Consider the following 57671-nt stretch of genomic DNA (forward strand, 5'->3'; position numbering starts at 1 on the left):
TAAGCACCACTAAAAAAGCACCAGCCGCGTTTTCACGACTGGTGCTTGGGTATTTTAACGAAAATTAAGCCTTTAAAATCTTGTCGATTGCGGCGAGTTCTTCCGGATCGAACGTCAGGTTCTGGACCGCCTTCACGTTTTCGTAAAGGTGTTCCGGCTTCGACGCCCCGGTGATCACACTCGTCACCACGGGATCGTGCAGTAACCAGGCCAGCGCCATGTGGGCCAACTTCTGCCCCCGGCTCTGCGCGATCTTGTTCAGGGCTTGGAGCTTACGGCCAACCTTGTCCCGTCCTTGATCGAAGATGTACTGGCTGGACCAGTGAATGTTCACGTCATCCGGAATCCCATCCAGATACTTGTCGGTCAAAAGGCCTTCCGCCAAAGGACCGTAAGCGATGACCCCGGCATTGTTCTGCCGCATGGTGTCAAAGAGACCGTCGGCATTCGCCTTTTGGTTCAACATGTTGTAGGAGACCTGGTCGGCGACGAACGGCGTGTGCAGGTCCTTGAAGATCTTGATCATCGCGGCCGCTTGCGGCGCCGTGTAGTTGGAGATTCCCACGTAAAGGGCCTTGCCTTGCCGCACGATGTCGTTCAACGCCACGGCCGTTTCCTCCGGCGAGGTCTCCGGGTCGAACCGGTGACTGTAGTATACGTCGACGTAGTCCAGACCCATGCGTTCCAGCGACTGGTCCAATGACGCAATCAGCGCCTTGCGGGAGCTCATCTGGCCGTAAGGGCCGGGCCACATATGGAAGCCGGCCTTGGTCGTGATGACCAATTCATCCCGGTAGGGCTTTAATTCCCGCTGGAAGACCTGCCCGAAGAGCCGTTCTGCTTCCCCGGTTCCCGGACCATAGTTGGCGGCGTTATCGAAACTAAAGATTCCCGCGTCAAACGCCTTTAAAATAATGTCCCGCGTGTCCGCATAATTGGCGTCGGCGCCAAAACTGTGCCACATGCCAAACGAAATTGCGGGGAGTTGGAAACCGGTGTTCCCGGCCCGCCGAATCGGCATTTTTTCGTACCGTTTCTCATCTGCTACATACATAAATTGCCACATTCCTTTCCACTTATCCCTAAGCAAAGTATAAAGGAATTGGTGTGGACCGGTCAAGTATTCCCTTGAGACGCCCGCGGCCACGAGCGGTGATGACCGAACTTGCCGCTGGTAGCAGCCCTAATGCCGGTCGTCGCTTAACTTGACCGCCTGGGAGACGTGGCCGTTGGTGGTCGCCAAGAGTTCCTTGGCTTCCGCGATGGTCCCCTTGGTCTCGATCAAGACAATGGCCAACGGCACGTTGTTGCCCGCCCGGTCCAAGGCCCGTTCAGCCGCCAACGTGGACGTCTGGGTGGCCTCGGCAATGATCTTCTTGGCTCGTTCGAACGTCTTGCCGTTCGTTGGCACCACGTTGATCATCAGGTTCTGATAGACCTTGCCGGACTTGATCATGATTCCGGTCGACAGCATGTTCAGGACCATCTTCTCGGCGGTCCCGGCCTTGAGCAGCGTGGCCCCGGTGATCACCTCGGGGCCCACGACTGGCGTGATCGGGTAGTCCGCCAACTGGGCCAGCTGACTGTCCGCGATGCAGGAAAAGCCGATGCCCAAAGCACCCTGCTCCTGGGCGTACTGCAACGCCGCCACCGTGTACGGCGTCTGGCCGGAGGCGGCACTGGCGATGACGATATCGTTGGTCGTCACGTGAACCGCCGCCATATCGGCCTGCGCCAACTCGGGCGAGTCCTCGGCCGACTTGACCGTTTCGGTCAGCGCCGGTTGGCCCCCCGCAATCAAGCCAAAGGTCTGGTTGGCCGTTAACCCGTACGTGGGCTGCAGTTCGGTGGCGTCGATCACGCCGAGCCGCCCCGAGGTCCCGGCTCCCACGTAGATCAGACGGCCCCCCTGGTCGAACTTGGGAAAGGCGGCATCGATGGCCGCAGCGATTTGCGGCAGCTGCTTTTGTACGGCTCGCGCCACCCGCTGATCCTCTCGATTAATCGTTGCCACCATATCCAACGTCGATTCACGGTCAATATGGGTCGAACGGTGATTCCGCTGTTCAGTTAAAATTTCATCTAATTGCATGATCGTCATCCTCCAACCTGAGACAAAACAGTTTTTATGTATTCGTTTTCATAAATCCTATATCTGGTATACCATGTTCCATGCTGAATTTCAATTGCCTTTTCAAAAATGTTAGCGAGCGCTTTCATTTCGACAAAAAATAAAGCCGGTTGGTTATTACCAATCGACTTTACACGGTTCATCTTCCTATTTTTCAACCGCCATCCACTGGTACCCGCGGCTCATCCCCGCTGGGTTCCAGACGTAGCCGGTGACCTTTGAATTCCACAGTTCCACCGTTGCGGGCTGGTAAAGCGGGATAACTCCCTGTTGGGTCATCAACCGCTTCTCGGCCGTTACCAGATCCTGGTAGCGCGCCGTTGGCCGGTTCGCGTCCTGGTTCTCCGAGCGCTTGATAGCGGCGTCGTACTGGGCGTCGCTGAAGCCCCCGTTATTGTTGGTGTTGCCCGTGCTCATCAACGATAAGAAGTTGATGGGATCCGCAAAGTCGGCCCCCCAACTCGAAAGCACCAGATCAAAGTTTCCGGAATTGGAACGGCTCAGCCGCGTCTTGTACGGCAACGCGTTTAACGTGACCTTGACGTTCGGCAACTTCTCCAGCTCGGCCTGGATGTACTGGGCGACCGTCTTGGTGACCGCCAAGTCGTCGCACATCAGCGTCAGGTCCAGTTGCTTGGTCCCGCTGGCCTTCAAGCCGGCGGCCATCAGCTTCTTCGCCTTCGGCAGGTCGTAGGCGACCCCATCCTTCACGTAAGCGTCCTTAGCGAAGTCCGCCTTGGTCTGCGGGTTCTGCGTCAGGTTCTGGGAAACGAAGCCTAAGGGCGCCTTCGACCCGTCGCGCAACACGTGACTCGCTAACTGTTTTTTATTGATGGCCAGTGAGAGGGCCTGCCGGACCTGCAGATTCTTGAGGGCCTTGACCCGCTTCTGGTTCATCTGCATGTAGTAGGTGGTCCCGCCCACGTAGGTCTTCAGGTCGGGGTTGTTCTTCAGGTTGGCGACCTGCGTGCCGTCCAGCGTGGTCGCATCGAGCGACTTCTTCTGGTACAGGCTCAGGCCGGTCGACGGATCGGCCACGACCTGGAAGTTCAACGTCTGAAGCTTGATCTGCTTCTTATCCCAGAACTTCGGGTTCTTGGCCAGTGTCCAATTTTGCGACGTGCCGGTCCACTTTTTCATCACGAAGGGACCGTCATAGGCCGTCTTGGTGCTCGAGTGACCGTAATCGCTCCCCTGCTTGACCACGACCGACTTCTCTTGGGGGAAGAAGGTCGGGAAGGCCAGTAAGAGCTTAAAGTAGGCGACCGGCTTGCTCAGGGTGACCTCTAAACGATAATCGCCGAGGGCCTTGACCCCCAACTGCGACGGTGCAAGCTTCCCCGACTGGACCTGGCTGAAGTTCTTCACGCCCGCCATCAGGTAAGCATACTCGGACGCCGTCTTCGGGTTGGCCGTCCGTTGCCACGAATACACGAAGTCGTGCGCCGTGACGGGCTTGCCGTCGTTCCAGTGGTTGGTCTTACGCAGGTCGAAGACGTAGCGTTTTCCGCCGTTGGTGACCGTGGTCTTGGTCGCCAGCGCGTTGATCAACTTTTCGTTCTTGCCCAAGCGGTACAGGCCCTCTTGGGTGTGGTACAGCATGGTCAGACTGGTGGAGTCGGCCGCCTTCGAGACGTCCAACGTCGTGACCTCGGACTTGGCTGACAACTTGACCGTTTGCTTCGCGGCCAGTTGGCCAGTCGACTGACTGGTCGTGCTGGACTTCCCGCAGGCCGCTAATCCCCCAGCGACGACGAGTGCAAGTCCCAGCATGATTCCAATGTGCTTTCCTCTCAAAATACTCTCTCCTCACGACAATTTAGTTGTGTGTAACCATTTTAACTTGTTCGCTCGTTCAAATAAAGCCCCCAACTGCAATAAAACCGCTTCCTGACCCTTGGCCGCATTAAATTGGATGCCGAGCGGCAAGCCCTCGGGCGTCACCGCCGTCGGTAAACTGATCGCCGGTTCACCGGTCAGGTTCGCCTGTTGGGTAAACGGCGAGCGGGTCAGGGCCGGTAACCATTGGTCGTAGATCAGCTGCTTCTGGGCCGCCGGGCGCAACCCCGCGATGGCTTGCATCCGCGCCATATTGGCCGCCGAGACCAGCGAATCACCCACCTTGGGTGCCGGCCAGGCCGTCGTTGGCGTCAGGATGACCGGGTAACGGTCGTGCAGCTGGGCCATCTGCCAGGCCGCCTGATCCCAGCGACTCAACGCCAGGCTGTACTCGGCGGCGGTCGTCTGCAGCCCCGTCTGGTAGAGCGCCCAGGTCAACAATTCCATATCATCGGCGGTCAACGGCCGTTGCAGCCCCGCCGACAGCTCGCTCATGAAGGCCGCGGTCTCCCCGGCGTTCATGGTGTAATAGCTCTCCATCAGGGCGACCCCGTCAACGGGAACCTTGATTTCCTCGACCGCAAAGCCCTGTTCTTCCAGGAACGCCGCCGCTTCGTGCACCGCGGCAACGGCCGTGGGACTGACCGGCGTACCCACCGGCGATTCGGTGGTAAAGCCGATGGTCCCGGGACGAAGCGGGTCCTGTAACCGGTCTTGAAAGCCCGGTTGAACCAACGGGGTCTGGAAGACCGCCGCGGGCTGCAGCGTTTGCAGGCTGTCCAGTAACGCCGCGGTATCGGCGATGGACCGGGTCAACGCGAAGTCAATCGCCGCCCCCTGCCAAGACCGCCAGTCCCCCGGTCCGACGGGCACCCGGCCCCGGGTCGGCTTGAGTCCGATGGTCCCGGACCACGACGACGGGATCCGAATCGAGCCCCCGCCGTCGCTCCCGGCCGCAATTGGTACCAGACCGGCTGCGACACTGGCCCCGGCCCCACCGGAGGAACCGCCGGGCTGGTAGTCTAAGTTCCAGGGATTCCGGGCCGGCCCGTAGAGCTGCGCGTCCGTGATGTTTTTGAATCCAAACTCGGGGAAGTTGGTCTGCCCGATGATGATGAAGCCGGCGCGTTGCAGGGCCTGGACGAAAAAGTCCGTCTCCGGCGCCACGTTTTGGGCCAGCAACTTGGATCCGCTGGTGCTGGGTTCACCCTTGAGGTGTTGGCCCAGGCCCTTTAACAGAAGCGGTACGCCCAAGAATGGCTGACCCGTATCCCGTTGCTGGGCCGCCTCCTGCAGTGCCCGTTCCTTACGGGTCGTAATCACCGCGTTCAACTGCGGGTTTTGCCGGTCGATCTCGGCAAAGGCCGCCTCGATCAGTTCTTGCGAGGTGACCTCCCCCTGTCGAATCCGCCGCGCCCAGGTCAAAGCCGGGGTCCCTATCCAATCCGTTACCGTCACGATGAACCGCCTCCTATAAATATACCACTAATTTTATGTAAGTTATTTCCTGAGATTAACAATAGCTGGTTGTAAAAGCGTTTTCAAGTAGTTATACTTAAAAAGTCTTAGATCACACAATTCGAAGGGACTGAAATTTTGATGAATAAGACGAAAAAATGGTTGGTTTTAGGTTTAGGTTTAGGATTGGTGTTGAGCGCAGGACTCGTTGGTTGCGGGAAATCCTCGACACAAAGCACGAACGATAAGGTCGCTAATAAGAAGACCTTGATCGTCGCAACTTCCGGGACGTTATACCCCACGTCGTTCCACGACGCCAAGAGTAAGAAGCTCACGGGATTCGACATCGAGGTCGTTCGGGCGGTCGCTAAGGGTCTGCACAAGAAGGTCGAGTTCAAGGAATTGAACGTCGACGGCCAACTCACGGCCGTGAAGACTGGCAAGGCCGACATGGCCGCCAACGACTTCGGCCTGTCCAAGGCGCGTAAGAAGGACTACAGCCTGTCCACTACGTACAAGCACTCCTTCAACAGCATCATGGTCCGTAATTCCGACGATTCCGGCATCCATTCTTGGGCCGACATCAAGGGGAAGAAGTCTGCGGGGGAAGCCGGGACCGGTTATCAACGGCTCGCTCAGCAGTTAGGGGCCAAATTGGTCAACTACGACAACGTCTCCAACGATGTTTACCTGAAAGACGTCAAGAACGGCAAGACCGACTTCATCGCCAACGACTATTACCTGCAAAAGCTCGCGTTGTCCGCCGTGCCGAACAACGGCCTGCACCTGATCAAGAACATGTACTTCACGACCAGTGACGACAACGGCGGTGTGGGGATCCTGATGAAGAAGAGCAACACCAAGCTGAAAAAGGAAATCGATCAACAGGTCAACAAGCTGTTGAAGAACGGCACGATTAAGAAGTTGTCCGAGAAGTACTACGGCGCCGACGTCACCCAGAAGCCGACCGTCCACATCTCCAAGAACTTCACGATCAAATCCCAATACAAAGGTCAATAATTGAGGGAGGCATCCGCGCATGCTGCACTACTTCTCAATTCCGGGGTTCTTTAACGCCCCGCTAGCGTGGTCGTCCGTCCCGCAGATTCTCAGTGGCCTGCCGATGTCGGTCTACCTGACGGCGGTCTCGTTCGTCTGTTCTCTGATCTTAGGTCTGCTCCTCACGTTGTCCCAGCTCAGCCACTCGCGGCTCTTACACGGGCTGTCACGGGCGTACATCTCGTTCATGCGGGGCGTTCCGATGCTGGTGGTGCTGTTCATCATTTACTTCGGGTTCGGGGCCAACGCCCTGCCCGCAGCCATCATCTCGTTCACCGTAGTCTCCGCGGCCTTCGTCTCCGAAGTCTTCCGGTCCGCCTTCATGGGGATCGACCACGGCCAATACGAGGCCGCCTACTCGCTGGGGATGTCGTACGGCAAGGTGATTCGCTACATCATCCTGCCCCAGGCCTTTCGCATCGGCTTACCCGCCCTGGGAAACATCCTGTTAGACATGTTCAAGAGTACCTCGCTGGCCGCCATGATCACGGTCTCCGAAATGTTCATGGACGCCAAGATCGTGGCGGGGGCCAATCAGGACTACATGACCATCTACATCACGATCGCTATCCTTTACTGGCTCTGCTGCGTGGTGCTGACCACGGGCCAGAACTGGTTGGAACGCCACTTAGACTATCAACGACGGGCGGAACGGCTCGCTAAACACGCTTAGCAAGCGTGAGCCCACGGGTGGTTAGCTGGCACCATTAAGCGAAACCAGCTGCCCTTGGGCGCACGGTTCACCCCCGCCATTTGGAGGGACGAAGCGTCATTAAACCAAAACAGGAAGAAAATTCTCGCGTCATTTGCCGAGAATCTTCTTCCTGTTTTTTTAGGCGTTCCGAACCAGCAACCGCCGTTTCAGCGCCTGCCAGGCGAGATGGAAGCCATAGGCCGACGCGAAGGCCGCGAGCCAGGTCAGCGAATAGCACACCAGTAACCGGGGGACGAGCGGCAGGCCCGTCGTCAGCCCCCAGATCAGCGTCAACCAGAACACGTGACTTAGAAAGGCCCGGTACGCGTAGGTCGCCAGCCAATGGATCGGCCCGACCGACTTTCCCGCGTGCCGCATCTGGCGGTAGCCCCCCACGGCCACCGCCAAAATGACCGCAAAGGCGTACACGGTCATCGACCACTGGTAGTAGCTGGCCTGGGCCAACCGCACCGGTAGTCCCCGCCCCACCAGCTGCCAGGTGATCCACCCGTAAGCCGCCAGCAAGCCGGCCACAAGTCCGTAGCGGTACCGGTCAAACCACGGCAGCCACCCGCTAAGGCGCCAGCCCAGGGTCCCCGCCACCCCGTACGGCAGAAAGCTCAGGAAGACCCGGTCGACCAGGTAGGTGCCCACGTGGGGAAAGACCACCAACCACGCGGCATAGAGCGCCCCCGTGATGGCTAAGGCCCACCAGCCCCGCTTGGCGTCCGTACCGGCCCAATCGGACAACGCCCAAAAGAGCGGCATCAGCAGGATGAACTGCAACATCATGCTGTTGTACCAGAGGTGGGGTGCCGCATTGCCGTTCACAGCCTGCCACAGAAAACTTTTCACGTTTATGTAGGGCGTACGCTGCTGGACCTGCGGCAAGATCAGCAGGTACGCCAGCGTCCACCAGATGGTCGGCACGAACATCGCCGACCACTGCCGCCGGTAGTACGTGCCGTAAGTCTGCTCGGGGTGCTGGGCGTGCACCCGAATGATGGTGTAGAGGATTCCGAAAATGAAGGCCGGCGCCGTAAATTTGACGGCATCGTAAATCAGGCCGATGCCCCATTGCTGGCTGGCGGTGGGGGGCTGCTTCATGGCGAAGCCAAACAACGACTGGAACATCACCAGGGTGCAGGCGGTCGCCTTCAGATAGTCCCCGATATCGGTTTTTCCCGCGGTTACTTTTACCAAAACTTCACGTCCCTTCCACAAAAAAAGGAGCCCCCAAAAGAGCTCCCCAAAGACTGTTGTTCAGTTACTGCTGTTGCTTCTGAATGGGTGAGCGGAACAACTGGTCGACCGGTTGTTCGTTGTAGATCAGGTTGATGGCCCGGCCGAACAGGTCGCCCACCGACATGATCTCAAACTTATCACTCTGTTTTTCTGCCGGAATCCGAATAGAGTCGGTCACCACGACCTTCTTTAACTCGGAATCGTTGATGCGCTGCGTCGCGTCACCGGACAAGACCGGGTGCGTGGCACAAGCAAAGACGTCGGCCGCCCCCGCCTTCTTCAGCGCTTCCGCTGAAACGGTGATCCGCACGGCCGTGTCGATGATGTCGTCGACCAAGATGGCGTGCTTATCCTTCACCGTACCGATGACGGCCTCGGGATGCGCGGCGTTCTCGGTCTCGCTGCGGTTGTCGATAATGGCAATCGGCGTGCCCAATAATTCGGCTAAGCGCCGAGCACGACTGACCCCCGCGTGGTCCGGTGCCACGACCACCGTGTTGTCCGCCGTTAATTGTGGTTGGGCCTCAAAGTAACTGGCCAGTAACCGGTCACTTTGCAAGTGGTCCACCGGAATGTCGAAGAAACCTTGTAATTGTGCGGCGTGCAGATCCAAGGCGATGACCCGGTTGACCCCGTCCATCTGTAAGAGGGACGCAATCAGCTTCGCGGTAATCGGTTCCCGCGCGCGGGCTTTCCGGTCCGCCCGGGAGTATCCGTAGTATGGAATGACCACGTTGATCTTTTCAGCGCTGGCCCGCCGTGCGGCATCCACCATGATCAGCAATTCCATCAGGTTCGTGTTGACCGGATCCGAGACCGACTGAATCAAGAAGAGCTCGTCGCCCCGGATACTTTCATCGATACTGATTTGAATTTCGCCGTCACTAAAATGTTTGATCGTGGCCTTCCCTAATTCAACGCCCGCTGCCTGGGCGATCTTTTCGGCTAAGGGACGATTCGAGTTCAGGGCAAATACTTTCAACTTACCCGCTTCGACCTGTTCTGACATAACAGCCTCCTAAATTCATCACGCACTTGGTTAAAGTCCTACTTACGTTTATTATCGCAATTTATGGCGGTAAACGCAACGATTAACCGAACGCTTTTATTGCGTTGCCATAAATTGTTGGGGCGTCACGCCCTGCATCCCGATCATCGGGTCGATTCCCCCGTCCAAGACCAAAGCGGTCGTGAGCCGGTGGTCCGCCGGTTGCGCCGGTGTGGCGTCCGGCGCGGGCGTCGTGGGGACCGCCTGAGCCGGGGTCGCTCCCGTCGGTTGGGCCGCGGGCGCTTCCGGGGCCGCCTGCTCAGTCTCGTCAGTTTTAACCGTCTGGTCTTTTGAATCTGACTTAGCTGGGGCCTCATCGGGGGCCAACACGGCCTGAATCCGCCGGGTCAGCGTGGTGTGCCGGTTGACCGACAGGTTCTGGACACAGGCCTCAAAGGCTTGCGGTTCGCCCAACAGGATCAGCATATCCGCCGCCCGGGTCACCGCCGTGTACAGCAAGTTGCGCTGAAGCATGCGGCTATACTGACTGACCATCGGCAAGATGACCAGCTTGAACTCCGAGCCCTGCGACTTGTGGATCGACATGCAGTAGGCCAGCGTCAGGCGGTTCCAATCGTTTCGCGAATAGGTGACCTCGGTCTGCTCAAAGGCAATCGTCAGCTGGTCGCTTTTGACCTTACTGTGTGGCGTGCTGGCCAGGTCGATCCCCGTGATGGTCCCGATGTCCCCGTTAAAGACGTTATTTTCCGGGCTGTTGACCAGGTGCAAGACCTTGTCCCCAATCCGAAAATGTTGGTTACGAAACTCGACTTCCTTGGTCCGTTCGCTCTTCTTCGGGTTCAAGATGCCCTGCAGGATCTCGTTCAGCCGGTCGATGCCGGCCGTGCCCCGGTACATCGGGGCCAACACCTGGATATCACTGGCGGTGAAGCCCTTCAGGTGGGCCTTCGCCACGATCTGGTCGATCACGGCGCCGACCTGATTGGCGTGGCAGGCGATAAACGAGCGGTCCGGCTGGTTCTGCGTGAAGTCGGCCGGCAGGCGGCCATCCTTGATGGCGTGGGCCAGCGGAATGATCGATGACCCATCCCCCTGCCGGTAGATGGTGTCCAGCTGGATCTTATTCAGATGCCGGCTGGCCAACAGGTCGTGGAAGACCTGTCCGGGCCCCACCGACGGTAGCTGGTCCTTATCGCCGACCAGAATGACCTGCATGCCGGCCGGCACCGCCCGCAGCAGGACCTTCATCAAGGAGACGTCGACCATCGAGACCTCGTCGACGATCAGCAGCCCGCCCTCGAGGTCCTTGGTCGTGGCCGTATCGAGGTTGTCCTCGCGACCGGTCAATCCCAACAGACGGTGAATCGTGCTGGCGGGTAACCCGGTGGTCTCGCTCATGCGCTTCGCGGCGCGGCCGGTCGGGGCGGCCAACAGGATTGGAAAGGGCTTGTCCTTGTACTGATTGATGTCGAGGGAGACCTCGTGCAGTCGGGCGTACAGCTGGACCAGCCCCCGAATGATGGTGGTCTTCCCGGTCCCCGGCCCCCCCGTTAGGAGCAGGACCTTCGCGCGAATCGCGGCCGTCAGCGCGGTCGTTTGGGAATCGTCGTACACGATGTCGGCCTGCTTTTCCACGATGCGTAGCTGCTTATGGATCGCATCGTCGTTAAACTTGGCCCCGGGCTCCTGCTCGGACTGGAGCAGCCGGTTCAGGTGCTCCGCAATCTGCCATTCCGCGTCGTACAAGGGCTTCAGATAAATACGCTGCTCGTCCCCCACAACCTTCTGTTGCTTGGCCAGCTCGAGCAGCTGGGCCGCCAAATCCTGCGGGTTCAAGCGCACGTTGCGGCTGTTTTCCAATAGACTGAGGGTCTGGGTCAGCAACGGTTTGGCCGTGGTATAGGTGTCCCCGTTGGCAACGGACAGGTCCCGCAGTGTCTGGAGCAGCCCCGCGCGCATCCGTTCCGGCCGGTCGGGCGCGTACCCCAACTGGGTGGCAATCTGGTCGGCCCGCTTAAAGCTGACCCCGGTAATGTCCTCGGCCAGCTGGTACGGGTTATCGTGGATCACGTCGAGCGTCTTCTCCTGATACCGGTTATAGATGGCCGCGGCCAGGGTGCTCCCGAAGCCGTAGCCGTTCAAGCCGATGATGATCTGTTCCATTCCGTTATTGGTCTGGAGCTGGCTCACCAGGGTACTCGTGACCTTGGGAGAGAGCCCCAACCCGTCCAGGACACTGTGGTCGTTTAAGATCTGATCGATGGCGTCGGTCCCCAGCGCATCGACGATCTTGGTGGCGGTCTTCTTCCCCAGTCCCGGGAAGTCCTCCCCGCTCAGGTACGCGATGACGCCGCTTCTGGACGTGGGGGTCTCGTTTTGGTAGTTGTCCGCTTGGAACTGCACGCCGTACTTGGGGTGCTCCACCCGTTTGCCGGTAAACCGGTAGGTCACGTCGTCCTTGATGTCCGCAAAGTTCCCGGTGACGACAATCTCGTCTTCATGCCAGTCCAGGCTGGTCTCGCTGATCTTCACCAGCATCACCTTATAAAAACTGTCATTACTGGCAAAGAAGACCGCACTGACCGTGCCGACGACGTAATCCGCCTGGGGACCGCCCGGCGTTGCCAATAAGTCTAAAGATTCGGTTGCCATTGCCCGTTACTCCTTCTTCTTGCGCTGTTCGTCCATAAACTTCTCGATGTCGCGTAACCGTTGCTGGCCCTTCTGATAGTAGTCGGGATCCAGGCGCTGCGCCTTGGCAAAGTAGTCCGCGTAGGGCTCCCCTTGCACCATCGCCACCAACCCGCGGTCGAAATTGGCCGCACCGTTCTGGTCATTTAAGGCTAAAAGCTGGTCGTAGTACTGGGCCGCCTGGGTCATTTCGCCCAACGCCAACAGGTTCTCCGCGACCACCTGCAGGGTTGCCGGGTCCTGCGGCTGGGTCGCTAAAGCCGTCAACGCGAAGGCCAGGGCCCGTTTATGATCGCCGTTAGCCATATGGCTCTGGGCGATCATCAGGTACCCCGCGCCCTTGAGTTGCGCGTTCAACTGATCAAACTGCGCGATGGCCTTGGGGTAGTCCTGGGCCGCGTAGTACACGTTTCCCAGCCCGTAATGCAGCCGCTCCACGGCGTCCGGTTGCGCCGCAAAGAGGCCCAAGGCTTTCATCAGCAGTTCCTCCGCCTGGGCGTACGAGTTCAGGTCGACCAAAGCGGTGGCTAATTCATAGTAGGGTTCAAACTCACCTGGATGCTGGGTAATCTGTTGCACCAGTTGGTGAACCGCCCGTTCCGAACGCTGTTTTGCCGCGTTCCGACCCGATGTTGCGTGTTTTTCTGTCATGTTCTCGACTCCTTAGATGGTGTCTGTGGGACTCGCGGCGGCCGTGAGAAAACTGGTATTGTTCCAGTCGACCAGGGTAAAGTGCTTTCCGTCGGTGGTCTCCAGGACGGTCACGCTGGTGTTGCGGATGCCGCCGCGCTTTCGTAGATCGGCTAACGGTGTCCCCAGCAGCGCATTGATCTCGGCGTTCAAGGCCGCCCCGTGACTGACCACCAAGACGTTGTCGTCGGCCGCCGGATTATCCCGGACAATCTGCCGAATCGCCGGCGTCATCCGGTCGATGACCTGCGTAAAGGTCTCGCCCCCGATGCGGTCCGTGCGATACCGGTCCGGATGGTTGCGGAAGGCGTCCAGTTCCTCGGGGAACCGTTCCTGCACCTCCTGGAAGGTCCGGCCCTCCAGTTCGCCCAGGTGAAATTCTTCTAAGCGGCTCAACAGGGTCAACGGCAGCCGTTGGTGCAGCTCCCGGACCACGTGTTGGGCCGTGACGCGTGCCCGCTTGATGGGGCTCGCATAGGCGTGCCGAAACTTGGTTCCTCGCAGGAATTGGCCCACCTGGACCATTTGTTGGTAGCTCTCCGGTAACAACGGGGAGTCCCCGCCGGCGCCCTGAAAGCGCCCCTCTAAGTTCCATTGCGTTTTACCGTGGCGAATAAAGTATAGTTTCAATGTTCGGCATCGTCCTTTCGCGTTTTTCGTAATCCTTACATATTATGCCAGTTTTGCCGGCTTTTTCAAAGTCCTAACCGTCCGGACAGAACGCCTTCTTCTAAAAACCAACTGGCCGCTGTTGCGCCACCCCCAGCACCGCTCCCGGCCCGGAAACAGCCAAAAAAGAGCCCAGGACGGCTGTCCCGGACTCCTCAGTTCGTTGATTAAACCAGTTGTAACTCGCGTTGCTGGTTGTAAGCCGCGTCGATGATGGCGCTCCCCAGGCACTCGTTGCCGTCGTAGAAGACCACGGCCTGGCCCGGCGTAATCGCCCGGGCGGGGTCGTCGAATTCAACGGTGACCTGCTGGCCGTCGTCACTCAGATGGACGGTCACGCCGGTATCCTTTTGCCGGTATCGGAACTTAGCCGTGCAGTGGAAGTCCTGTCCCCGGTCAATCGTGTTGACCCAGTGAATGTCCGAAGCGGATAGGTGCGTCGCGTACAGGTGTGGGTTATGGTAGCCCTTGCCGACGTACAGGATGTTTTGCTTCAGGTCCTTCCCGATGACGAACCAGGGCTCGTTGTCGACCCCGTCACCACCGATGCCTAAGCCGCGGCGCTGACCGATCGTGTAGTACATCAAGCCGGCATGCTCACCCTTGACTTCGCCGTCAACGGTCATCATCTTGCCCGGCTTAGCTGGTAAGTATTGCTTCAAGAAATCCTTGAATTGCCCCTTCTCACCGATGAAGCAGATGCCCATGGAATCCGGCTTCTTGGCGGTCGCTAAACCGGCCTCGGCAGCCATCTCCCGGACCTGGGTCTTCTTGACCAGATCCCCGATTGGGAACATGACCCGGTCCAGCTGCTCGGCGGAGAGCTGGCTCAAGAAGTAGGTCTGATCCTTGTTCTGGTCCACGGCCCGGAGCAAGTGGTTATGCCCCTCGGCGTCGCGGGTCAGCTGAGCGTAGTGGCCGGTCGCGATGTAATCGGCGCCCAACTCCAAGGCGTAGTCGAGGAACGCCTTGAACTTGATTTCCTTGTTGCAGATCACGTCGGGGTTCGGCGTCCGCCCCTTCTTGTACTCGTCCAAGAAGTACGTGAACACGTGGTCCCAGTACTCCTTTTCAAAGTTCACGGAGTAGTACGGAATACCAATCTTCGCGGCCACCTTGGCCACGTCCTTGTAGTCCTCGGTTGCGGTACAGACACCGTTCTCGTCCGTATCGTCCCAGTTCTTCATGAAAACGCCGACCACGTCGTAGCCCTGCTGCTTTAAGCGCAACGCAACGACGGAGGAGTCGACACCCCCACTCATCCCGACAACCACACGCGTATGGCTGTTGTCTTGCATGGTATCACCATCATTTCTATCAGATTCTGGAGAATCTACGAGTTGAAGGTCGCACAAGTCCAGTATCAACAAGTTTACCCATTTAGGGGCTATTTTGCAAGCCTGGCGTTTCTTTTTACCGCCGGGTCCCAATCCACTGGCCCGTTAGATTCTAGTCGGTCCCCTTTAAGGACCCCAGACAAAAAACAGGAAGACCCCCGCGTTTCCGAGTGGTGTCTTCCTGTTACGTTCGCCTTTGATTCGGATCCCGCCTACTTCTTCTTCAAGATCTCGCGATCCATCAGGTTTTGGAGGATAAAGTGGTACTGTTCCACGTTCCCCTCTGCGTGCGGGCCCTTGAAGATGTTCAACCGCCGATTGCCGGAGGCGTTGGTCGTGGCCATCTTGAAGCCACTCAGATCCTTGGCAATCGTGATCTTTAACATCTGGTTCTTATTGTACGGTGACGTGGGATCCACGGACCGTTCCAACGTGTAATTCCCGGCATTGGAAACCTGGAACCCCACGTCCTTTAAGGCATAGGACTTGATATTCGGATGGAGAACGTAAACGTCGGAATCCCCATCAATCTGCATTTCTTGACCAAATAACACGTTACTTCACCTCACTGGTATGCTTTAACCGCTCAACAATCGCGGCCACGTTCTGAATGAAGGCGTCCAGGTCATCCTGCGTGGTATACGCCCCGAAGGACAACCGAATCGACTCCGCAATCCGGGGACTGTCCGCCCCGAACATCGCGGTCAACACGTGCGAGGGCTCGATGGACCCCGCCGTGCAGGCCGACCCGCCGGAAACGGCGATGCCCGCCAGATCCAGGTTCGTCTGCATCACGTAGGTCGACACGCCCTTGATCCACAGGTTCAAGACGTGGTTCAAGTTCTCGCCGGTCAACGAACCGTTCACGGCAAAGTCCACGCCGTGTTGGGTCAGACCATCCACCACGTACTGCTTAAAGTCGTGGTACTTAGCCTGTCGGGCTTCCTTGACGGCGGGCGTCAACGCCTTGACGGCCGTGGCAAAACCGGCGATGGCCGGGACGTTTTCCGTTCCCGCGCGCCGCTTCTTCTCCTGGTCGCCCCCCTTGACGAAGCTGGGGAAGTTGATGCCCTCCCGCTTGTACAAGAAGCCCATCATCTTCGGGCCGTTGAGCTTGTGGGCCGACGTCGACAGCATGTCGATGTGGTCCCGTTGCACGTCGATGTCCAACAAGCCGTAAGCCTGCACGGCGTCGGTGTGGAACCACGCCTGATGGTCCTTCAAGATCTCGCCGATCTCGTGGATCGGCATCCGACTGCCGACCTCGTTGTTCCCCATCATGATGGAGACCAGGATGGTGTCGTCGCGTAAGGCCGCCTTAAAGTCGTCCAGACTGATGCGCCCCTGCTGGTCCACCGGCAGATAGGTCACGTCAAAGCCCTGGTCTTCCAGGGCCTTCAACGGCTTCAAGATGGCTTCGTGCTCGATGGCCGTCGTGATGATGTGCTTGCCGAGGTCTTGTCGGGCCAACGCCGTTTGGGTGATGGCCGTGTTGTCACTCTCACTGCCCCCACTGGTGAAGATGATCTCTTCATCGTTGGCGGCGTGAATGCTGTCCGCAATGACCTGCCGACTGTTTTCCATCACGGTGTGGGCTTCCCGGCCCAGACCGTATAACGTTGACGCGTTGCCGTAGACGTGGGCCATCTTATCCGTCATCTCCGCCAGAACCGCTGGGGACATGGGCGTCGTGGCCGCATTATCTAAGTAAATCTCCTGCACAACCAAAACCTCCTAAAACCTAAAAAACTTACTGCTGCTGGTCGGCAAACAACGCTAACAGCATCTGGGCTGAGCGCTTGCCGGCCTCAATAATAAACTCGTCGAAGTCGACGCCGGAATTGTTATCCGCCGTATCGGACATGGCCCGGACCACCAGGTAAGGCACCTCGAACTGGTGGGCTACTTGCCCCACGGCCGCGCCTTCCATCTCACCGGACAGGGCGTCCGGGAAGTGGGCCAGGATCGGTTGGGTCGCTTCCGGCCCGTTCAAGAACTGATCACCGGTCACGATCAACCCGCGTTTGGTGGTCAGGCCCGTTTGGCTAGCGGCCTGCTCGAGCTTGTCGCCCCAGGTCTTGGAAGCCACGAAGCGCGTCGGTTGTTGCGGCAACTGGCCGTATTCGTACCCGAAGGCCCGCGCATCGGCATCGTGATAGGCCGTTTCGGTCGAGATGACCACGTCGCCGATCTTTAAGCCACTGGCCAAGGCCCCGGCCGAACCGGAGTTGATGACCACGTCCACGTCAAATTGGGTGATCAATAGTGCCGTGGTCAACCCGGCCTCCACTTTTCCGATACCGGACCGGACTAAGGCCACCTCTTGGTCATGAATCGTGCCCTGATAGAACTCCAGCCCGTGAATACTGGTGGTTTGTTCATTCTGTAAGGCGGCTTTCAGTTCTTTGATTTCTTCTTCCATGGCGCAGATAACTCCGAAGGTCATGTTCACTCGTCACTCCTTTAAAATTCAACAAAACGTAAAATCAGAAAAACGGCCACAATTCCCAGCGCCAACCAGGCAATCGCCCAGTTCAGTCGGCGCTTCAGCCGTTGCGTTTTTAGTTCACTCTGGGTCAGCGGGGTCGCCGGTGACTCGCCCGGTGTATCGTCCGGGTCATCCGACGTCGGGTGGTCCCGCGCATACTTGCGTTCGACGGCGACCCGTTTCCGGTCACGCTCTTCAAACTCGCGCCCGGCTTCCGCCTGCTTGCGCCGATAGTCCGCGCGCGTTTGCGGCTGTTGGTCGTCGTCCGACTGCCAATCGCGTCCACTCATGATTGTCACCTACTTTTGTAAGAGCCAGTAGTAAATGGCCGTAATGGTCTTGGCATCGTTGATCTCGCCACTGGCGATCATCGCCTGGGCTTCGTCCTTGGTCACCGTCAGCAGTTCCAGGTTTTCCCCCTGGTCGCGCGGCAGCTCGGTCGTGACCGGCTGTAAGTCCGTCGCCAAGAACAGGGTCATGTACTCGTCAGAAAAGCCCACACTGGAGTAGAAGCCCGTGATGCGCTTCAATTGCCCCGGTTGGAACCGAATCTCTTCGTTCAACTCCCGCAACGCGGCGTGCTCGATGTTGTCCGCGTCCCGGCTATCCAGCTTACCGGCCGGAATCTCCAGGGTCGCCGCCGCGATTGGCGCGCGCCACTGGCGTTCCAAGATCATGTGGTCGGCATCCGGCAGCGCCAGAATGCCCACGGCGCCGGAGTGCCGCACGATTTCACGCGTTGCGGACTCCCCGTTTGGCAGCCGGACCCGTTGCCGTTCCAACTTCACGATCACGCCATCGTATAACGTTTCCGTCGATTCCACGTGTTCTTCCAAGTCCATGGTTAGGCCTCCTCAGTCGCGTCAGGGGTCACCGGCGTCACCTTGGCCGCTTGGGGCCCCTGTTTACCCGGGACAATCACGAATTGCACAGTCTGCCCCGGTTCTAATTTCCGAAAGCCATCGCCCAGGATGCCCTTGTAATAAACAAAGACGTCCCCGTCGTCTGGCGTCGTGATGAAGCCAAACCCACGTTGTTCACTATAACTTTTTACTTTTCCGGTTAACATTGGATGGTCTCCCCTCTATACATATAAGCAGATTATACGCGTTTTCCAGAATCCCCGCAAACACCGCCACTTAACGCGAAAACGGGCAGCCAACGCCCGTAGCGTCAGCGACCCGTTTGCGTCGTTGGTTAATCTTTGGTTCATTCTGGTAACTGATGCGCTTACTTCTGGTCGTCAAATCCCTCAGTAGCCGTTTCCGGGTAGTTCGCCCGCACAATGGCCGCACACCGGGCACAGAAGTCAGGGTAAGCGGTATCGCTACCCACGTCCTGCTTGATCAACCGGCACCGTTGACACTCGTGGCCCTCGGCCGGCGTCACCTTGATGGCGACGTCGCCAAAGTCCATGGCATCGGCTGGCTTGGTGGCGTAAGCCGCCACGTCCAGACCGGAAACCAGCAGAATCTGTTGCACGTCGACGTTCAATTGGGTAAACAACGCCTGCACGTCCTCGGTCACGTACAGATCAAGGTGCGCTTCGGCGGCCTTCCCGATCAACTTGGCGTTCCGGGCCTCTTCTAAGGCCTTCAGCACGTCGCTACGGACCTTCATGAACCGGTCCCAAGCCGACGTTTCGCCCTGATCAGCCACTTCGTTGGTGTCTGGCAGGTCCAGCACGGTTGGCATCTCCGCCAATTGAACAAAGTCTTCCGGTTCCTTCAAGAAGGTCCAGATTTCTTCGGTCGTGTGTGGCAGGATTGGCGTCAATAGCTTGGTCAACGTCACGGCGATCTGGTAGAAGACCGTTTGCATCGACCGGCGCTTCGGGCTATCGGCCGCCTCGATGTACAAGACGTCCTTGGCGAAGTCCAGGTAGAAGGCGGACAACTCGGTGATCACGAAGTTCATCAATTCCTTGTAGATGTTCAGGAAGTTGTAGTCGTCGTAATCGGCCTTAACGTCCTTGACGAATTCGTTCAACCGGTAAAGCATGTGCCGGTCCACGGCCTGCAGGTCGGCCACGGCCACGGCGTCGGTCTTCGGATCGAAGTCGCTGGTGTTCGCCAACAAGTACCGCATGGTGTTCCGCAGCTTCTTGTAGCTGTCCGAGATCTTGACGAAGGCTTCGGTCGAGACCCGCACGTCGGCGGACGTGTCCACGGACGTGACCCAGAGCCGGACGATGTCGGCCCCCATCTTCTGAATGATCTCACTCGGCGCGATCGTGTTCCCTAAGGACTTGGACATCTTGTGACCGTCCTTGTCCAGGGTGAACCCTTGGGAAACGACCTGCTTGTACGGTGCCCGGCCTTCAGCCGCCACACTGGTGATCAGACTGGAGTTGAACCAGCCCCGGTATTGATCGGAGCCTTCCAGGTACAGGTCGGCTGGGTAGACCAGGTCGTCGCGTTCGGCCAAGACCCCTTGGTGGGAAGTCCCGGAGTCGAACCAGACGTCCATGATGTCGGTTTCCTTGGTGAATTCCCCGTGCGGCGAGTGTTCGTTGGTGTACCCGTCTGGTAACAGGTCCTTCGCGTCCCGGTCGAACCAGACGTTCGAGCCGTACTTGCCAAACAAGTCGGCCACGTGGTTGATCGTGGCGGATTCCAGAATAGCCGTGCCGTCTTCGGCGTAGAAAATCGGCAGTGGCACACCCCAGACCCGTTGCCGGGAGATGACCCAGTCGCCACGGTCCTTGATCATGTTGGCTAAGCGCCGTTGGCCCCAGTCCGGCTTAAAGGAAACGTCCTTTAAGTTAGCGAGGATCTCGTCGCGGACCTTGTCCACGGACGCGAACCATTGCGGCGTTGCCCGGAAGATGACGGGCTTCTTGGTCCGCCAGTCGAATGGGTAGCTATGCGTGTACGGCATGTACTTCAGTAACGCGTTGTTTTCCTTCAGCTTGTCCAGAGCGATTTGGTTGGCGTCTTCATAGAACACGCCCTTGAAATCGGGACCCGCTTCTTCGGTCATGTACCCCTTATCGTCGACGGGAACCAACACGGGCAGGTGGTACAGGGCGCCGACGTTAAAGTCGTCTTCCCCTAAACCAGGTGCCGTGTGGACCAGGCCCGTCCCGGAATCGGTCGTGACGAAGTCGCCTAACATCACCACGAGCTTCCGGTCGGCAATGAATGGGTGTTGGGCCGTGATGTTTTCAAGGTCCTTCCCCAGGACCGTCTTCACGACCTGAACGTCTTCCCAGCCAAACCGGTCGGCATTTTCAGCGACCAGCGTGCTGGCCAGAACAAATTGCCGGTCATCGTTGGCGGGCTTGACCACGGCATACTCGATACCGGCATCGATCGTGACCCCTTCGGAAGCGGGCACGGTCCATGGCGTCGTGGTCCAGACCACGAAGTAGGTGTTGGTGTCCAAGACACCCTTGCCGTCAACCACTTCTTCGGCGAAGAACGCGGATGGGGAGGTCACGTCGTGGTATTCCACTTCGGCTTCGGCCATCGCGGACTCGGAGGACCAAGACCAGTAGACCGGCTTCTTGCCCCGGTAGATCAGGCCCCGTTCGGCCATCTTCCCGAAGACCCGCACTTCAGCGGCTTCGAACTCCGGCTTCAACGTCAGGTAAGGGTTATCCCAATCGGCCGACACGCCTAAGCGCTTGAAGCCGTCCCGTTGTTGGTCGACCTGCTTTAAGGCGTATTCGCGACACAGGTCCCGGAACGCGGAGGTCGACATCTTCTTCCGGTCGTAACCGGCTTTGGCCAATTGTTGTTCAATTGGCAGACCATGCGTATCCCAGCCGGGAACGTACGGTGCCCGGAAACCATTCATCGACTTGTAGCGGACGATGATGTCCTTCGAAATCTTGTTCATGGCGTGGCCCATGTGGATCGGTCCGTTGGCGTACGGTGGCCCATCGTGCAAGATAAAGGTTGGTTTCCCTTCATTTAGTTTCTGGCGGGCTTGGTACAGTTTGTTCTCTGCCCAGGCCTTTTGGCGGTCAACTTCCTTGACCGGCAAGTTGCCGCGCATTTTAAACTTGGTTTTTCCTAAGTTCAGCGTGTCTTTCACTCGCATACCCGTAATTCCTCCTTATTAATCGGTTCCTCGGTTGATGAACCGGTGAGCTCAAGCCGTTACGGCCTCAGCTCACCGGTCGATCGCCCAACGACCCTTTCTCTCGTTAGTGCCCAAAAACAGCAAAAAACGACCTCGTCACAAGGGACGAAGTCGTTCGTGGTACCACCCAATTTTAGAAATTTTCTATGTAGAGAATTTCCCTCAAAACCGTAACGGGGTCACCGCCACGGTCTACTGAGTTCAATCGTGGAGCATGGGAGAATGATGGTCTTCGCGCTGCCGATCCGCTGGGCTTGCACCGTCCCCAACTCGCTATCACCTTTCACGCGAACATCGTGTTTCTCCATACCATTTTTTTATTTTTGGTCGTAATGTGCTTGGTCGTTATCCGGGAAGATAACCACCGTTTCCTGGTTGGCGTCGCCATTGTCCGTCACGGGTGTCTCCGTGACCTGCGCACTGGCGTCGTCTTCCTGCGGTGTCTCTGAGTTTACGCCTTGGTCAGCGGAATTGTCAAGCCGATCACCCACGACCTTCTTGATTTCTTCGTAGCTCGACATCGAGCCTTCCTTCAAGAGCGTATCCCAGTCGTTGGACTTGACGACCTCGAGCTGGCTTTCCAGCATGACCTGCAGCCGTTGCCGGAAGACCCGGGTGCTCTTCTTCAGGTCGTCGGTCTCGACGGCCAATTTTTTCGCGCGTTTCGACGCTTCATCCATGATCTGGTTGCCCTTGTTCGTGGCTTCAGAAACGATGTCGGAACTTTGCTTTTGGGCCTCGCGAATAATGATCTCCGATTCCTTTTGAGAGTTGGCCTTAACCTTGTCGGCCGCTTCCTGGGCCACCAAGATGGATTGGTTCAACGAATCCTTGAGGTCGTTAAAGTACTTCAACTTTCCGTTGGCAGCGTCCAGCTGTTCTTCCAATTCCTTGTTGTGGTTCAACGTGATTTGGTAGTCCTTGATCACTTGATCTAAGAAATCATTGACCTCGTCAACGTTGTAACCCCGCATTTTCGTTCCAAACTCTTTATTATGAATATCTAATGGACTAAGTACCATCGTACGATTCCCTCCGCATCTATTTCTTGAGCACTGATAGGACCACTCGAATCTTTTCCTTTTTGGTCCGGCCGGCGACCTCGTCTAAGCGAATCCGCCCAAAGCCCCGGACCGAGACCAAGTCGGCCACGTCTAATTCGTAATCTGGTTTTTCCGTATCCGCCCAGTTGACCCGAATCTTCCCGGCTTCGATCAATTCCTTGGCGCGGTGGCGCGACAGGTGAAACCCCGACCCCACGATGTTATCCAATCGCAAGGACGACAGGGTCGCCGTCTCCGGCGTCCACTCGTCTAGCGGCCGCACCCGCGTCGCCCAATCGGCCGGCACTAACCGGGCCTTGACCCGGCCAATCCGGTCGACCTGGCCCGTCAAGTAATCCAACATCCCAGTCTCCGTGACCAGTTGCCAGGTCTGACCATCCGTCAAGATGTCCCCAATGATCTCCCGTTCGATGCCCGATCCCAGGAGGGTCCCCAGGATCTGGCTATGATGTAACGTGGCGAACTTCACCGGATAATCGATCCGCACCAGGGACAACTCGAAGTCCGTGTCCGTGGGCTGGTAGTAGTCCGGGTAAAAGAGCGCTCGTTGCATCTCGGCCCCGGGATAGCCCCCGCTAAAACGGACGGGAACGTCCGCTCGCCGGGCTAACGTGGTGGCCACGTAGACCTGACGGGGGTTCAGAAAGTGCGTCAAGACGGGCCGGTATTCATCCTGTGACTGTTGTAACCAATTACCAACTGCCGCGATGAATGGCGCCTCATCCGGCCGAAAATGTTGGGTAATATTCTCATCCACGACCGTTGACTCCCTTCCGTCAGCCTAACAGCAGGCTAATAATCATTCGTTCGACCGCTTGGAGCCCATACTGCACCAGCGTGAGCACGATAATCGCCACCACCGGCCCAAAGCCTAACGGTCCCAGGGCGATGCGGTCGAAGTAGCTGAGAAACGGGTTGACTAGCCGGCCGACAAACTGACCTAGCCGAGACTGATAGGCCCCAGGCAGCCAGCTCATCAACGCGTAAACCACAATCAACAGAATGTAGGCGCTAATCAACCAGTTCAAGACTTGAAAAATAATTCCTAATAGGCTTAACACAGCATCGCTCCTTTATGATGTGAACTGCGTTCCGAGGTTCGCCGCCACGTCACCGCTGACCTCAAAGTTATGGGGTGTGCACAGAAAGATCTGTTCACCGATGCGCTTGATCTCACCACCGACCGCAAAGGCCGTACCATTCAAGAAGTCCACGATTCGTTGGGCCTGCGTCTCATCGACCCGCGCAAAGTTCACGATGACGGCATCTCCGTCCGTGAGCTGCTTGGCAATCGACTTGGCATCCGAATAGATCCGTGGTTCGCAGATGGCAATATGACTTGCATTTGAGGCTGCCGAACGCATAGAAACCACCTTCCGGGTATCAACGGGGCGCTGAGGTTTGACGGCCTTCGGCTGTTGGGGCATCGTTTGCGGTGCCGACTCGTCTTCGTCGTCGTAATCATCGTTGACGCCAAAAAATTTACTTAGACTAAACTTGTCCGCCATGGTTGGCCACTCCTCTCATCACGAACGCTGCTGGATTACTTGCGCCGCCGCTTGAAGAACGGTGGCGTATCTTCGCCCTGGCTATCGTCCGCAGCTGAACTCTGGTTCGAGCTTGGGTTAAAGATGTTAAAGTCAGGCTTGTCCACGCCCGCAAATTCGTCGTTGGACGCGCTGCTCTTGGGTTCTGGACGGTGCGCGGGTTCGCGGATGTCCCAGTTGCCGAACGGATCAGCCTTGGTTTCCGCCTGAGGTTGTTCCGACCGTGGGGCCGCCTGTGACGGTGCCTGGCCGTTATTGGTGTTAGCGCGACGGGCCACCCGACTCCGGGCAGCTTCCTTCTCTTCACGCTTCTTGTCGATCCCGGTCGCAATCACGGTGACCCGGACCTCGTCGCCCAACTCTTCGTCGATGGACGTCCCGAAGATGATGTTCACGTCGCTGGTCGCGGCGTCGGAGACGATCTGAGAAGCCGCTTGAGCTTCGAACAAGGACAAGTCGGGGCCCCCGGTAATGTTCAACAGCACTTGTTCGGCACCGTCGATGGAGACTTCCAGCAATGGCGACGAAATGGCCTTCTTGGTGGCGTCTTCCGTCCGGTTCTCACCGCTAGCGGACCCGATTCCCATCAGGGCGGAGCCTTGGTCCTTCATCACGGTCTTCACGTCGGCGAAGTCCAAGTTCACGTAACCGGGACTCGTGATCAGGTCAGAGATCCCTTGAACCCCTTGCCGTAAGACGTTGTCGGCTTCCTGGAAGGCTTCCATCATCGGCGTCTTCTTGTCGACGATTTCCAACAACCGGTTGTTGGCGATAATGATCAGGGTATCCACGTTTTCCTTCATCGCGGCCACCCCTTCGGCGGCAAAGCGGGCCCGCCGGGGACCTTCGAAGCTAAATGGCCGGGTAACGACCCCCACGGTCAAGGCACCGCCTTCTTTGGCGATCTTAGCCACGATGGGTGCGGCACCGTTCCCGGTACCCCCGCCCATTCCGGCGGTGACGAAGACCATGTCGGCCCCTTCCAGGGCTTCGGTAATGGCTTCTTCGCTTTCTTCGGCGGCCTTGGCCCCGATTTCAGGGTTGGCCCCCGCACCCAGTCCCCGGGTCAGCTTCGGGCCAAGTTGAATCTTGGTTTCTGCCTTGGAGGCTTCGAGGGCTTGAACATCCGTGTTGGCCACGATGAACTCGACGCCCTTAACGTCTTCGGTAATCATTCGGTTGACGGCATTGTTGCCCCCGCCCCCGACGCCAATGACTTTAATGTTGGCGCCGTGATTTTGAGCAGAATCTAATGAGTATTCCATTGTGTATTCCTCCATCTCACTTTAGTCAAAGAAGTCGCTAAAGAACCTCTTTAACCCTTCGGATCGGTTCTTCTTTTTCGGTTTAGGCCGTTTAGCCGGACGCTTGGTCCCGGTCGACTGCGGTTCCGGATTCTCGGGAGCGGACTCAGCCGCTTCCCGTTGCCGAATCTCGTCGGTCTCATCGGCCAACTGGGTCGAGCCCGTTAAGGCACTCTTAATCAGTAAATCGATCTCGCTGAGGCCCCCAAAGTAGTTCACTAACGCGAGCGCGAGGGTGAACGACGGGTGCCGCAAGCCCATTTGGTCGGGAATGTAGACCCGCACGTTGGTGTCAAACTCGTCGCTCGCCAGCTCCGTGATGCCCGGTAAGGCGGCCACGCCCCCGGTCAACACGATCCCACCGGGGAGTTCTAGTGCTTGGACCTTGTCCAGGTTGCGCCGGAGCCGTTTAAAGATCTGATCCAACCGCGCCTCGATGATCTCGGCTAAGTATTTTTCAGAAATTGGGGTCGGCTGACTCTGCCCCACCACGTCGACCGGGAACTCGTCTTCGTCACTGGCCTGCGTCGAATCGGCGTAACCGTAGTCGCGCTTCAGCTTCTCCGCACTATCCAGCGACGTGTTCAGGACCACGGAGATATCCTTGGTGATGAACTGACCGCCCTCTTGGTCGACGTCAATGTATTTCAGTTGATGGTCGTGAATCACGGCGGCCGTGGCTTGGCCCCCACCCAAATCGATCAGGATGGTCCCGAAGTCTTGCTCACCGTCATTCATCACCATCATCCCCTGGGCCATCGGGTTGATCACCGTGCCCCGGAGACGCAAGCCGGCCTGTTCGACCGCCTTACGGGTATTATGCATAATGGTCTTAGGCCCGGTAAACAGGGTGCCGTGCAGTTCTAGCCGCACGCCCACCATGCCCCGGGGGTCCTTGATACCGTCAAACCCATCGACCACGAACTCGTCGGGCAAAATGTCGACGACCTCGCGTTCGGGGGGCAGACTCTGAATCAAGGCAGCCGCCGCCACGTTGCGCACGTCGCGACCGGTAATTTCACGGGATTGGTCGTCAATGGCGATCATACCGTTGCAAGTTTCAATTTTTAACATGTTTGCGGGAATTCCCACAATGACATCGTGAATTTCGATACTGGCCTTTTCTTCGGCTTGTCGAACGGCGCGTTGAATCGCTTCAGCCGCCTTGTCAATATCCACGATCACGCCGCGGCTGACACCATTCGAACGTTCATTCCCCACGCCAATAACGTTCATTTGCCCTTTAACATTCTCAGCAACAATGACTTTTATTGAGGTGGTTCCTATATCGAGACCAACGTACATCCCTGAATTATCCATAGAAAAAGGAACCTCCTAAGCTAATCGATCTATTAACACGTATGAATTCGCTTTTTCTCCTAATTATTTTTCAGTTTACCACATTTACTAGGGGTTGAAAAAGCCTTATTAGCGCTTTTTAGCGCTGAAATCAAAATGACATTATTTCTTAAAGGGCGCGGAATACGCCCCCACTTCCAGATTAACGACACCTTTTTGTTTCATTTTGCTGGCAATGCTGGGATAGTACGCCATTTTCTTGGCAAACGTGCCAATCTTCGCGTACACCTCATTGCCATCGTTCATGAACAAGTGGACCCGGTCCGGATCCGTCTTGGTCGGGGCATCCTGAATCTCGCTGATGTTCCGCTTGATGGGCGCCGATAGCTGCGCGTACTGCAGGATCATGCGGTGCAGGGTCTTGGCCGACCGGAAGTTGCCGTAGACCGGCGTGCCACTCTTGGGCTGGGTCACCGAATCGTGACTCACGACGCCGTTCTCCAACACCTCGTAGTACTGGCCCTGCTTCATCACGTACCCCGCCGTCACGTATTCGACGACCTTGACCGTGACCCGGTTGGGGTGCTGAAACGCCACCGTGGTCCGCTTCAACCGCGAATTGTGCTGGGGCGCTTGCTGCGCCAGCCGCCGTTCGTGCCCCAGGACCTTAAAGATCGAATCCCCGGGGGCGATCCGGACGGCCCGCTGTACCTGCTTGGCCGACAAGGCTTGGGTCCCGCTGACCTTGACCGTCGCCACGTGACTCAGCGGCGAGATCAGGTAGACCATCACCAGGATCACCAGCCCAAAGCTCCCCAGAATCAGCCCCAGGCGCCGGGCCAGCTTGCGTTGCCGTTCGTGGCGCAGCCGGGGCAATTTATCCCCGATGCGTTTCGCCCGGCGAAAGAGCTTAGGCGTCTTGGCCTGCTTTTCACGTTGAGCAGCGCGGGACTGATAGGCCTCCCAGGGCGTCAATTCGTGCGGTTGCTGCGATTTATCTCGATTCAACCGGAACTTCACGGCCGCTCACCTCCACCCCAAGCTAAACGCTCAGGGGTTTATTTCTGTTGCAATGACAGGACCACGTCCAAGACCCGGTCGGCCGCATCCGGCACACCCAGGTGCTTCGAAGCGCTGGCCATGTCCTGCCGCAGCGCGTCGTCGTTCATCAGCTGATCAGCCTTGGCCACCAACGTCGTCCCCGACAGGTCGGCCTCGGTGATCATCTCCGCGGCCCCCACGTCGACCAACGACTTCGCGTTCTTGGTCTGGTGGTCCGCCGTGACGTACGGACTCGGAATCAGGATCGACGGAATCCCGTCGGCCGTGATCTCGGCCAAAGACGTCGCTCCGGCCCGCCCGACGATCGCCGCAACCCGGGGCAGCACCTCGGGCATGTTCGGGATATAGGGTTTCACCACCACATTATCAGCTACCTGGACGTTCTTCAACTGATCCATCACGCCATCGTACCGTTTTTGTCCCGTCACGAAGACGACCTGGTAGTTCCGCTGGTTGAAGGCGGGGATGGCGGCCACCGTGGCGCTGTTGATCTTCAGGGCCCCTTGGGAGCCCCCGAAGATCAGGAGCGTGGGCACGTCGTCGTGCAACCCGTATTCGTCCCACTGGAAGTGGCTTACGATCTCCGCGGCTTCCTGGGCCCGGGGGTTCCCCGTCTTGACCATCTTATTGGCGGGCAGCTGGTCGACCGCCGCGTCAAAGACGTACGCAATCTTATCGACGTAGCGACTCAGGAACTTGTTGGTCATCCCCACCACGCTATTCTGCTCATGGATCATCGTGGGTACGTGGAGTCGACTCGCCGCGTAGACCACGGCACCGGAGACGTAGCCCCCGGTCCCGACCACCACGTCGGGCTTAAAGTCGCGAATCATCTTCTTGGCTTCGTGCACGCTCTTCAAGAACAGGTAGACCGTCTTGAAATTCTCTAAGGACAGGGACCGCTTGAACCCCTGGATGCGTGTCGACTGGAACGGAATGCCCTTGGCCGGCACGATGGTGCTTTCGAGTCCGCGCTCGGACCCCACGTACATCACCTGTGCGTCGGGGTCGCGCTTCTTTAACGCTTTAATCAGGGCTAAGGCCGGGTAGATATGACCCCCGGTCCCCCCACCAGATACCATTAATCGCATTTAAGCTTCCTCCTGTTTACCCGTTAACTTTTCGACAGCTTTGATGAACCGGTCACCCCGGACTTCAAAGTTCGGGTATTGATCCCAACTGGCGTTGGCGGGCGACAACAGCACGATGTCGCCGGGGGCACTCAATTGATAGGCCAACGGGACCGCCGTCTCGACGTTATCCGTCATCTCAATTGTTGGAATACCCGCTTGCTTGGCCGTTTGGGCCAGGAGCTGAGCGGTCTGACCGAAGAGGATGATGGCCTTCACGTGATCCTTGAAGGCGGGAATCATCTTCTCGAAGGTGTAGCCCCGATCCAGGCCGCCGGCGAGCAAGACGACCGGCGCCTTGAAGCCCTTTAAGGCCATCTCCGTGGCTTCCATGTCCGTGGCCTTGGAGTCGTTGTAATACTGCCGTCCCTCGGCCTCTAACACGAATTGGGTCCGGTGCCGAACCCCGCCAAAGTTGCGCAGAACCGCCTTGATGGCCGCGGTGCTGACGCCCTTGAGCTTGGCCACGGCAATCGCCGCCAGGGCGTTTTCGATGTTGTGATCGCCGGGGACCTTCACCTCGTGGGCGGGCATGATGGCCTCGCCCCGGAAGTACAGCGTGCCATCCTTTTCGTAGGCGCCGTCTTCGGTGATGTCCTGCCGGGAGAACGGAACGACCTGGGCCTTAGATTGCTGGCTCAGTTCCCGCCATTCCGGATTATCGAAGTTGATGATGAAGTAATCGTCCGCCGTTTGATTAGCGGTGATCTTCATCTTAGCGGCCACGTAATTCGCCCGGGTCTTATGGTAATCCAGGTGATTGGAGAAAATGTTCGTGATCACGGCGATATGCGGGTGAAATTCGGTCGTGGCAACCAGCATGAAACTGGAGATCTCCACCACCAGCGTGTCGTCCGCGGTCACCTCTTGGGCGACCTTGCTGGCAGGGATGCCGATGTTGCCGGCATAGCGCGCATGGCCCGCCTTCCGGTCCCGGTCCAGCATCTTCTGGATCATCGTGGTCGTGGTGGTCTTCCCGTTGCTCCCGGTGACCGCGATCAGCTCGGCTTCGTTGACCTCGCTCGCCAGCTCCATCTCACCGGAAACCGGCAGGTGCAGTTCCTGGGCCCGCTGAATCACGGGAACGTCGTACGGGATGCCCGGGTTCTTGATGATCAGGTCGTACCCCGCGTCCAGGAGCGCCGGCGTCTGTTCACCGATCAGCACCTTGAACCCGGCGGCCTGTAACTCACGGGCTTCCTGATTCTTTTCTAAGGGTGTCACGTCACTGACCGTCACGTCGGCCCCCAATTTTTTAAGCAGCTTAGCGGCGTTGAACCCGCTCTTCGCAAGGCCCAATACCAAAACTTTTTTTCCCGTATACGTCGTAATCTGTTTCATAACTCCGTTCGCTCTCCATTCGTTTAATTGGCTGGCTGATGGTATTTAAAAAGGCTAACCGACCACTAACGAGCCGGTTAGCCCATTAGTCGTCAGGAAGGGATCCTTACTTGGCAAGCATGACCCACACACCACTGATGGCGGTGAGCAAGCCGACGGCCCAAAAAGTCAAATCAATCTTCCATTCACTCCATCCGAGCATCTCGAAATGGTGATGGATGGGACTCATCAGGAAAATCCGCTTCCCCGTCAACTTGAACGAGGCAACTTGCAAAATAACGCTGGCTGTCTCAATCACGTAGACCAACCCGATCCATAACAGGGACACTTCATGGTGCAGTAAAATCGCGACCGCGGCGAGCGCTCCCCCGAGGGCTAACGACCCGGTATCGCCCATGAAGATCTTGGCTGGTTTGTGATTAAAGAGCAGGAACCCTAAAAGGCTGCCGACTACGGCAAAACAAAAGAGACTAATATTCGTCTGATGCTGGGCCAGGGCCACGATGCCGTAGGCCGCAAAGGAGATGCTGGCCAACCCGCTGACGAGCCCATCAAGCCCGTCCGATAAGTTCACGGCGTTGGAGAACCCGACCAACCAGATAATGGCAAAGAGCGCGTACCAGCCGCCCATGTGCCAGGTCCCCAGACCGGGCAACTTTAGTTCCATGGGAAGCTGTTCGTGCACGTAGACCCAGAAAAGCAACAAGGCCCCAACAATCTGACCCAGTAACTTTTGCCACGCCTTCAATCCTTCATTTTGTCGGTGAAATAACTTGATACTGTCATCCCAGGCGCCCAAGGCCCCGTACAGGACCAGAATAAAGAGCAAGATCCAGGTGGTCGACAGCACGTGGTGCGGAGCCGTCAGCCAACTTGCGGCCAACGTCATCACCAGAATCGCAATGATGAAGAGTAAGCCCCCCATCGTAGGCGTTCCGGACTTCTTTTCGTGCCACGTTGGGCCCTCTTCACGAATCATCTGACCCTCGTGACGTGCCCGGAAGTACCGGATCAGTGACGGCATGAACGCCGCTGTAATGATGAAACCACCCACTAAGGGAAATCCTACTGTTATCATTTTCCTACTCAATCCTCATTCTCATTTATTTATTTTGTTTCAACGTCACGGTCAGGTTACTACCGGACGCGACGGTCGCGCCGCTCTTGAGGCTTTGCTTGGTCACGTACCCGTCACCGTTGACTGTCAACTTGATTCCCACTAACTGTGCTAATTTTACCACATCACCCTTGGACCAGCCCGTCAAACTTGGTAACGTGACGGTGCCGCCAGTCGATAAGAAGATGCGTTGCTGGTCGTACAGGCTGGTGCCCGCACTGACCGATTGCTGCTTGACCTGCGTGCCGCTGCCCAAGACCGTGACCGTGGCCCCGGCCTTGGTCAGTTGCTTGGTGGCAGCCGTCACGGTCTTACCCGTGACCGTCGGCATCTTCACCGTCTTGGTCGTGGCCGTCGTGTCCTCCTGGAGGGCCCGGGCCATGACCGGCTTCATGATCGACGCCAGCAGCTGGGTCGCCGTTTTGCTCCCCAGGTGCGGCTGCTTCATGGTGATGTACATCACGTACTTCGGATTATTGGCTGGCACCATGGCCGCCACGGAGTACAGGTAGTTATCGTCCCCGGATAGGTAGCCGGAGCTGCCGTTGCTGACCTGCGCGGTCCCGGTCTTGACGGCGACCTTATAGCCGCTCATCTTGTAGTCGCTCCCGATACCGTAAGACTTGTACACCACGTCTTCCATGTGTTTACGCACGGCCTTGGCCGTTGAGGCGGAGACCGGCTGGCCGACTGTCGTCGGTGAATAACTTTTTACCGTCTTATGGGTATTCGGGTCCACGACCTTGCTGATGACGTACGGCTTCATCATCTGACCGTTGTTACTGATAGCACTGAGCGCCTGCATCATCTGGAACACCGTGACCTGAATCCCTTGGCCAAAGGCGGTGTCCGCCTGCTCGATGGGCCGCGTAAAGGCAATGTTCCCACTCAATTCGCCCGGCAGACCCGAGTTCGTGCTCTGCAGGAAGTGGAATCGCTTGATGTAGCTCTTCCAGGTCTTGGCACCCATCTGTTGTTCGAGGTGCGCCATGGCCACGTTACTGGAGACCGCAAACCCCTTATTGTAGGTGATGGTCCCCCAACCGGACGTGTTCCAGTCGGGCACGACTTGGTTGCCGATGGTGTAGCGACCGGACTGGTACGTGGCGTTACCGTTATAGTGCCCACTATTAATCGAGGAGGCCAGTGTAAAGATTTTCATGGTCGACCCTGGTTCGTAAGCATCCTGAACCAACGTGTTCCGCCAGACCTGGTTGAGCCCGGACTTGGTCGTCGCGTTGAAGGTCGGCCGTTGCGTGGCGGCCAGGATGGCCCCGGTCTTCGCGTTCATCAGGACCGCGTTCATCGAGTTGGCCTTGACCTGGTCCTGGACGCTGCTCATTTCGGTCTCAAGCAGCGTCTGCAGCCGGGTGTCGAGCGTGGTGTACACGTTGTCCCCATTTTGGGCCTTCTTATACTTCTGCTTGGTTCCCGGTAGCTGGTAGCCGTACATGTCCTTCTTGATCTTCTGGGACCCGTCCGTCCCGGTCAGCTCCTTGTTAAAGGCCTGTTCGATACCCATCGTGCCCTTTAACGTGGTCTGCCCGTTGGCGGTCTGGGCCTGCGCCAACCCAATCAGGTGGGAGGCGAAGACCCCGTTCGGGTACAGGCGGGATTCCTGTTGGACAAAGTTGATGCCGCTCAGGTGGTAACTTTGAATCTTCTGTTTCGTCGACAACGAGATATTCTGCCCGGCCGTCCCGAATTCCACTTGAAACGCATTCTTGTTGCTGGGATTCAGGGTCGCCAGGGCCTTCTTCCGGCTGATTGGCAGATACTTCGCCAACACCGTGGCAATTTTTTCTTTATTCGTCGCGTACAGTTTCTGGCCGTTCAGACCAGTCTGCCGCTTGTCCAGAACAACGTAGAGGGAGTACACGCTGGTGTCTTCCGCGATGGGTTGGTTATTCGCATCGTAAATGGTTCCCCGCTTGGCCTTCAAGGTTTCGTTCGCCGTGTACAACCGCTGGGCGGCCGCACTGAGGTTGACGTTTTGAACCTTTTTCCCAATCGAGATATAGGCGAACCGCCCAACAATCACGCAAAAGAGCACAAAAAAAACCAAAAACAGAAACTGGCCAAAATGCTTCCGGTTTCTGCGCGTGTAACTATTCTTCATTGGTGGACGCTGAGGGGAATTGTTCATTATTTATTAACAGTCCTTATTCGCGCGTTATTCAAACTTAGTCCTTGCTTTTGGGCGATCTTATCCAACCGACTCCGACTCTGCAACTCATTGATCTGTTGCTGGGTGTTGGTGTTGCGATTCTGGTAAGTCGTCGTGGTCTGGGTGATCGACTGTAACTGATGCTGTGCGTTGTTCATCGCAATTTTTGAGGAAACCACGCACACCATCATGGCCGCTAAGATCAGCCCCCCCACCGTCAATAAGCACTTTTCGAACTTAGAGAGCGGGAGTTTCTGCCGCTGTGGTTGGCCCTGAGGTGTGGGCCGCACCTGCGGCTGGGGGTGTGCTATGTGCTGGCGTCGTTGGGGTTCTTGAGGTAGTGGAACCGCTTCTGCTAAACTATTCTGCGCCATAAATAATCATCTTCCTATGTCGATATTTATTTTATGAGTGAGTTGGGTCTAATTTTTCTAGGATCCGTAACTTGGCACTGTGCGCTCGGTGGTTCGCGGCGAGCTCATCGGCCGATGGCGTGATGGGCTTGCGGTTGACCAACCGATAATCGGGTTGCATGTCTTGCGGAATCACCGGCAAGCCGTGCGGGAGGTCGGGTAACGACGACTGCTCGCGGAACATGGTCTTGACCAGCCGGTCTTCCAACGACTGGAACGTGATCACGCTGATGCGGCCTTGGGGGGCCAACAGCTGAATCGCTTGTTCCAGTGAGGCTTCCAGGGCGCCGAGCTCGTCGTTGACGGCGATACGGATGGCCTGGAAGACCTTCTTGGCGGGATGGCCCCCGTGACGGCGCGCCGCCGCGGGAATTCCTTCCTTAATGATTTCGACCAATTGGCCGGTCGTGTCGATGGGCGCCGTGGCCCGGTGTCGTTCGATGGCCCGAGCAATCGGCTTGGCGAACTTTTCTTCGCCGTAGCGGTGAAAAATCCGCATCAGGTCGTTGAACGACCACTCGTTGACCACCGTCCAGGCCGTCAAGGGCGCTTGCTGATCCATCCGCATGTCCAACGGGGCGTCGTGCTGGTAACTGAACCCGCGGTCGGCCTCGTCGAATTGGGGCGAGGACACGCCCAGGTCATACAGGATGCCATCCACGTGGGTCACCCCGCGTTGGGCTAATTCCGCTTGAAGATTGCGGAAGTTGCTCTTGATAAACGTTACCTTACCGGCGGTTAACGCCGCCTTAAGATGCTCCTGATTATAGTCAATGGCCGTTTGGTCTTGGTCAAAGGCGTACAGGTGTCCGGTCGTCAGTTCATCGAGAATGTGCTGGCTGTGACCACCGCCACCTAACGTGCAGTCAACGTAAATTCCGGTTGGCTTGATGGCGAGGCCCGCCACCGCTTCATTCAAAAGAACCGTTACGTGATGAAAGTCTTCCATGAACACACTCCCTTCTTTAAAAGTCATTTTTCGTTAAAAATCGATCTTCTCAGCGATATCGTCAAAGTTTTCTTCAGCGGTGGTGGCAAAGGCCGTCCACCGATCGGCACTCCAAATTTCAAAGCGGTTGGCCACCCCCACGATCACACACTGTTTGGTAATCGCCGCGTGGTCGCGAAGGGGCTTCGGTAAGTTGATGCGTCCCTGCTTATCCAGCTCACATTCCGTGGCTGCCGAATAGAAGAACCGGACAAAGGCCCGGGCGTCCTTTCGGTTGAGTGGCAAGGCTTTCAGTTTCTCTTGCAGCGTCGCCCACTCCGATAACGGGTAACCGAATAAACAACCATCCATTCCGCGGGTCACCACGAAATGGTCGCCAAGTTGTTCTCTGAATTTGGCGGGGATAATTAGCCGTCCTTTGGTGTCAATTGAATGCTCAAATTCACCCATGAACATAGCCAATCCCCCTTACTTGTAACTATTCCCAAGTTTACCACACCCCCCCACTTTCTACCACAACGTTTCCGAATTTTTATAAATTAACGCACAAAGTCGCAAAAAGCCACGGCGAACAAGTGTTCACCGTGGCTGTGGGGGTCATTGATTATCTGCATAAATCGCGTTAATAATCAAAAATATTCATATTTATTCATTTTCTAACTAATCGTAAGTAAAAAGCACAAACTAAAGCCAACGACCCAATAAAGGTCGGTCAACCGCCAAAAAGTCTTCAGAAATTTGGGGTAAAGCAGCTCGTGATTGTGAATAGCTTGCAAAACGGCCACCCCGATCCCGATAACCATCCATCCGATCACTAACCATGGCAACAGTTGCCCGGCGCCCCGCGGAATCAGGAAGAGGCTACATAATAGGAAGAGGGGCGCCATCAGGTCCCACGTCAGCAGGTCGTGCGGCCACCGGTGCCGGAGTATACGCCGGGCCAAGCGAATGGCGGCCCATCCCAGTGCTAAAATGATCAGTTGTCCCGCTGGCGATGCCCAAAACGTCATGTTGCTCCCCCTCCCTTGACTTTCGACCCTCCATTATAAAGATTTATCCCCTGACTTGCAACGCAGATTCACGATTTATCTGCCGAAGAAATCGCGCGGAAGGTTGCAATTCAGTGAAGGCCACGGTAAACTAATTGGGTAGAAAATGCAGGCAAAGAGGTGGCTAAGTTCAGCATGGAAAAGAAAAAGAAATCGACGTTTCAAAAGATCACCAACGTGTTCGTTTGGATTATGATCATCGCAACTCTGGGATCATTAATCTTTGGCGCTATTTTCTCGTTGATGTAAACTCAGCAGCACATCCCTTAAGACACCAAAACACCCTAAGTCATCGCCAATTGGCCGTGACTTAGGGTGTTTTTTATTATCTGTTTAAATCGCTTAAGATGTCGGTGGCGCCGCGGAAGACGGAGCCGTGCTATCCGGCTGCTTGTACACCTGCCGCGGCTTACTGCCCTCTTGCGGGCCGATGTAGCCGCGTTGCTCCAGATCGTCAATGATCCGGGCGGCCCGGTTGTAGCCGATCCGGAAGCGCCGCTGCAGTAGCGACGTACTAGCCTTCTGTTGATCGACCACGAAGGCCAAGGCGTCGTCGAACAGCTCGTCATCGCTGTCGCCCTGTTCGGACTCCTGCATCTCCTCGTCCGTGACCACCATGTCGTCGTCATAGTCGGCCGTCTGCTGTTGCTTGATGAAGTCGACCACGTTGCTGACGTCTTCATCGGAGATAAAGGCCCCTTGGACCCGGACCGGCGAATTCGCATCGACCGGTTGGAAGAGCATGTCACCACGTCCCAGCAGCTTTTCAGCCCCGTTGGTGTCCAGAATAGTCCGGGAATCGATTCCGCTTGAAACCGCGAAGGCGATTCGGGACGGGACGTTGGCCTTGATCAGCCCGGTGATGACGTCGACGGACGGCCGTTGCGTCGCCAGGATCATGTGGACCCCGGCGGCCCGGCCCATCTGGGCTAAGCGGATAATGGCGTCTTCCACCTCGCTGGAGACCGTCATCATCAGATCGGCCAATTCATCGACGATGACCACGATGTACGGCAAGGTCGGCCGCGCCTGATTGTCGGCCGCGTTCGCCTTTTGGACAAAGGCGTTATACCCGGAGATTTTGCGTTGACCGAACTGGGAAAAAAGTTCGTAGCGCCGTTCCATCTCGGCAACGACCTTATGCAGCGCCCGGGCCGCCTTCTTCGGCTCCGACACGACCGGCGTCAACAGATGGGGAATGCCGTTGTAAACACTCAACTCCACCTTCTTCGGGTCGATCAGCATCATCTTCACCTGATCCGGTCGGGCGTTCATTAAGATACTGGTAATGATGCCGTTGATGGCCACGGACTTCCCGCTCCCGGTCGCCCCCGCAATCAGTAAGTGTGGCATCTTGGTCAGGTCCATGGTCACGACCTGACCGGTCACGTTCCGGCCCAGCGGCACCTCCAACGGCTTGTTGGGGTGCGGCGGCTGGGCCTCGACCACGTCGCGAAAGGCCACCGTGGAGACGTCCTTGTTGGGCACTTCGATCCCAATCAGGGACTTCCCGGGAATCGGCGCCTGAATCCGGATACCCTTGGCCGCCAACGCCAAGGCCAGGTCATCCGCGAGATTCACGATGCGGGACACCTTGACCCCGATAGCCGGATGCAGTTCGTACTCCGTCACGGACGGGCCTAAGCTGACGTTTTTGACCTCGGCATCGACGCCGAAGCTGTCCAACGTCTGTTTCAAAATCTTGGTATTGGCATCGATGGCGTTGATCTCCGCCGTCTGGTCAGTCGGCGGAACCTGCTTGAGCAGGTCCGGTGACGGCAACTGGTAATTCGGATCGACCGGGGCGGCGCTGACCAGCGCTTCCGGTTCGGTCGTCTCTGCCGCCGACTCATCGGCGGGCGCGGCCAAACTGGCAGCCGGAGCGGCGGGTTGCTCGTTGGCCGCCACGGTCACGTGGTAGCTGGGCTCAGCCGCGGCCGAAGACGCCGGAGCCGCCGAACTGGCGGCCGGGGCCTGACTGGCCGCAGGCGTTGCCGCGGGAGCCGTGGGTCGGGGCTTGGCCGGCCGTTGTTCACGCCGGGCCTGTAGGCGTTCGCCGCCCTGCTTGACGCCGGCCGCCACGGCCTGACTGCCACGCTGCAACCAGCCCAAGAGCCGTTGCAGGTACGGGGTCAGGTCACTCAGTGGAATCTGGAAGAAGACCAGGACCCCACCGGCCATGATGAACCAGGCCGCGATTTGCGCCCCCAACAGGTCAATCAGCCAGGCAATCACGGACAGCTCGATGGCGCCCCACAGGCCACCACCGTACTGTGCCGTGTGACCCCCGCTGATCAGGTCGGCCAGGCTGGCGTGCCAGACCGTGGCGATGAAGCCGCTATGTTGATCCGCCTGAATAAAGGCGTTGGCTGAAATCCAGAGCAGCCAGCCCCCGTAAATCAGGCCACTGCCCCATAAGTAATGGCGCGCGATGCGGGGCCAAGTCCCGGTGATGGCCAATGCCACCCCCAAGGCCCCGCCGATGACCAGGCCGACCTGGTAACTGTCGCCCACGAACACACGCATCAGGTTGGCGCAGAGTGTTCCCAGGAGACCCAGGTTAAAGAGTCCCAGACCGGCCAGCACCACAATCACTAGGCCCACCACGTTTCGCGTATACGGAAACGGTTGGGCCGTCTTTTTCTTGGTCGTCCGGCGCCGGGCCGGCTTGCGACGCGTTGTTTTTCGCTTGGTCGCCAACCAATCCCCCTCCTTTCACGAGCCTGAGACCAACGCCTCAGGCTCAGTTGTGTTCTCCGATTATTTGGTGCCAAATCGAGCGCAAACGGCAGCTGGTGCCACCCTTTGTCCGCCGCACCTTATTTTAATTTATCGTGAGGGTAGCGGTGAATCCGTTCCAGGTTCAGGAACGACTGTTGCCGCAGCACTTCGTAGATGACGATGGCGGCACTGTTCGAGAGGTTCAGGGCCCGGATGTGCTGATCGTCTTGCGGAATCCGAATACACTTTTCGGGATTCTGGCGCATGAAGGGTTCCGGTAACCCCGTGGTCTCCTTCCCGAACAAGAAGTAGTGGTCGTGGTCGTTAACCGTGTAGTCCGGTTCGGTGTAATCCTGCTCCGCGAACTTCGATACCAGGTAGAGTTGGGTGGGATCCGTCACCGTTTCCAAAAAGGCCGGCAGATTCTCGTGGTAGCGCACGTCCACCTTGTCCCAGTAATCCAGGCCGGCCCGCTTCAAGTGGGCATCGTCCACCGTGAAGCCCAAGGGCTTGATCAGGTCCAATACCGTGTCGGTACCGGCACAGGTCCGGGCGATGTTGCCGGTATTGGCGGGAAATAAGGGTTCAAATAACACAATGTGATTGGTCATAACAGTCTCTCTCCGATCTCTTTCTCAAACATTCGTTCTGTTTCACTAATTATAGTCAACTCCGCGACGCTTTGACAAGCGCTGGCCACGAAAAAAAAGCAGCTTCTCGGTGTGGGCACGGCGAGGGGCTACTTTAGTGAAGGTCAACTTGCCAGCCGCTAACAGTTACCCGCTGATATCGACCGTCAAACGATTTCTCATTTGTCAATATAACACGCCGTTGTCAGGTCTTCAAGGGGGGACGCGAGATTTTTTAAACGTTTTACCTAACTATTCCGCGCCTGTAAGAGCGTCACGTCGACGGTAATTTGTGAAAACGGCGCGGCGGCAACCGCGGCCAACCGGGCCTGATCCGCGCCCCAGTGCATCGGCGTCATCAGCATCAAATCGGCAAAGCGCTCCGGGGCGACCGGGACCTGATACCGAATCCGCTGGCTCGTCGCCGTTGGGTAGTGTTCCTGGAACAGGCGCAAGACGTTGCCGTTATCGTACTGGGCGTGGGCGTTACCGGCCGGGAAGATGGCCTGCCGCAGCTCGATCAGGTAGTCGGCGTTCGGAATCACCTTTAACAGTTGGCCGCCCGGTGCCAGGACTCGGTTAAATTCCTTGTAGGCCGAGGGCGAAAACAAATCTAAAATCGTCGTAAACTGGTGATCACTAAACGGCATCTGGGCCAAATCCGCCACGCAAAAGAACGCGTTGGTCGCCAACTGGGTGGCTAGATTGATACCCGGCTTGGACAGGTCGAAGCCGACCGCCGTATCGTCACCCGTCCGGTGAGCCAGCACGTCGGCCAGCGGGGTCCCCTCCCCGCAGCCCACGTCGAGGAGGGTCTCGGGGGCGCTCCCCAACTCGGCGGCAAAGGCGTCCGTGATGCCCGCAAACAAGCCGGCCTGTAACATCCGCCGCCGTGCGGCCAACATCGCATCGTCGTACTCACTCTTCACGGCACGCTGCATAAAGTACAGCATGCCCTTCTTCGATAGATCCACGTTATGCCCCTGGGGACAAACGAGGCTGTGGCCCACGACCTGCGCATAGGGCTGGTGACACACGGGACACCGAAACAATGCCGCGTGTTGACTTAAAAAGGCCGCGGCCCGATCAATTTTCTTCATGATAACCATTTTCTCCTTGTTTCTCAGATTCTGCTAGCGTGTAACCGCCGACGACTCCCTGATACCACTGGAACGTCTGGGTCACGATCACCCGGATGACCGCGTACCCCGGAATGCCCAGGATCACGCCGACGACCCCGAAGGCCTTGCCGGCAATCAACAGGACGAAGATGATGGTCAGCGGGTGGATCTTTAAGGAACTGCCCAGGACCAGCGGGGAAATCAGCCGGCCTTCCAGGGTCTGTTCGATGATAAAGACGATGAGGACCTTGACCAGCATCCAGGGGGACACCATGGCCGCCACCACGACGGCGGGAACCATGGCCAAAAACGACCCCAGGTACGGCACCAGGTTCAAGACCCCCGCGACCACGCCCAGCAACAGCGCGAACTTCAACCCGATGATCCAAAACCCCAGGTAAAAGAGGACCGCCACGATAAAGGCGACGATCAATTGTCCGCGGACGTAATTGCTGACCTGTCGGTTCATTTCGATCAACAGGTTCATGGCCGACTGGCGTTTCTTGATGGGCAATAAACGACTGAGGTACGCCGGCAAGCGGTGGCCGTCGCGTAAGAGGTAAAACAGGATGAACGGCGCCGTGACCAGCGCCACCACGATGCTCGCGATGCGGCTGACCACCCCGCCCACGGACGACCAGGTCGTCTGGGCCAGGTGCGACACGCTCCGGGACGACTGGTCGCTGAGCTGCTGATTGAGCTGATCCAGCTGCGCCCGCAGACTCCCCAGGCGCTCATCGTTCAGCCACTGATTCACGGTCCGGGTCAGCTCCTGCCAGTACTGGGGCCACTCATTCAAAAGGGTCACCGTCTGCCGCTGAATCAGCGGGACCACGCTTAAGATTCCCCAGACGAGCAACCCGGCGATCAGGATGAAGAGGCCCGTGATGGTCCACGACCGCGCCACGCCCCGGCGTTCCAGCCGGTCAACGACGGGATTCAGCAGGTAATACCCCACCCCCGCCAGGATAATGGGCAGGCTCACGATCTGGCCGACCAGGATCAGCGGGGTCGCCAGCCAGGGAACTTTACTTGCGACCAACAAAATGAGTAAAATAAGCAGTATAATCGTTAGGACCGAGACTAGGCGGTTATTGACCACCCAACTCCAGAACCACGAACGCGGCTTTTGTTCAGACTTCACAGGCGTGCCTCCCGTCAAATAAGTGGGTTTATTGTACCATACTCAGTGTTCGCCTGCCGAACAAACCGTTACCAGAAAGGATGAAGAACTTGTTACTCGTTGAACCATTACTGGAAAACTACGCCACCCTCCCCGCCGCCATTCAGGCGGGCGCTAAACGGGTGGCCCTCGCGGATAACCTCGCCGTGGGAGGAACCACCGTCAGCAAGGGCACCATGGCCGAAGCCACCCGCTACGCCCACGAACACCAGGTCAGCCTGGACCTGCTGATTGCACCGCGGGGCGGGGTCAGTCCCTACAATGACGTTGAGCTCAAGATCATGGAGGCCGACCTCCTCGAGGCCCAGCAACTGGGTGTCGACGGCGTCATCGTCGGCGCACTGACCGCCCAACGGCAGCTTGACCAGGAAGCGTTGCGCCCACTAGTGGCCGCGGCCGGCGGCATGTCGCTGACGCTGAGCACCGCCTTCGACCAGATCCGACCACAGGACCGGGGCGCCGCCATCGATTGGCTGGGCGTCCAGGGATTCGACCGGATTCTGAGCGTTGGGGCCGCCACGGACCGGCTCGCAGACTGGACGGCGACCCAGCGCTTAGCCGCCAGTGCCGGCATCGCCCTGGTGCCGACCAACGTGCCGGCGGATCAGGTCTCGGCCGTGGCCGAAAAACTCGGCGTGCACGAATTCTTAGGCACTCAGACACTCGCAAAGTAAGTCTCATTCAACGTCCGTCCGGTCGGGACCTCCCACGGACGCGACAAAAACAGGCAGGAAATTCTCTAAATGAGCGTTTCCTGCCTGTTTTTGTCGATTGCATCACTTTTAGGACGAAACGGGTTGTTCCGGTCGGGTCAGCGCCGCCAGCTCAGCGGGTGAGTGGCGCAAGAAGTCGTCCGGTCCCAACGTCCGCCCGTCGATATCGCTGACCTGTCGCGCCATCCACGGCCGGCCAAACAGTAATTCGTCGTAAGGCACCCGGTGACGGGTCAACCACTTGGTCGTGGCCCCGGCGCCGTAACGACTCACCTTCCCCAGATTTCCCGCATAGGTACTCATCTGTCGGGACGTGAACAGGATAATGTGGTACCCCGCCTCGTGGTAGCGGCGCAGTTGTTCCACGACGCGCGGCTGCGGGGCCACATCCAGGTACCCCTTCGTCTCCCCACCGGTGGCGCACAACGTGTGATCGATATTCACCAGTAACGTTAACGGCTTTGTCATGTCCGATCCCCCCAAGGTCATTCCGATGACCAGCTGATTCCACTCACGAAGTCTCCCCGCCTAAGGTTAATCCCCAAATCAACCAATAGGGTGCAATGATGAGGCGGCTTCGTTAGTGTGTCTTCTAGTTTACCGATTGGGCGGGGGCTTGAACACGATTCCGTGTCCGTTTTCTTCTTGAACTTTCTAAGCCATCAGGGGCGCCCCAGGGGGGTGGGACCTCCCTCAGGGTCTCCAAAAATAGGCAGGAAATTCTCAAATCGGGAATTTCCTGCCTATTTTGGTCTATTTATCCGATGCGAATCTCGTCAGCAGGGGCTGCCAGGCCGCCCAGACCCGCTCGGCGCTGTACCGCTGGACCGCCTGGTAAGCCGCTTGGCTGTAAGCCTCCCGCCGCGCGTCATCGGTCAGCAACGTCGTCATGGCGTGGGCCAGCCCCGCAATGTCGCCGTTTTGCGTCAGCCAACCACTGCGCTGGTCCTGGATGATCTCGGCGGGACCATACTTCACGTCGTTGGCCACCATGGGCAGCCCGTGTGCCTGCGCCTCCAGCAGCATCAGGGAGAACCCCTCCGCTCGACTGGGCAGCACGCCGAGTTGGGCCCGGTCGTAAACGGCGCCCACGTCGCTGGTGTACCCGCAAAAGCGGACCACCCCTTCCAGTCCCAGGTCGGCCACCTGCTGGCGCACCTTCTGCTCGGTATCACCGTTCGCGTAGCCCCAGAATTCCAGCCGGGCGGTCGGCACCTGGTGATAAACCCGGGCAAACGCTGCAACGGTGTGACTGGGCTGCTTTTCCGCGGCGACTCGCGCCACTTGGACGATGAGCCCCGCCTGCCGGTGCAGCCGCCGGTGCGGGTCCATCGGCGCCGCCACGTACCCGACCGGAATTGCGAAGGTCGGAATCGCGCTTCCAAACCGGGCCACGACGTCGTGCTGCTGGGCCACGGTCGCCGTGATGACGGCGTCCCACTGGTCCCAATTCACCAGCGCATTCTGGTAATTATTATTCAGCGGTGAATGCAGCATGTCCCGGGGGTCGCTTACGTGGTCGTTGTGCAGGTGCAGGACCTTCTTGGCGGCGGTCCGCATGTGGAAGAGCGCCCAGTCGCACTCCACGGTCCGGTCACAGATAAAGACGTTATGGAGTTCCTGGCGATTCAGGCAGTCGTAAAAGTAACGGGTCAGGTCGTTGAGCCCGGCAAAGGTCCGTGAGCAGCCCCGCGCATCGATCAACCGCCAACTCACCCGCTCGCGGTTGGCCCGCGTCAACAGGTGGGCCTTGATCAGCCGGACCCGACCGGCGGGATCGAGGTACTGTTCCTGGGCGATCTGCCCGTCCCCATCAAATAACTGGACCAGTCGGCGCACGCCCCGAACGTCCCACCAGGTCATCTTGACCGTTCGACCGGTGTTATCGAACGTTTGCACGTTGCTGACCTGCTCACTGTCCGCGCGCAGGTAAACGATGGCCAGCAACTGGTCGGCCACCGTGACCCGCCACTGCCGGTCCTTTTTGCTCAAGTCGGCCGCGGCCGGCCAGGACAGGTCCGCCAGCGTCACCGTCCGTTGGGCCGCGTGGTCACATTCGCAGAAAAATTCGAACAGGTTGACCACCTGTCGTCGCGCGAGTTGCGTGGCCACCAGCACGTCCGGGAGGGTCAGGGAAAACTGGCGGGTCACCAATTGTGCCGGCACCCCGTGGGCCGCAAACAACCGCAACCGAGCGATTTCGGCGTGTTCGATCCCCGACTGGGCCAACTGTAGGTTGTCGTTTAGAAAATAGTACATTCGTTAGCCTCCCTTCGTCAGCCAAGCCCGCCATTGCCGCCACACCTTCTCCGGCGTCCACGCCTGGGCACTGGCGTACGCCGCCAGGCTCATTCGGGTCAGGCGCGACGGGTCACTCAGCAACGCAACGATGGCGTTGGCCGCCCCCGCTTCGTCTCCCGCGGCCACCAAGTCGCCGTTCACCCCCGGGCGAATCAGCGCGGCGGGCCCGTAATCAAATCGGGTGCTGACCACCGGCAACCCGTGACTCAGGGCCTCGTACATTCCCAAGGGACCCCCATCGCTCGCCGCAACGGTGACCATCACCTGATAGTCGTCATACCGCTCGGCCAGGTCCGCCGTGTAGCCGGCAAAGGTGACCACGGAGGTCAGTTGGAGGTCCGCGACCAACGTTTTGAGTTGTTGGACGTAGGCCGGATTCCCGTACCCGTACAGGGTCAGCGTCACATCATCGATCCGTTGATGGATCAGCGCCACGATCCGTAAGAGCTGCTTGAGCCGTTTATCCGCGGCCAAGCGCCCCACGTACAGGAGGCTGTGTGGTCGCCGGCGCCCCATCGGCACCACCGGCAACGGCGGTAAGGCCACGGGCGGGATTGCGACCACGCGGGCCTGCGGGTACCGGGCCAGGATATCGGCCGCCTGCTGGGCCGTGTTGGTCACCAGCCCATCGAAACGCTCGAGGTGGGCAAAGGCCGGTTGCAAATAGCCGTCGAGCGCCGTGTGCCGGGGGTCACCGGGCAACGTCACGTGGTTGATCGGCAGGTAGAGCACCTTTTTCGCCACGTTTCCCAGTGCCAACAGGGCGGGAATCCCGGTTGCGGGCCGGTCGCTGATGAACGTCGCCGGTTCCCTGCGACTCAATTCCGCCAAGAAGAACGTGAAGAGCTCGTCACGGTCGGCAAAGTACCGGTCCCCCTGGTGCTGATAGTCGACCAGAATCAGCCGGGTCGTCACGGGGTGGCCCTGCGGATTGGCCGCAAAGTACTCCTCGATCACGGGATCGCCCTGAGGCGTGTAGTACGTCTGGGCCATCAACTGCCCGTTCTGCCCAAAAAACTGGGTCGCCGAACGGAACCCCCGCCAATCCCACAGGTCCTTGGCCGTCAAATTGCCCTGCGGATCCCAGAATTTCTGGGCGGCCACCCGCCCCACGGTTCCCGGCACGAAGCGGACCAGGCCCACCGGTACGTCACCGTTGGTCAGGCGGCTAAAGTTCGCCCCCACCCGAATCTCCAGCTCGGGCGACAGGGGCAGATCCACCGTACGGACCACGCGGGGCGTCACCCGCGTCGCCGCCTGAAAGTAATCGAACAGGTTCACCACGTCGTCTGCGACCAGGCCGAACGTGGCCAGGTTGCGGTGCAACAGGCAATCATAGGTCTTCGTCACGATCTTAGCCGGTTGGTGGGCCTGCCGAAAGAGCTTTACCCGGTTGATGGCGGCGTGCTCCACACTGGAATTCTGTGCTAATAGATACTCATTGATGAAGTAAAACATGGCCGTCCCTCCTCACAGCCGACCGGCTTGAAACCGGTCTCACGGTACGCTAATGAAAAACCGGTTCCCTATGCGGGATCCCGGTTGATTGGTAAAACGAGTTGTTCTTGGGCAATGACCGCGGCCATGTCGGCCGGTAGGGGCGCGTCACAGGTCACCCAGCGGTCCAAAAACGGTTGGTAGAACCGTAAGCGGGCACAGTGCAAGGCCTGCCGGTGAATCCAGGGGTTGCTCTGCCGGCCGTACAGCCAGTCCCCCACCAGCGGGTGCCCAATTGACTGACAGTGGACCCGAATCTGGTGGGTCCGGCCGGTGTGGAGTTTCACGGCCAACAGGCTCGCACTCCGCGAACGAGACCGCACCCAGATCTCCGTCTGGGCCGCCCGTCCGTCCGGTCGTACCTGCCGCTTGATGAAGGACCCCGCCGCACGACCGATGGGCCGGTCGATCAGCTGATGATCCGGCGTGATTCGGCCCGTGGCCACCGCCACGTAGCGTTTGTCCAGCTGGCCGAGCTTCATCTGCTTGTCCAGGATCGAGTGGGCAAAGTGGTGTTTGGCGAACAGGACCGCCCCGCTGGTCTCCCGGTCCAACCGGGTCACGATGTGGGTCACCGTGCTGGGCGCGTGAATCGCCGTGAGGTGGCCCTTGACCCGGTTAGCCAGGGTATCGTCCGGATACAGGTGCGACGGCACCGAGGCCATCTCGGCCGGCTTATTGACCACCAGGAAGTGCTCATCTTCGTACAGGATGGCTAACGGCCCATCAGACGTCGCCACGTGGTCGTTCGGGGCCTCCGGGGGCAATTGCAGGCCCACCCGTTGACCGGGATTGGCCATCGCGATCACCCGCACCGGCTGGCCGTCGAGGGTGACGATGCCGCCATGGAACTTGACCTGCTTCAGGTAGGTCCGGGTCACCCCGTGGGCCATCAGCACGGTCCGCACGTGTTCGGGCGCTGGACCGGTCACAGTCCACTCGAAGGCCGTCACGAGGATTCCCGTCCGATGAAGGACGCCTCGACCCGTTGCCAGAAATGGGTGTGCCGGTATTCCGCAAAGGCGATGCGTTGCCGGGCGATCCGGTAATTGATGGCCTTAATGGGCCGCCCCTCGATGCTGAGCTGGTCGCACATTAGGACGTTATCGGTTGCCTCGGCGGGCTCGATGCGAATCCACTCGTCCGCCGGAATGATCAGTGGCGACCCCAACGTTCGAAAGACTAAATTGTTAATGGAGGCAATTTCCGCCATCTGGATGGCGTTGAACCGGGGATTCAAGACGGCCCCTCCCACGGACTTGTTATAGGCCGTGGAGCCGGTCGGTGTCGAGATACACAGGCCATCCCCCCGAAAACTTTCGAAGAGTTCGCCCTTGATGTAGACGTCGGCCACCATGGTCCCCGAGACCTTCTTGATAGTCGACTCGTTCAGGGCCAACGCCTGGTCGGGCTGGGTCCCGTCCGCGTACTCCACCTGAATGTTCAACAACGGGTAGCTGACGCTTTGGCGGTTATCCTGAATCAGGCTTTGAATCAGGTCGTTGACCTCGTAATCGCGCCAGTCGGTGTAGAACCCCAGGTGACCCGTGTGGATCCCGACGAAGCGAATCTTGTCCAGCCGGTCACTGTAGTGGTGGAAGGCCGACAGGAGGGTCCCGTCGCCGCCAACGGTCACCACGATGTCTGGGTTCAGACTATCGATGGTCAGACCAGCCGCGGTCAGTCCCCGGTGCAGGGCGGTGGCCACCTGCCGGGAAGATTGGCCGTTATTACTAAAGATAGAAACTTTCATAACTTCATTCTTCCTTATCGTTTGAAGACGTTCCGTCGGCCTTTCCCTGCGGGGAGTAGTGCTGGGCCTCCTGAATCTCTTCGCGAATTTCGGACATTTCGGTGTCCAGCTTGAAGGCCGCCTCCGCCGCACGTTGCAGCCGTGCGCTGAGATCGTCCGGAAAGGCACCCTGGTACTTGTAATTTAAGGAGTGCTCGATGGTGGCCCAGAAGTTCATGGCCAGCGTCCGCACCTGAATCTCCGCTAAAATCTTTTTCTCGCCGGTCACTAACTGCACCGGGTATTCGATGACGATGTGGTAGGACCGGTAGCCACTCGGCTTTTCGTTGTGGATGTAGTCCCGTTCTTCCAAGATGGTCAGGTCGGTGCGCTGCCGCAACAGGTCGACCACCTGGTAGATGTCCTCCACGAACTGACACATGATCCGCAGGCCCGCGATGTCTTGCATGTCCTGCTCGAGGCGTTCCTCGCTCACGTGGCGGCGGGTCATCTTTTCTTTAATACTGGGAACGGGCTTGACCCGCCCCGTCACGAACTCGATGGGTGAGCGTTGGTTGCGGTTTTCGAATTGTTTGCGCATGCCCCGTAGCTTCACCTTAAGCTCGCTAACGGCCTGTTGATAAGGTAATAAAAACTGGTCCCAATTTTCAATCATGACAACTTTCCCCCAACCTTAATTCCGCGTTTCACTTCTCGATTTTACCATAGTTTTCTCAGAACCGACTCTAATTACCCACTTTCCCAGCGACAAATTGCTCACTTCCGCGCAAGTGCCTGAGCTAACTTTGACGAGGCGTTTAGCTTTACCTCCTCCCCAAAATGTAGCATGATTAGGTTGCGTTAAAAACGGTAAGATGCTTGAGGAACTTAACCGGCAAACAAACGTTCTGATTGCGTTTTTTAAAATTTTTGCTAATGTAGTAGTGTTGTCGTCGTGTCGTGATTCCCCCCGAATCAGGGCACTCATGCAGATATTAGGAGGAAGCAATGTGTTAGAAGTTTATTTGTTCGTTAACCCACTGGGCGCCCGTTGTATGCGCTCCGAGCAAAATATCATGAAGTTGGCTGACCACTTAACGAGTAAAGTCTCGTTCCAATTCGTTCCCCTGCTGAACCAGCAGATCGTGGAACAAGCACTCCCCACGGTTCACCCGTCATTGGCCCAACGCAACGATTGCTTTCAGACCTACTACCAGGCCATCCTGGCTTACAAAGCGGCCCTATTTCAGGGTAAACGCAAGGGGCGGCAATTTCTGTTGAACCTGCAAACGGCCGTGATCAACGACCACCAAGCACTCTCAACCGACCTGACCCGCTCTCTGGCCCAGACCTGCCGCCTCGACCTCGACATGTTCGAGGAAGACTGCCAATCCGATTTGGCCAAACAAGCCTTTCAAACCGACCAAAAACTCGCAGCGGAGATGAAGATCCAACAACCGTCTTCCGCGGTCATCTTCAACTGTGACGTTTCCGAATACGGCCTCCTCTTGAACGACGTGACCTATGAAGCGCTCTGTGACGTCTGTGAGCACCAGGGCGTCGCCACCAAGGCAGCCCTCATACAAGATTCCACGCCAGCCCCCCTCGCTGCCGAAGGAATGGGCCACCGCCCGCACCTCCACGTTTTATAAGCAACCTAACGCGTTTAACTTCCGAGACCGACCCTGCTGGGGAGGCCTTTTTTTGTGGGAAAAATTCGTAATTTTAGTTCGTTAGTATGGTATGATAAACCCAATTAACTTAACGTTTAAAGGGGCGACACCATGTCAATTGCCATCGTTACCGATACCGCAGCTTACCTGACGACCGAACAAGCTTCCCGCTACCACATCACCGTGCTCCCCATTACGGTGATTCTCGGCGACCACCAGTACCCGGAATCCGCCGTGACCAACCAGCTATTTTACGATTACCTGCAGAGCGGCCAGCCCTTACCCACGACGGCCCAGGTCTCGTTGGGCCAGATAGAAACGGCCTACGATCAGCTGGTCGCCCAGGGCGTCACCCAGATCATCTCGATTCACCTGTCCAGTGGGATCACGTCGTTCATGAGCAACCTGAAGATGTTTTGCCAAAGCTATACCAAGGCCGCCGTTTACCCCATCGATTCGTTGGTCGCCAGCGCCGGTGAGGCAAACCTGTGCCTGCTTGCCGGGCGGCTAATCGCGGCGGGCTACGACGCCCCGGCAATCGCCGACGCCCTGATCCGCTTTCGGGACACCCAGCGGGTCTACTTCGCGGTGGACAGCCTCCGGCACCTGGCCCGGACCGGGCGCCTCAGCAACCGGTCCGCCATGGTCGGTAGCCTGCTAAACATCAAGCCGCTGTTGACCTTTGACGACGCCGGTAAGATCGTCGCCATCGGCAAGGAGCGCACTATGCGCCGCGCCTTCTCCTACATGACCAACCGTTTAGCGGCCACCCTGCAACAAGTCGACTATCCGGTGCACGCAACCGTAATCGACGCGAACAATCCCGAATTAGCGGCCCAGTGGGCGACCAGTCTGACCCAGCAGTTCCCGCAACTGCGGGTCACTCAAAGCCAGCTGGGCCCCGCCATCAGCGTCCACACCGGCGAAAAGACGATGGGCATCCTCTGGCAGCAGGATTGGCAAGAATTCTAACCCCGATACCCTAGCAACCTAAAATAGCCTGAGACTCCCGACCGCGCAAGCGCTTCGGAGTTCTCAGGCTATTTTTGTGATGTGTTTAGCTGATGGTCCCTTTCGACCGACCGTTAAACCGACCCTTACTGGCGCTTCAACTGCTCGGCCAGCTGCTTGAATTCCGCTAACCGGTCATCGAAGGTCTGAAAGGCCGTTTCCAGGTAATCCGGTTGGGTCATGTCGACGCCGGCCTTCTTCATCACGTTCAGCGGCAGGTCCGAGCTGCCGGACTTCAGGTAGCCCAGGTAGGCGTCGCGCTTAGCGGCATCCCCGCTCAAGATTCGTTGGGCCAGGGTCGTGGCCGCGGCGAACCCGGTCGAGTACTGGTAAACGTAATAGTTGTAGTAGAAGTGTGGAATCCGGGTCCACTCGTCCGCGATTTGCGGATCGGAGACGACCGCATCCCCGTAGTAGCGGTGATTCAGCTTCCCGTAGAAGTCACTCATGAAGTCGGCGGTCAACGATTGGCCGGCCGCGGCCTGCTGGTGAATGTAGTCTTCGAATTCGGCGAACTGGGTCTGCCGGTAGACCGTTCCCTTAAAACCGTCCAGGTAGTGGTTCAGGATAAAGGCCCGCACCTTCGGATCCGTCTGGGTCTTGAGCAGGTAGTCGGTCAACAGGTTCTCGTTGGTCGTCGAGGCGATTTCCGCCACAAAGATCGAGTAATCCCCGTACTGGAACGGCTGGTTGGTCCGGGTATAGTGGCTGTGCATGCTGTGACCCATCTCGTGGACCAGGGTGTACAGGCTTTCCAGACTATCCTGCCAGTTCAACAGGATGTACGGCTTGGTGTCGTACATCCCACCGGAATAGGCTCCCGTCCGTTTGCCCTGGTTTTCTACCACGTCAATCGCCCGGCTGTCGAACATCTTCTGCACGTTCGCCACGTAGTCGGGCCCCAGAACGGCCAAGGCCTTGAGGGCCTCCTGTTGGGCTTCTTCGTAGGTGTACTTGAGACTTGGTTCCCCAGTGATGGGCGTATAGAGGTCCCACATGTGCAACTCGGGCAACCCTAACAGTTCCTTGCGCAACGCAACGTACTGGTGAAGCGACGTCAGGTGCTGGTTCACGGTCTTGACCAGCGTATCGTAGACCACGGCCGGCACGTTGTTGCCGCTCATGGCCGCCTCGCGGGCGCTGCCGTAGTGGCGAATCTGCGCGGTATAGTTGTGCGTTTTGACCTCACTGGACAGCGTTGAGGCAAAGGTGTGCCGGAACTGTTGATAGACCCGGTACAGGGCCTTAAACGCCTGCTCACGGACGGCTGGCTGAACGGACTCCAGCAGCACGCCGTAAAGCCCCTCGGACAACCGCACGTCCTTGCCGTCCTCGTCTTGGACCACGGGGAACTCGAGGTCCGCGTTGGACAAGACCCCGAACGTCTTGGCGGACGCGTCGAAGATGTCACTGGCCCCCGCCAATAACCGTTCCTCATCCGCGGTCAGGGTGTGCGCCCGTTGGCGACCCAGAACGTCAAAGTAGTGTTGATAGGCCTTGAGCTGCGGTTCCTGGTCAATCAAAGCCTGTAACTGGTCGGCTGATAAGGCCAACACTTCGGGCTCAAACCACGCCACAGCCGTCCCCACCTTGGCCGCTAAGGCGTCCGCTTGGTCGGCGAGGCCCTGGTAGGTGGCGTTTCCCGTGTCCTGGTCGTTCTTCAAGGACGCGTAGACTTCCGCCCGTTCGATCTGCCGGTATAACGCAAAGATCGCCGTGGTGACCCGGTAAAGGTCGGCCCCACTAGTTGCCAGCTGGCCCTTCAATTGCGCCGCCTGGTCCGCCGCCGTCTGAATCTCACCTAAGGCCGTGGTAAAGGCCGCGTCGTCGGGGTAAATCGTGGTCAGGTCCCAGGTTAACGCCGTGGGCACTGCTGACCGTTGAGGAATTTGTCGCATAACTGCATCTCTCCTTAAAAGTATTCTAGTCACAGTTTAGCACTTTCACCCCGATTTTTCCTCTCCAAAATCTCATCTTTCTCATTTATTTTTAAGAATCAGTCACCCACTGCGGTTGCTGCTGGACCACCCAGCCCCCGGTAGCCCGGCGTAAATAACCGGTCCGCTCGAGGTCCGTCAGTAGTGCGTGTAGCGCGAGAGCCACCGCCGGCCGCGCGGAAAACTGGACTGCGGTCGCCTGGCCGCCCACCAGTTGCAAGGCTTGCCACCCCCACCGCTGCAGCTGGGCGGGCGTCACCCGGGGTCCCGCGGCGAACAGCCACGCGCCCACCAGGATGCGCCACAGCAACACGCCCCGGCCAAAGATCGGCGGGGTCGCCTGGTTACTTGCGAGGACCGTCGGAAACTGAATCAGGTGATGGTGTAACCCGTACAGCTGTTCTTGAATCGGTCGGAGCGGGGCCGCTCCCCGCAGCAGGGCCAGCGACCAATTGTGCCGCACCCGCGCCAGGTTCAGGGGCCGCGGGTGAAAGGTCCGCGGCTGCCCCGCCAAGAAGGCGCGCAGCGTGGGGACCCGACTGACCCAACCCAGGTACTGGCCCAAAGCGTCTTGCTGCAGGTGGTGCTTGACGCGTAGGCACTGGTCGGCGACGTCCCAGAAGAGCAAGCAGAGCCCCCACCGGGGCAGCCACCGCGCGTACCGTTCGATCAGCCGCCAATTCAGCCGTTGCCGGGCGTACCGTCGGCCCAACAGCCAGATGACCGGGATCCCCAGCTGCCGGTACCCGGCGGTGCGGGCCGCCACCTGGTCCACCGCCAGCGGGCTGCATTGAAACTCCAGCGCCACGGGTCTGGGCGTCCGGGCCCCCCAGACGTCGGCGCGTTGTTGGATGGTGGGCAGCACCCGTTCGAAGCTGGTGGGCCCCCAGGGACGAAAAAACAGAGCCAGCTGCCGTTTTCCCGTCACGTGCTCGGCGGTCTCCCCCTCCCCGCCACTCCAGCAAGCCGTCTGGGGCCGGTGGGCAAAGTACGGCGCGACCTGGTGGCCCCGGTGAAGACACACCACCTCGTGGCAGGCGGGACAGCGGTAGGTCACCTGGCGGGTCGCGTTACGCGCGTCGATCAAATGGTGCTGGTATTCAGCCATTAGCATGGTCAGTTCCCCCTTTTCCCTTAACTCCGTGAAGACCCCCCAAAATTTACGTCCGGACACAAAAAAACGACCACCCATGCGGCGGTCGTCGTTCATGTTTGCTTACTCAGTGATTACTTCTCGGGAAAGTGGGCGATCACCTGGTAGATGGGCCCCTTCGCCGAGAATTTTTGTTCGTATTCGGTCTGAATATCCTCGACCCCGTCGGTCGCCTGGTGCAGGTCCAACCACACACCGTCGAAGACCATCCGGAAGTTATTGAGGCTTTGGAGCGAGTACTCGAACAAGCCCCGGTTATCGGTCTTGAATTGGATCTGACCGCCCGGCTGCAGGACGTCTTGGTAGTGCGCCAAGAAGACCGGCGACGTTAAGCGGCGTTTGGTATGCCGCTTCTTGGGCCACGGGTCGGAGAAGTTCAGGAACAGTTCGGCCACCTCACCCGCGGCGAAGAACGTGTTCACGGCTTCCCCGTCGGTGTGGACCATCTGGATGTTCGTGAGCTCACTGGCCACGACCTTCTTCAAGGCGGCCGCAATCACCGACATCTGAATCTCGATGCCAATGAAGTTCCGTTCCGGGTGTTGCCGGGCCATCTCCACGATGAACTGACCCTTCCCGGTCCCAATCTCGACGTTTAACGGTTGGTCCTTGGGGAAGCGGCTATGCCAATTGCCTTTCAGCTCTTCGGGGGCCGTCACCATCAGGTCCTGGTGGTCGGCTAAGTAGTCCTTAGCCCAGGGTTTGTTGCGCACACGCATACTCGTATTTCCTCCTTATCAAGACGGCGGGTCGGAAGAGACCTCCCGACCCGCCGCGATACCTAATCATTAACTGACTCACGCGTCAGTTTTTCTAATAAAATTAAATGTTGGTTCATTATCTGGAAGCGTTGCTGCCGGTAACTCTCGGCAATCACTGTGATGCAGTGCATCCGGGCGTACCAGTTGACCCGCGCCGTCAGGGGCGCGGTCACCCGCTCGCCGTAGTCTTGCAACCAGCGGTGCCACTCCTCCAAGGGAACATACTCGCACAGGAGACTTCCCAGATCAAACGCGGGATCCGCAAAGGTCGCCGCGTCCCAATCGACCAGGTACAGCCGTTGACGATCGGATAATAGCCAATTCTTATGATTCAAATCACCATGACATACTTCATACGCAGTCGCGGGCAATTGCGGTTGTTCCGTCTGTAAGGTTTGCAGGGCCCGTTGAATCAACGGGTGCTGCCGTAACTCCGGCGCAAGCGTCGGGGCCAAACGGTCCAGCAATTGGGCGGGCGTCGTAGATCGGCCGCCGACTTTGGTTAACATATCATGGAGTAACTGGGAATGGTGCACCCGATGAAGCAGTCGTGCCACCCGTTGCTCACGCATTTCCGAGCGCCGAAGCGTCCGACCATTCAGCCACTCCTGCGCGGTCATCACGTCGCCGGTGGTCAGACGTTTGGTCCAGACCAGCCGGGGCGTGATGCCCTCCATCGAGAGCGCCGCGAGGAACGGTGACGCGTTTTGCTTCAAAAAGACCTTCTGTGAAGCCTTGGTGCCCATATACGCCGTTCCGGTATTTCCGCCAAGCGGATAAAGTTGCCAGCCATCACGCATATTCGGTGCCATCGTGCCACCCCCTTCGTAGATTCGTCAGCTATTATCAATTTTAGGGGGAAAATGGATTGGCGTCAACCTTTATTTTGCGCCGCCCGCTTTAACCGTTGCGGCGTGTAGATCCGCGCCAGGTACCAGACCTCCAATACGGCCACCACCAGGGTCACCGCCGCCGGCATCAGCTGCCGGTTGGCCAGGACCACGACCACCCACAGCAGAACCGCCGTGGTCGTCAGGATCACCGTCACCAGCGTCACGAAGCTGTGCAGCCGCTGTTCCCAGGTCAGTGGGTACACGTGGGTGAACACGATGTCGTCATATTGCTGGAAGAACGGCAACAGCTGAAAGCCAATCAGGTAAATGAACAGGGCCGTCAGGATCACCGGCAGCCAGGTCCCCTGGATGAACGCCAGGAGCAGCATGCCGATCACGGTCAGCCGGACGACCAAGCCGCTAAACTCGGTCCCCCGCAGCATCCCCCGGGCGTACAGGTACAGGTAGGCCTGGTCGTGACGCACCGGAATGCGGCGGAGCAGGCCGTCGAGGGCCTTGCGCCGGTGAATCGTGCCCGTGACCATCGGGACGTCGGTGAAGAGGTTAAAGAACCGGTAAATGCCGAGCATCCGGTTATCCTCACTCGCAATCTGTTGCCGCCAGCGAATCTGCTGGTGAGCCCAGTGGCGTTGCAGCCACACGGCCACCGCCCCGTCGGCAATTAGGGCCAGCACCACCGCCGCGATGGGCGTGCCCCACAGCCCCACGGCCAGGATGACCAGGCTCAGGCCCCATTTGACCGGCCAGTGGTTCATCCGGCGTTGCCCGGTGACCTGGTAGGCACTCGCGAGGTCCAAGCGTAACAGGGTATCCTTCAAGACCACTTGCGCCACCACTAAGCCCGCTACCATGGCCAATGACCAGGTCAACGTGACCCGCAAGAACGGCGTCAGGATGAACAGGACGATCAGTTGGGTCGCCTGAGCCAGCCACTGGCTGTACCGCCGCGCCGCCACCAAGTACGCGTGCATCGCACGTTCCTTGGGCAACAGGAAGACCCGGTCGGCGTCCTCGATGAGCGTCGCGAACCGACCGATCTGGGCGGTAATGGTCAACACCACCAGGGCGACGAACGGGGCCCACCAGAGGCCGGCCGTGAGCGACTTCAAGACGTTGGAGTACCCCAAGCCCAAGCCCCCAAGAAAGAACAGGAGGGCAAAGACGAAGAAGTCGTTAAACACTAACCGCAGGTACTTCGCCATTTCCCGGAGATGGCGGGCCCGACGGTTCTTAAAGAGTTCGATCATGCGCGATCGACCTTCGTCATGGACAGGTAGATATCGTTCAGTGATTCTCCCGCTTCCGGAAGAGCGGCTTGTAATTCACTCAACGTTCCCTCTGTCTTGACCTGGCCCGCGTGCAGCAGCACAAAGCGGTCACAGTACCGCTGGGCCGTGTCCAGCACGTGGGTCGACATCAGGATGCTGGCCCCCTGCTTCTTGCGGTCCTCGATGAGCTGCAGGAGGTCGTTGACCGCCAGTGGGTCCAGGCCCAGAAACGGCTCATCAATAATGAACAATTTTGCTTGGGTCAAGAAGGCACACACGATCATGACCTTTTGCTTCATCCCCTTGGAAAAGTTCGCGGGGAACCAGTCCAGCTTGTTGTCCAAACGGAACGTCTTCAGTAACGCGTGGGCCGTCTGCCAGGCCTGCTTTTGATCCAGATCGTAGGCCATCATCGCCATTTCCAGATGTTCGCGCAACGTGAGCTCTTGGTAGAGCACCGGTGTTTCGGGAATGTAGGCGATCTGTTGCTTATACGCCTGACTGTCCTGGGTAATCGTGATACCGTTGATCGTGATCGTCCCCTTATGCGGGGTCAATAATCCAATGATGTGGTTGATCGTCGTGGACTTGCCGGCCCCGTTTAAGCCGATCAATCCCACGAGCTCACCGTCTCGTACGTCAAAACTAATATCTTTTAAGACGGGAATTTGGGAATAGCCCCCCACAACATGGCTAACCGTTAACGCCATAAAAATCCCTTCATTTCTTCTAAATTAACCGCCCTATTATACCATAGTCCGCCCTGTAAACGAACGACCGGGATGAACTGGGAGGGATGGGTGGTGTATAATGAATGAAACCGAAACGAAAGAAGGAGTTTTCATGGCATCAATGACCCTCGAACCACACTACGCAGATGATTGTGTCTTTTGCAAGATTCTCCAGGGACAGATCCCGAGTTACACCGTTTATGAAGACAACATCGTGAAGGCCTTTTTGGACATCTCCCAAGGGACCCCCGGCCATACGCTGGTCATCCCCAAGACCCACGTTCAGGACATCTTCGCCTACGACGCTGACCTGGCCGCGGCCGTCTTCTCCCGCATTCCCAAGATTGCCCGCGCCATTCAGGCGGCCGATCCGACGATCACGGGGATGAACATCGTCAACAACAACGGGAAAGTGGCCTACCAATCCGTATTCCACTCCCACTTCCACCTGGTTCCCCGCTACACCGACCACGACGACTTCAAGATGATTTTCCAAGACAACTCGGGGAACTATACCCCCGCCAAGTACGCGGCCATTCAGGACG

Annotated in this window: 55 protein-coding genes (1 of these 55 running past the window's edge); 7 read left to right on the forward strand and 48 right to left on the reverse strand. The window is 58.1% G+C overall.

Annotated elements, in window-relative coordinates; all coding sequences use genetic code 11:
* Nucleotides 1–64: 64 nt before the first annotated feature.
* The 4 genes from FD37_RS00830 to FD37_RS00845 form a co-directional block, all read right to left on the reverse strand.
* Nucleotides 65–1054, reverse strand: a complete 990-nt coding sequence (locus FD37_RS00830; protein WP_045807994.1) for an aldo/keto reductase — start codon at nt 1052–1054, stop codon at nt 65–67.
* A 129-nt stretch (nt 1055–1183) separates the two neighbouring features.
* Nucleotides 1184–2092: an N-acetylmuramic acid 6-phosphate etherase gene (murQ, locus tag FD37_RS00835; protein WP_045807995.1), complete on the reverse strand. Its 909-nt coding sequence runs from the start codon at nt 2090–2092 to the stop codon at nt 1184–1186.
* Between the two features lie 186 nt (nt 2093–2278).
* Complete coding sequence (locus FD37_RS00840) at nt 2279–3928, reverse strand: peptide ABC transporter substrate-binding protein (protein WP_056962795.1); 1650 nt, start codon at nt 3926–3928, stop codon at nt 2279–2281.
* A 12-nt stretch (nt 3929–3940) separates the two neighbouring features.
* Nucleotides 3941–5428, reverse strand: a complete 1488-nt coding sequence (locus tag FD37_RS00845; RefSeq protein ID WP_056962796.1) for an amidase — start codon at nt 5426–5428, stop codon at nt 3941–3943.
* 141 nt (nt 5429–5569) lie between these two features.
* Between FD37_RS00845 and FD37_RS00850 the strand changes: the two genes are divergently transcribed.
* Entirely contained in the window at nt 5570–6448 is an 879-nt protein-coding gene (locus FD37_RS00850; protein ID WP_045807998.1) for a transporter substrate-binding domain-containing protein, read from the forward strand.
* A 19-nt stretch (nt 6449–6467) separates the two neighbouring features.
* Nucleotides 6468–7160 (forward strand): amino acid ABC transporter permease, encoded by a 693-nt coding sequence (locus FD37_RS00855; RefSeq protein WP_045807999.1) that lies wholly within the window; start codon nt 6468–6470, stop codon nt 7158–7160.
* A gap of 159 nt (nt 7161–7319) precedes the next feature.
* On the opposite strand, the gene FD37_RS00860 is transcribed toward FD37_RS00855, so the two are convergent.
* The 28 genes from FD37_RS00860 to FD37_RS00995 form a co-directional block, all read right to left on the reverse strand.
* A complete protein-coding gene (locus FD37_RS00860) occupies nt 7320–8384 on the reverse strand; it encodes an acyltransferase family protein (protein WP_147007671.1) in 1065 nt (354 codons plus the stop codon).
* Between the two features lie 64 nt (nt 8385–8448).
* Nucleotides 8449–9435 (reverse strand): ribose-phosphate diphosphokinase, encoded by a 987-nt coding sequence (locus FD37_RS00865; RefSeq protein ID WP_045808000.1) that lies wholly within the window; start codon nt 9433–9435, stop codon nt 8449–8451.
* 96 nt (nt 9436–9531) lie between these two features.
* Nucleotides 9532–12087, reverse strand: a complete 2556-nt coding sequence (recD2, locus tag FD37_RS00870; protein WP_056962800.1) for an SF1B family DNA helicase RecD2 — start codon at nt 12085–12087, stop codon at nt 9532–9534.
* A 6-nt stretch (nt 12088–12093) separates the two neighbouring features.
* Complete coding sequence (locus tag FD37_RS00875) at nt 12094–12777, reverse strand: tetratricopeptide repeat protein (protein WP_056962802.1); 684 nt, start codon at nt 12775–12777, stop codon at nt 12094–12096.
* Between the two features lie 12 nt (nt 12778–12789).
* Complete coding sequence (locus tag FD37_RS00880; RefSeq protein WP_056962804.1) at nt 12790–13446, reverse strand: histidine phosphatase family protein; 657 nt, start codon at nt 13444–13446, stop codon at nt 12790–12792.
* Nucleotides 13447–13652: 206 nt separating this feature from the next.
* Nucleotides 13653–14783, reverse strand: a complete 1131-nt coding sequence (gene mnmA / locus FD37_RS00885) for a tRNA 2-thiouridine(34) synthase MnmA (RefSeq protein ID WP_045808004.1) — start codon at nt 14781–14783, stop codon at nt 13653–13655.
* Nucleotides 14784–15034: 251 nt separating this feature from the next.
* Entirely contained in the window at nt 15035–15376 is a 342-nt protein-coding gene (locus FD37_RS00890; RefSeq protein ID WP_045808005.1) for a DUF1831 domain-containing protein, read from the reverse strand.
* 1 nt (nt 15377) lies between these two features.
* Nucleotides 15378–16544, reverse strand: a complete 1167-nt coding sequence (locus FD37_RS00895; RefSeq protein WP_045808006.1) for a cysteine desulfurase family protein — start codon at nt 16542–16544, stop codon at nt 15378–15380.
* Nucleotides 16545–16572: 28 nt separating this feature from the next.
* Complete coding sequence (locus tag FD37_RS00900; RefSeq protein ID WP_056962805.1) at nt 16573–17268, reverse strand: 5'-methylthioadenosine/adenosylhomocysteine nucleosidase; 696 nt, start codon at nt 17266–17268, stop codon at nt 16573–16575.
* A gap of 17 nt (nt 17269–17285) precedes the next feature.
* Nucleotides 17286–17600 carry a hypothetical protein gene (locus FD37_RS00905; RefSeq protein ID WP_056962807.1) on the reverse strand — a complete coding sequence of 105 codons (315 nt, stop codon included), beginning with the start codon at nt 17598–17600 and terminating at the stop codon, nt 17286–17288.
* Between the two features lie 9 nt (nt 17601–17609).
* Nucleotides 17610–18152, reverse strand: coding sequence for an NUDIX hydrolase (locus tag FD37_RS00910; RefSeq protein WP_056962809.1), 543 nt, complete (start codon nt 18150–18152; stop codon nt 17610–17612).
* A gap of 2 nt (nt 18153–18154) precedes the next feature.
* Nucleotides 18155–18379, reverse strand: a complete 225-nt coding sequence (locus FD37_RS00915; RefSeq protein WP_045808010.1) for a cold-shock protein — start codon at nt 18377–18379, stop codon at nt 18155–18157.
* Nucleotides 18380–18540: 161 nt separating this feature from the next.
* Nucleotides 18541–21357, reverse strand: a complete 2817-nt coding sequence (gene ileS / locus FD37_RS00920) for an isoleucine--tRNA ligase (protein WP_056962811.1) — start codon at nt 21355–21357, stop codon at nt 18541–18543.
* 359 nt (nt 21358–21716) lie between these two features.
* Nucleotides 21717–22421, reverse strand: coding sequence for a DivIVA domain-containing protein (locus FD37_RS00925; protein ID WP_045808012.1), 705 nt, complete (start codon nt 22419–22421; stop codon nt 21717–21719).
* 19 nt (nt 22422–22440) lie between these two features.
* A complete protein-coding gene (locus FD37_RS00930; protein ID WP_045808013.1) occupies nt 22441–23220 on the reverse strand; it encodes a YlmH family RNA-binding protein in 780 nt (259 codons plus the stop codon).
* A 19-nt stretch (nt 23221–23239) separates the two neighbouring features.
* Complete coding sequence (locus FD37_RS00935; RefSeq protein ID WP_056962813.1) at nt 23240–23524, reverse strand: YggT family protein; 285 nt, start codon at nt 23522–23524, stop codon at nt 23240–23242.
* A gap of 12 nt (nt 23525–23536) precedes the next feature.
* Entirely contained in the window at nt 23537–23971 is a 435-nt protein-coding gene (locus FD37_RS00940) for a cell division protein SepF (RefSeq protein WP_045808015.1), read from the reverse strand.
* A gap of 35 nt (nt 23972–24006) precedes the next feature.
* Entirely contained in the window at nt 24007–25275 is a 1269-nt protein-coding gene (gene ftsZ, locus FD37_RS00945; protein WP_045808016.1) for a cell division protein FtsZ, read from the reverse strand.
* 21 nt (nt 25276–25296) lie between these two features.
* On the reverse strand, nt 25297–26634 hold the full coding sequence (gene ftsA / locus FD37_RS00950) for a cell division protein FtsA (protein ID WP_056962814.1): 1338 nt from the start codon (nt 26632–26634) through the stop codon (nt 25297–25299).
* A gap of 141 nt (nt 26635–26775) precedes the next feature.
* Entirely contained in the window at nt 26776–27633 is an 858-nt protein-coding gene (locus FD37_RS00955; RefSeq protein WP_045808018.1) for a cell division protein FtsQ/DivIB, read from the reverse strand.
* 38 nt (nt 27634–27671) lie between these two features.
* A complete protein-coding gene (murG, locus tag FD37_RS00960) occupies nt 27672–28766 on the reverse strand; it encodes an undecaprenyldiphospho-muramoylpentapeptide beta-N-acetylglucosaminyltransferase (protein ID WP_056962816.1) in 1095 nt (364 codons plus the stop codon).
* Entirely contained in the window at nt 28767–30146 is a 1380-nt protein-coding gene (gene murD / locus FD37_RS00965; RefSeq protein WP_056962818.1) for a UDP-N-acetylmuramoyl-L-alanine--D-glutamate ligase, read from the reverse strand.
* A 106-nt stretch (nt 30147–30252) separates the two neighbouring features.
* Nucleotides 30253–31224 carry a phospho-N-acetylmuramoyl-pentapeptide-transferase gene (gene mraY, locus FD37_RS00970; RefSeq protein ID WP_056962820.1) on the reverse strand — a complete coding sequence of 324 codons (972 nt, stop codon included), beginning with the start codon at nt 31222–31224 and terminating at the stop codon, nt 30253–30255.
* A 25-nt stretch (nt 31225–31249) separates the two neighbouring features.
* On the reverse strand, nt 31250–33409 hold the full coding sequence (locus tag FD37_RS00975; RefSeq protein WP_056962822.1) for a penicillin-binding transpeptidase domain-containing protein: 2160 nt from the start codon (nt 33407–33409) through the stop codon (nt 31250–31252).
* Nucleotides 33409–33804 (reverse strand): cell division protein FtsL, encoded by a 396-nt coding sequence (ftsL, locus tag FD37_RS00980; protein ID WP_045808023.1) that lies wholly within the window; start codon nt 33802–33804, stop codon nt 33409–33411. Before ftsL ends, FD37_RS00975 begins: the two co-directional genes overlap by 1 nt.
* Nucleotides 33805–33835: 31 nt before the next feature.
* Nucleotides 33836–34792 carry a 16S rRNA (cytosine(1402)-N(4))-methyltransferase RsmH gene (rsmH, locus tag FD37_RS00985; RefSeq protein ID WP_056962824.1) on the reverse strand — a complete coding sequence of 319 codons (957 nt, stop codon included), beginning with the start codon at nt 34790–34792 and terminating at the stop codon, nt 33836–33838.
* A gap of 33 nt (nt 34793–34825) precedes the next feature.
* Nucleotides 34826–35248: a division/cell wall cluster transcriptional repressor MraZ gene (gene mraZ, locus FD37_RS00990; RefSeq protein WP_045808025.1), complete on the reverse strand. Its 423-nt coding sequence runs from the start codon at nt 35246–35248 to the stop codon at nt 34826–34828.
* A 200-nt stretch (nt 35249–35448) separates the two neighbouring features.
* On the reverse strand, nt 35449–35802 hold the full coding sequence (locus FD37_RS00995) for a DUF3397 family protein (protein WP_056962826.1): 354 nt from the start codon (nt 35800–35802) through the stop codon (nt 35449–35451).
* Nucleotides 35803–35976: 174 nt separating this feature from the next.
* Here FD37_RS00995 and FD37_RS12510 point away from each other — a divergent pair, with 174 nt between their 5' ends.
* Nucleotides 35977–36090: a DUF4044 domain-containing protein gene (locus FD37_RS12510; protein ID WP_024746051.1), complete on the forward strand. Its 114-nt coding sequence runs from the start codon at nt 35977–35979 to the stop codon at nt 36088–36090.
* A gap of 93 nt (nt 36091–36183) precedes the next feature.
* Here FD37_RS12510 and FD37_RS01000 read toward each other — a convergent pair whose 3' ends face one another.
* The 4 genes from FD37_RS01000 to FD37_RS01015 form a co-directional block, all read right to left on the reverse strand.
* On the reverse strand, nt 36184–38541 hold the full coding sequence (locus FD37_RS01000) for a DNA translocase FtsK (protein WP_056962828.1): 2358 nt from the start codon (nt 38539–38541) through the stop codon (nt 36184–36186).
* Nucleotides 38542–38660: 119 nt separating this feature from the next.
* Nucleotides 38661–39173 (reverse strand): tRNA (cytidine(34)-2'-O)-methyltransferase, encoded by a 513-nt coding sequence (locus tag FD37_RS01005; protein ID WP_045808103.1) that lies wholly within the window; start codon nt 39171–39173, stop codon nt 38661–38663.
* 266 nt (nt 39174–39439) lie between these two features.
* Nucleotides 39440–40291: a methyltransferase domain-containing protein gene (locus tag FD37_RS01010; RefSeq protein ID WP_045808102.1), complete on the reverse strand. Its 852-nt coding sequence runs from the start codon at nt 40289–40291 to the stop codon at nt 39440–39442.
* Complete coding sequence (locus FD37_RS01015; protein WP_056962830.1) at nt 40278–41456, reverse strand: AI-2E family transporter; 1179 nt, start codon at nt 41454–41456, stop codon at nt 40278–40280. Before FD37_RS01015 ends, FD37_RS01010 begins: the two co-directional genes overlap by 14 nt.
* A gap of 80 nt (nt 41457–41536) precedes the next feature.
* On the opposite strand from FD37_RS01015, the gene FD37_RS01020 reads away from it, so the two are divergent.
* On the forward strand, nt 41537–42169 hold the full coding sequence (locus FD37_RS01020; protein WP_371862576.1) for a copper homeostasis protein CutC: 633 nt from the start codon (nt 41537–41539) through the stop codon (nt 42167–42169).
* Nucleotides 42170–42277: 108 nt separating this feature from the next.
* Here the strand turns inward: FD37_RS01020 and FD37_RS01025 are convergent, their stop codons facing one another.
* From FD37_RS01025 to yjbM, 6 genes are all read right to left on the reverse strand, one after another.
* Nucleotides 42278–42676 (reverse strand): HAD family hydrolase, encoded by a 399-nt coding sequence (locus FD37_RS01025; protein WP_056962831.1) that lies wholly within the window; start codon nt 42674–42676, stop codon nt 42278–42280.
* A gap of 285 nt (nt 42677–42961) precedes the next feature.
* Entirely contained in the window at nt 42962–44467 is a 1506-nt protein-coding gene (locus FD37_RS01030) for a glycosyltransferase family 4 protein (protein WP_056962834.1), read from the reverse strand.
* A gap of 3 nt (nt 44468–44470) precedes the next feature.
* Nucleotides 44471–45967 carry an accessory Sec system glycosyltransferase Asp1 gene (gene asp1, locus FD37_RS01035; protein ID WP_056962836.1) on the reverse strand — a complete coding sequence of 499 codons (1497 nt, stop codon included), beginning with the start codon at nt 45965–45967 and terminating at the stop codon, nt 44471–44473.
* 68 nt (nt 45968–46035) lie between these two features.
* Nucleotides 46036–46959, reverse strand: coding sequence for an RluA family pseudouridine synthase (locus tag FD37_RS01040; RefSeq protein ID WP_056962838.1), 924 nt, complete (start codon nt 46957–46959; stop codon nt 46036–46038).
* The gene (locus FD37_RS01045) at nt 46956–47759 is read right to left on the reverse strand and encodes an NAD kinase (protein ID WP_045808096.1); all 804 of its coding nucleotides are present in this window, start codon (nt 47757–47759) and stop codon (nt 46956–46958) included. The genes FD37_RS01040 and FD37_RS01045 overlap by 4 nt, the downstream gene beginning before the upstream one ends.
* A gap of 4 nt (nt 47760–47763) precedes the next feature.
* Nucleotides 47764–48414 carry a GTP diphosphokinase gene (yjbM, locus tag FD37_RS01050; protein WP_045808095.1) on the reverse strand — a complete coding sequence of 217 codons (651 nt, stop codon included), beginning with the start codon at nt 48412–48414 and terminating at the stop codon, nt 47764–47766.
* Between the two features lie 334 nt (nt 48415–48748).
* Here yjbM and FD37_RS01055 point away from each other — a divergent pair, with 334 nt between their 5' ends.
* Complete coding sequence (locus FD37_RS01055; protein ID WP_056962840.1) at nt 48749–49390, forward strand: DsbA family protein; 642 nt, start codon at nt 48749–48751, stop codon at nt 49388–49390.
* Between the two features lie 132 nt (nt 49391–49522).
* Nucleotides 49523–50383, forward strand: a complete 861-nt coding sequence (locus tag FD37_RS01060) for a DegV family protein (protein ID WP_056962842.1) — start codon at nt 49523–49525, stop codon at nt 50381–50383.
* Nucleotides 50384–50508: 125 nt separating this feature from the next.
* On the opposite strand, the gene pepF is transcribed toward FD37_RS01060, so the two are convergent.
* From pepF to FD37_RS01090, 6 genes are all read right to left on the reverse strand, one after another.
* Nucleotides 50509–52320 (reverse strand): oligoendopeptidase F, encoded by a 1812-nt coding sequence (gene pepF / locus FD37_RS01065; RefSeq protein ID WP_056962844.1) that lies wholly within the window; start codon nt 52318–52320, stop codon nt 50509–50511.
* Between the two features lie 91 nt (nt 52321–52411).
* Nucleotides 52412–53473: a competence protein CoiA gene (locus tag FD37_RS01070; RefSeq protein WP_056962846.1), complete on the reverse strand. Its 1062-nt coding sequence runs from the start codon at nt 53471–53473 to the stop codon at nt 52412–52414.
* Between the two features lie 113 nt (nt 53474–53586).
* The gene (gene trmB / locus FD37_RS01075; protein ID WP_056962848.1) at nt 53587–54231 is read right to left on the reverse strand and encodes a tRNA (guanosine(46)-N7)-methyltransferase TrmB; all 645 of its coding nucleotides are present in this window, start codon (nt 54229–54231) and stop codon (nt 53587–53589) included.
* A gap of 62 nt (nt 54232–54293) precedes the next feature.
* The gene (locus FD37_RS01080; protein WP_056962851.1) at nt 54294–55085 is read right to left on the reverse strand and encodes a phosphotransferase family protein; all 792 of its coding nucleotides are present in this window, start codon (nt 55083–55085) and stop codon (nt 54294–54296) included.
* 62 nt (nt 55086–55147) lie between these two features.
* On the reverse strand, nt 55148–56374 hold the full coding sequence (locus FD37_RS01085; protein ID WP_045808088.1) for an ABC transporter permease: 1227 nt from the start codon (nt 56372–56374) through the stop codon (nt 55148–55150).
* Complete coding sequence (locus FD37_RS01090; RefSeq protein WP_045808087.1) at nt 56371–57105, reverse strand: ABC transporter ATP-binding protein; 735 nt, start codon at nt 57103–57105, stop codon at nt 56371–56373. Before FD37_RS01090 ends, FD37_RS01085 begins: the two co-directional genes overlap by 4 nt.
* A 133-nt stretch (nt 57106–57238) precedes the next feature.
* Between FD37_RS01090 and FD37_RS01095 the strand changes: the two genes are divergently transcribed.
* On the forward strand, nt 57239–57671 hold the 5' portion of the coding sequence (locus tag FD37_RS01095) for an HIT family protein (RefSeq protein ID WP_147007669.1). Its footprint extends 26 nt past the window's final position; 433 of the gene's 459 nt are visible here — the first part of the coding sequence; its start codon is at nt 57239–57241; its stop codon lies beyond the right edge, outside the window.

It is taken from the genome of Levilactobacillus spicheri DSM 15429 (assembly GCF_001435095.1).
Lineage (GTDB): Bacteria > Bacillota > Bacilli > Lactobacillales > Lactobacillaceae > Levilactobacillus > Levilactobacillus spicheri.

What these genes read in the sequence shown, in the direction of transcription:
- FD37_RS01090 (WP_045808087.1), bottom strand. Translation starts at nt 57,105, where the DNA reads ATGGCGTTAACGGTTAGCCATGTTGTGGGGGGCTATTCCCAAATTCCC.
- FD37_RS00975 (WP_056962822.1), bottom strand. Translation starts at nt 33,409, where the DNA reads ATGAACAATTCCCCTCAGCGTCCACCAATGAAGAATAGTTACACGCGC.
- murQ (WP_045807995.1), bottom strand. Translation starts at nt 2,092, where the DNA reads ATGCAATTAGATGAAATTTTAACTGAACAGCGGAATCACCGTTCGACC.
- FD37_RS01020 (WP_371862576.1), top strand. Translation starts at nt 41,537, where the DNA reads ATGAAGAACTTGTTACTCGTTGAACCATTACTGGAAAACTACGCCACC.
- mnmA (WP_045808004.1), bottom strand. Translation starts at nt 14,783, where the DNA reads ATGCAAGACAACAGCCATACGCGTGTGGTTGTCGGGATGAGTGGGGGT.
- ftsA (WP_056962814.1), bottom strand. Translation starts at nt 26,634, where the DNA reads ATGGATAATTCAGGGATGTACGTTGGTCTCGATATAGGAACCACCTCA.
- FD37_RS01030 (WP_056962834.1), bottom strand. Translation starts at nt 44,467, where the DNA reads ATGTACTATTTTCTAAACGACAACCTACAGTTGGCCCAGTCGGGGATC.
- FD37_RS00995 (WP_056962826.1), bottom strand. Translation starts at nt 35,802, where the DNA reads ATGACGTTTTGGGCATCGCCAGCGGGACAACTGATCATTTTAGCACTG.
- FD37_RS01085 (WP_045808088.1), bottom strand. Translation starts at nt 56,374, where the DNA reads ATGATCGAACTCTTTAAGAACCGTCGGGCCCGCCATCTCCGGGAAATG.
- FD37_RS00855 (WP_045807999.1), top strand. Translation starts at nt 6,468, where the DNA reads ATGCTGCACTACTTCTCAATTCCGGGGTTCTTTAACGCCCCGCTAGCG.
- rsmH (WP_056962824.1), bottom strand. Translation starts at nt 34,792, where the DNA reads ATGGAAGACTTTCATCACGTAACGGTTCTTTTGAATGAAGCGGTGGCG.
- ftsZ (WP_045808016.1), bottom strand. Translation starts at nt 25,275, where the DNA reads ATGGAATACTCATTAGATTCTGCTCAAAATCACGGCGCCAACATTAAA.
- FD37_RS00875 (WP_056962802.1), bottom strand. Translation starts at nt 12,777, where the DNA reads ATGACAGAAAAACACGCAACATCGGGTCGGAACGCGGCAAAACAGCGT.
- murD (WP_056962818.1), bottom strand. Translation starts at nt 30,146, where the DNA reads ATGAAACAGATTACGACGTATACGGGAAAAAAAGTTTTGGTATTGGGC.
- FD37_RS00905 (WP_056962807.1), bottom strand. Translation starts at nt 17,600, where the DNA reads ATGAGTGGACGCGATTGGCAGTCGGACGACGACCAACAGCCGCAAACG.
- FD37_RS00915 (WP_045808010.1), bottom strand. Translation starts at nt 18,379, where the DNA reads ATGTTAACCGGAAAAGTAAAAAGTTATAGTGAACAACGTGGGTTTGGC.
- asp1 (WP_056962836.1), bottom strand. Translation starts at nt 45,967, where the DNA reads ATGTTTTACTTCATCAATGAGTATCTATTAGCACAGAATTCCAGTGTG.
- FD37_RS01005 (WP_045808103.1), bottom strand. Translation starts at nt 39,173, where the DNA reads ATGACCAATCACATTGTGTTATTTGAACCCTTATTTCCCGCCAATACC.
- pepF (WP_056962844.1), bottom strand. Translation starts at nt 52,320, where the DNA reads ATGCGACAAATTCCTCAACGGTCAGCAGTGCCCACGGCGTTAACCTGG.
- yjbM (WP_045808095.1), bottom strand. Translation starts at nt 48,414, where the DNA reads ATGATTGAAAATTGGGACCAGTTTTTATTACCTTATCAACAGGCCGTT.
- FD37_RS01010 (WP_045808102.1), bottom strand. Translation starts at nt 40,291, where the DNA reads ATGAAGAAAATTGATCGGGCCGCGGCCTTTTTAAGTCAACACGCGGCA.
- FD37_RS00900 (WP_056962805.1), bottom strand. Translation starts at nt 17,268, where the DNA reads ATGACCTTCGGAGTTATCTGCGCCATGGAAGAAGAAATCAAAGAACTG.
- FD37_RS01060 (WP_056962842.1), top strand. Translation starts at nt 49,523, where the DNA reads ATGTCAATTGCCATCGTTACCGATACCGCAGCTTACCTGACGACCGAA.
- ileS (WP_056962811.1), bottom strand. Translation starts at nt 21,357, where the DNA reads ATGCGAGTGAAAGACACGCTGAACTTAGGAAAAACCAAGTTTAAAATG.
- murG (WP_056962816.1), bottom strand. Translation starts at nt 28,766, where the DNA reads ATGCGATTAATGGTATCTGGTGGGGGGACCGGGGGTCATATCTACCCG.
- FD37_RS00850 (WP_045807998.1), top strand. Translation starts at nt 5,570, where the DNA reads ATGAATAAGACGAAAAAATGGTTGGTTTTAGGTTTAGGTTTAGGATTG.
- FD37_RS01025 (WP_056962831.1), bottom strand. Translation starts at nt 42,676, where the DNA reads ATGACAAAGCCGTTAACGTTACTGGTGAATATCGATCACACGTTGTGC.
- recD2 (WP_056962800.1), bottom strand. Translation starts at nt 12,087, where the DNA reads ATGGCAACCGAATCTTTAGACTTATTGGCAACGCCGGGCGGTCCCCAG.
- FD37_RS12510 (WP_024746051.1), top strand. Translation starts at nt 35,977, where the DNA reads ATGGAAAAGAAAAAGAAATCGACGTTTCAAAAGATCACCAACGTGTTC.
- FD37_RS00940 (WP_045808015.1), bottom strand. Translation starts at nt 23,971, where the DNA reads ATGGCGGACAAGTTTAGTCTAAGTAAATTTTTTGGCGTCAACGATGAT.
- FD37_RS00865 (WP_045808000.1), bottom strand. Translation starts at nt 9,435, where the DNA reads ATGTCAGAACAGGTCGAAGCGGGTAAGTTGAAAGTATTTGCCCTGAAC.
- FD37_RS00910 (WP_056962809.1), bottom strand. Translation starts at nt 18,152, where the DNA reads ATGGACTTGGAAGAACACGTGGAATCGACGGAAACGTTATACGATGGC.
- FD37_RS00925 (WP_045808012.1), bottom strand. Translation starts at nt 22,421, where the DNA reads ATGGTACTTAGTCCATTAGATATTCATAATAAAGAGTTTGGAACGAAA.
- trmB (WP_056962848.1), bottom strand. Translation starts at nt 54,231, where the DNA reads ATGCGTGTGCGCAACAAACCCTGGGCTAAGGACTACTTAGCCGACCAC.
- ftsL (WP_045808023.1), bottom strand. Translation starts at nt 33,804, where the DNA reads ATGGCGCAGAATAGTTTAGCAGAAGCGGTTCCACTACCTCAAGAACCC.
- FD37_RS01080 (WP_056962851.1), bottom strand. Translation starts at nt 55,085, where the DNA reads ATGGCACCGAATATGCGTGATGGCTGGCAACTTTATCCGCTTGGCGGA.
- mraY (WP_056962820.1), bottom strand. Translation starts at nt 31,224, where the DNA reads ATGATAACAGTAGGATTTCCCTTAGTGGGTGGTTTCATCATTACAGCG.
- FD37_RS01045 (WP_045808096.1), bottom strand. Translation starts at nt 47,759, where the DNA reads ATGAAAGTTTCTATCTTTAGTAATAACGGCCAATCTTCCCGGCAGGTG.
- FD37_RS01070 (WP_056962846.1), bottom strand. Translation starts at nt 53,473, where the DNA reads ATGCTAATGGCTGAATACCAGCACCATTTGATCGACGCGCGTAACGCG.
- FD37_RS00830 (WP_045807994.1), bottom strand. Translation starts at nt 1,054, where the DNA reads ATGTATGTAGCAGATGAGAAACGGTACGAAAAAATGCCGATTCGGCGG.
- mraZ (WP_045808025.1), bottom strand. Translation starts at nt 35,248, where the DNA reads ATGTTCATGGGTGAATTTGAGCATTCAATTGACACCAAAGGACGGCTA.